This window comes from Bradyrhizobium sp. sGM-13 (assembly GCF_018398875.1).
Classification (GTDB): Bacteria; Pseudomonadota; Alphaproteobacteria; order Rhizobiales; family Xanthobacteraceae; genus Bradyrhizobium.
On record NZ_JAGWDK010000033.1, the window covers coordinates 1 to 56946 of the forward strand.

Here is a 56946-nt window from a genome sequence, read left to right on the forward strand (position 1 = left end):
AAGCCAACGGGTCGCGCGAATGCGCGCCCGATGACAGGCTCCGCGTGCCCACCATTCACAGCGAATAGTGCGAAGAGATGGTGGGCACGGCGCGAAGCGCCTTTGCCCACCCTACGCGGTCAGTCTATCCCCAGGGGCCGCGCGAGGCCGAGGGGCGGCCCCACGGGCTGCGGCGCGGATAATTGCCGCGCGCGTTGGCGGAGAAGGTGCCGCCCTGCGCGCCAAGCTCCGCCGCGAGCTGCTGCAAGGCGGCGATGCGGTTCTCGGTCGAGGGGTGCGTCGTGAACAGATTGTCCATGCCCTGACCCGACAACGGGTTGATGATGAACATGTGCGCGGTCGCCGGATTGCGCTCGGCTTCGACATTGGGCACGACATGCGCGGCGTTGGCGATCTTGGCCAGAGCGGACGCAAGCCACATCGGCTGACCGCAAATGCGCGCGCCGAGATCGTCGGCGGCGTATTCGCGCGTCCGGCTGATCGCCATCTGCACCAGCATGGCGCCGAGCGGGGCCAGGATCATCATGGCAATCGATCCGATGATGCCCGGACCCTGGTCGCGGTTGCCGCCAAAGAACATGCCGAACTGCGCCAGCATCGAGATCGCACCGGCAATGGTCGCGGTGATGGTCATCAGCAGCGTATCGTGATTTTTGATGTGCGCGAGCTCGTGTGCGATCACGCCCGCGAGTTCTTCGCGGCTGACCGACTGCACCAGACCCGTGGTCACGGCGACCGCCGCGTTCTGCGGATTGCGGCCGGTGGCGAAGGCATTGGGTTGCGGCTCGTCCATCAGGAACACGCGCGGCATCGGCAGGCCGGCGCGGCCGGCGAGTTCAGCCACGAGATTGAAGAGGTCGGGCGCCGTGCGCTGGTCGACCTCATGGGCGCCGTACATCGACAGCACCATGCGGTCCGAATTCCAGTAGGCGAAAAGATTGGTCGCAGCCGCGATCACGAGCGCGATCGTGGCACCGGTGGCGCCGCCGATCAGATAGCCGACGCCCATGAAGAGGCCGGTCAGACCGGCCAACAGAATGGCAGTCTTAAAATAGCTCATTGTCGTCTCCTTGCCGCCCGCGGCTGAACGCCGTGGCAGGCATCCCAGAGGTAGGAACTCACCCGAGACCGCTTCAAGATGCCGGGGTGCGTCGAGGCGCCGCGTTTGGCGACAGGAACCAACGCGCCAGCCGGATTAACGATCCGTAATCTGCGGACGGCAGGGATTTAAAGCGGCAAGGCTTCGGTCCGCGGGTTCACCGCTCGAAGCTTAGCCGCCTCTTCAGGATTGAATCAAAGTTGTATTTCCAGCGGTCTGACAAAGCCTCCGAACTCTCTTTCCAGCAGTGCTGCGAACCCAAGCGTCGTGCGGTCTTCGAACAGCGGGCCAATGATCTGCACACCGATCGGAAGGCCGGCTTTGGAACGGCCCACGGGCATCGCAGTGGCCGGCAAACCCGGCGGCGTTGCAACCGTCGACCAGACGATCAGGGAAAGATAGGGATGGGCTTCGCCATCGATATCTGATCAAGCGCGCGCCGGATCGCGTCGTCGCCGCCGTACTGGCGATGCCGTCAGGCTCGCGTCCCGAAATGCGCGATCTGTTTTACAATAACAACATGACCGGCTGGGCGCCCGAACTGACAAGAAGCCGACCCGACATCACGATGGAGCAGGCGGAAAAATTCCTGACCCGGATGTATCGCACTGATCCCGATTTCGTCTTCACCGTGACGCGCGATTTTGTGCGAAGCTGCCAGACGCCGGTGCTGATCCTGCCCGACGACATCCCGGCGCATCCTTATGCGGTCGCCATGGAGAGCGCGCTGCTGGCGCCGAACGCGGAAGTCAGCCTGTTTCCGTGGAAGGAGCCGAAAGAGCGGGTGCCGCTCGCGGTGCGGCAGATCCGCTCGTTTTTGCGCGCGCATAGGCCGGTGTCTAATTCGTAGTAGCCTGTAGGATGGGTGGAGCGAAGCGATACCCATCAATACCGTTCGTGATGCTGATGGGTATCGCTTCGCTCCACCCATCCTACTTCTAGACCGCCGCCTTCGCCCCCTCCGCCGGCGGAAACACCACGCGGTCGTCGGTCCGGCAGTAACGATCCGCGAACATGCGGCCGATCGGATGATAGCGCTCCATGTGCACGCGCATCGCGGCATGGTCCCACAATTCGTCGCGGATATGGAAGTGGATGCCTTCGCCCATCACCAACAGCCGATCGCCGTTGACGTCGATCTCCTTCCAGGTCTTGCACTCCATCGCGAACGGCGCATCCGCCAGCCGCGGTACGGCGATTTTGGTCGAGGGCGCCAGTTTGAGATCGAGATAGTCGGGCTCGCCGACCTCCGGCGGAAAGTCGCCGCTGCTTTCATGCATTTCCCGCGCCAACGGCTCGTCGGTCATGTTGACGACAAACTCGGCCGTTCGCCGGATGTTGATCACGGTATCCTTGACGCGGCCGTCGGGCCGCAGATTGGCTGCAAACATGCAGAGCGGCGGATCCTCACAGAACACGTTGAAGAAGCTGAACGGCGCCGCGTTGACCACGCCGGTCGGACCAATCGTCGTCACCCAGGCGATCGGCCGCGGCAGCACGAAGGAGGTGAGCACCTTGTAGCGCTCGCGGGGTTTCAGGTCGCTGGGGTCGTACTGCATGCAAGGGGCTCCGCGTAGGGTGGGCAAAGCGCAGCGTGCCCACCACTTAGTGCGGGCGCAAGTAGCGGTGGGCACGGCGCTTGCGCGCCTTTGCCCACCCTACGACGGCTCAGGCTACGGCATGCTCAATTCATGCCTTCCGACCACCATCCAATGCACTTCGTCCGGACCGTCGGCGAAGCGGAGGTGGCGGACGTCCTGGTACATCTCGCCGAGCGGGCTCCACTGCGAAATGCCGGTCGCGCCGTGCATCTGGATCGCCTGGTCGATGATCTTGCAGGTGCGCTCCGGGACCATGGCCTTGACCATGCTGACCCAGATCCGCGCCTCCTTGTTGCCGAGCACGTCCATCGCTTTCGCGGCTTTCAGCACCATCAGGCGCATCGCCTCGATCTCGCAGCGCGCCTGGGCAATGATCTGCAGGTTGCCGCCGAGATGGGCGATCTTCTTGCCGAACGCTTCGCGGGTGAGCCCGCGCGACACCATCAGGTCGAGCGCCTTTTCCGCCTTGCCGATGGTGCGCATGCAGTGATGGATGCGCCCCGGTCCGAGGCGAACCTGCGAGATTTCAAAGCCGCGGCCTTCGCCGAGCAAAATGTTCTCCTTCGGCACCCGGCAATTGTTGAAGCGCAGATGCATGTGGCCGCGCGGCGCGTGGTCGTGGCCGAACACGTGCATCGGGCCCAAAATCTCGACGCCGGGGGTGTCGATCGGCACCAGGATCTGCGACTGCTGCTTGCTCGGCGGCGCATCGGGATTGGTCTTCACCATCACGATCATGATCTTGCAGCGCGGATCGCCGGCGCCGGAGATGTAATACTTCTCGCCGTTGATCACCCATTCGTCGCCGACGAGTTTTGCCGTGGTGGAAATATTCTTGGCGTCGGAGGAGGCAACATTGGGTTCGGTCATCGCGTAGGCCGAGCGGATTTCACCTGCCAGCAGCGGCTTCAGCCACTTCTCCTTCTGCTCCTTGGTGCCGACGCGCTCCAGCACCTCCATGTTGCCGGTGTCGGGCGCCGAACAATTCATGGTCTCCGACGCCAGCGGATTCTTCGCCAGTTCAACCGCGATGTAGGCGTAGTCGAGATTCTTCAGGCCTTCGCCGGTCTCGGCATCAGGCAAAAAGAAATTCCACAGGCCTTCTTCCTTGGCCTTGTCCTTGGCCTTCTGCAGCACCGCCAGTTGCTCCGGCGTGAAGCTCCAGCGGTCCTTCTTGCCCTCGCCGAGCCGCATGAACTCGACCGACATCGGATCGACGGTCTCGCGGATGAACTTTTTGACGTGCTCGTACAGCGGACGAACCTCGTCCGACATGCGCAAATCGTTGAGTTCTTCGCCCGGGTTGAGATTGTAGGTGGTCGTCCGCGGGATGTAGGCGTGTTTCATGGATTGTTCCTCCCATTGCGCAGACCATTCATCTGCGGGCGCGCACTCGGCTCGTTGGCCGGCAATGTAGACGGGCGGGCAGGGCTTGTACAAGCGCGCCTGGGCGAGGCGATTTTCCGCCGCATGGCAAGCCGGGTCGGTGCCCCGATATTGGCGAATTACGTTTCCGCCTCGCTCATTTGCGCCGGGCCTTCCGATCGAAGGCGCCGAGCACCGCCAGCGTCATCGCGGTGACGCCGGTTTCGATGGTCGGTTTCGGCACCGGCGCAAACAGCGGCGAATGATTGGACGGTATAGGTGGCCCGCCGCTGCGTGCTGCGTCGATACGTTCCTGGTCATAGACGCCGATGTTGAACATCATCGATGGCACGCCTGCGCCGGCGAATTCGGAGAAATCCTCGCTTGCGGTCGTCGGCGGCGAAAGCTTGAACTTATCGCCGAATGCCGCCTTCAGCACGTCGGCGGTGGCCGGGACCACATCCGGATCGTTCATGACGGGCTTGGTGCCCTCGACGATCTTGATGTCGGGAGCGGGCGCATCCGACATCGCCGCGGCCGCCTTTGCCGTCCGTTCGATCCCGGCATGTAGTTTGGCGCGAACCTCGGGCTTGTAGGAGCGAATGGTGCCGGAGAGCCGCACCGAGTCGGGGATGATATTTGGGGCGGTGCCACCGTGAATGGCTCCGATGGTCACGACGCCGAATTCAGTTGGATCCTTCTCGCGGCTGATCACAGTTTGTACGTCGACGATGTACCGCGCCGCAATCGCAACGGGATCGACGGTCGTGTGCGGCGCCGAACCGTGACCGCCGCGGCCGTGGAATGTTATATCGAGGCCGTCGGCGGCGGACGAGCCTACTCCTGTGCGATAGAAGCCCGTGCCATGAGAGAACGGACCGGCATGCAGGGCGAGAGCGATATCGGGTTTGGCAAAGCGCGTAAACAGGCCATCCGCCAGCATGGCCTTGGCGCCCGCCACGATTTCTTCCGCCGGTTGGGCGATGAACATCAGCGTGCCGCGCCAATGCTCTTTCAGGCCAAGCAGCGTCTTCGCCGTCCCGACCCAGCTCGCCATGTGGATGTCGTGGCCGCAGCTATGGGCGACGAATACCTCCCGCCCGTTCCAGTTGGCCTTGTCGCGGCTTGCATAATCGAGGCCGGTCTTCTCCTCCATCGGCAGCGCATCGAGCTCGGTGCGTACCATGATAGTGGGGCCGTCGCCGTTTCGGTAAATGGCGACCAGCCCGGTCTTGCCGACCTTCTCGGTGACCTCGAAGCCGAGCGCGCGCATTTCCGCGGCGAGCCTCGCGGCGGTTTTTACCTCCTGAAACGCAAGCTCAGGATGGGCGTGGATTTCCTTGTAGAGCGCGTCGAGCTTCGGATAGTCGCTTGCGAGCGAGGCTTCGATCGCCTTTTGCAGGGTGGCGACATCGAGATCGGCGTGGGCGGGCAGCAAGGTCGTGGCGAATAGCGCGGCGGATGCCGCCAATGAGATAACAGATCGCTTCATGGCCTGACGTCCCTTCGATTGTGCCGCAACCCGTGCTGCGCAGGGTGGGTTACGCCTTCGGCCAAACCCACCCTGCAATCTTCGTTTACGCCGGCATCCGGTGCATCGCGCAGATCTTGTTGCCGTCGAGATCGCGCAAATAAGCGAGATAGAGCTTGCCCGTGCTGCCCTCGCGGATGCCCGGCGGATTTTCGCAAGTCGTTCCGCCATTGGCGATGCCGGCCGCGTGCCATGCGTCGGCCTGTTCGGGCGAGTCGGCCGCAAAGCCGATCGTGCCGCCATTGGCGGGCGTCGCCGGCTGGCCGTTGATCGGCTTGGTCACCGAGAATATTCCGGTCTTGGTGATGTAGAAAATGCGGTGGCCGTCGACCCGTGCCGGCCGCACACCGAGCGTGCCGAGCAAAGCGTCATAGAACGCCTTGGCCTTGTCGAGGTCGTTGGTGCCGATCATCACATGCGAAAACATTTCTTCAATTCCTCCCAAGTAGTTGCTCGAAACGAACCGCGTGCTTACCCGCTTCATGGCGCGGCCCTGCGTGCTGCTCGTTGACGGCAATGTAGACGGCGGTGGGCAGGTTGGACAAGCAGGTGAGGGGCGGGTTCTTCGACGAACGCAATAATTACTCGGGTAATCCCGCGAGCTTCAACCCTTCATAGAAGCGATCGCGTTCCCCCCAGAACGCAGGATAGCGCGACAGCTCCGAGGCCTTCAGGCCGCCGATGGTGTGGCCTGGACTGCGCCTTTGATACTCCGCCAGATTCATCCTGGCCTGCTCGGTGCGGCCGTGCAGCGCGTCGATGGCGGCGAGCCATTGCCATGCAAAGCCGTTTTGCGGGCTGCTGATGGTCGCCTGTCGCATATGCTCGTAGGCAGCATCGTCGCGGCGCAGATGGAATTCGGCCATGCCGAGCGTGAAGTGGCCGAGGCTCACCTGTTCGGCATTGGACGGATCGAGGCGCAGCGACAGCGTGACCGGTTCGGCGACTTCCTCGGGGGGCCCCTGCTGAAGTTTCAGAAAGCCCAGCCGCTGCAGCGCCCGCGGATGGTTCGGATAAAGCGACAAGGCGCGCTGCACCGCCTGTTCCGCTTCGTCGATTCTTCCCTGCGTCGACAGCACGAGGCTGCGTACGTAGTTGGCGCGGGGATCGTTGGGTTGCAGCGCCAAGGACTGTTCGATCGCTTGCACAGCCAGCGCTATCTGGTTGTGAGGATTCTTGCTCGAGCGGTTCAGCACTTCAGTGATGTGGCTGAGCGCGAGTCCAGATAGTGCCGTGGCGGAATCGGGATCAATCTGCAACGCCTGCTCGAACAGGGCGCGTGCCCGCTGCGGCTCGTCATGCGCATATATCCGCTTGAGGATACGCCAGCCCTGCAGCGTCGGGTCGATGGCGGCGAAGGTGCGGCCGGCGTAGGGCTTGTCAAAAGTCCGCCCGTCGTCGATCCGCACTTTCAGTTCGTTGGCGATCCGTGCCGTGATGTCGCGCCGCCAATTCCATCCGGCCTGCTCCCCATAGTCGAACCGCTCCGACCACAAGAGCGCGCCGCTGGCGGTCGCCTGCAGTTTCACCGCGATCGAAACTGCTTCGCCCTGCCGCTGCAGGCTGCCGCTCAGGGCATAGGCGGCCGATTGGTTCTCGACGCTTCTTGCTTCACCTGCCGCAGCATTTCCTGCATGTGGTGCGATCACGAGCGTGTCGGGCAGGCGCGATACTTCGATGGTTAGATCCTCGGTGACGGCCTCAGCGAGATCGATTGCGTTCTTGCCGCCGACGCCGGCCAGCGGCAGGATGGTGATCGTGTTCTTGCTGACGACGGCGCCGGTTTGGCCCCGATACGCGAGCACGAACCAGAGCGCGCCGGCGACCGCGGCTACCAAAGCGAGAAGCGGTAGCAATGATCCCCCGCGCCGAGGAGATCGCAGCGGCGCATCGTTGGCAGGCGCAGCCCTTGCGGTGGTCCAGGTCGTTGCATCGGCATGTGTCGCCTCGACCGGGGTTGCATCGAACAGGTAGCCGCGCCGCGGAACGGTCTTGATCAGGCTCTGGCCGTCGTCCCCGAGGGCGGCTCTAAGCTCGCTGACGCATTGCACCAGCGAGTCGTCGGTCACGGTCACATCGGGCCACACCGCCTCGATCAATTCGTCTTTGGTCAGCAACCGGCCGGGATGGCCGGCCAGGTAGGCGAGCAATGCAAAGGTCTTCGGGCGTAGGGAAGCCGCTGCGCCGCGGACGCGCAACTCGCCCCGATCGAGATCGACGTCGAAGCCCGTGAAGCGCAGCATGCCGCCTGGAATCGTGGCCGGTGTGTCGCGGTCCGCGGCCGTCGGCTTCGTTTTCGTGCCAATTTCGGCGTTCATTCGGCACTCTTTCGGGTGTCGCAGCGTCAAAAGCGCCCAAACTCTCTCAACCGAAACAGAACGGCGGCAATGCCGACGCCATGCTCGATCCCGATCCTAGGCCAGATCAGCGGCAACGGGAATGCCGTCCATACCGTCATGCGGAGAGGAAAGCCATCATGACAATGGACCGACGTTTCTTTCTGGGCGCAGCCGCCGGCACATTGGCGACCATGGCCGGCCCGTCGCCCAATCAGGCTTCCGCCCAAAAGGCGCGGGCGGCGGCTTCGGGGCAGAGCCTGGATTATCGCAACGTAAGCGAGCTGCGGGCGCTGCTCGACGCGCGCAAGATTTCTGCGGTCGAATTGTTCGAGCACGCCGTCGGCCGGATCGAAGCCCTCGATTTACGGATCAATGCCGTGGTCGTGCGCGACTTCGAGCGCGCCCGTGCAGCCGCGCGCGAGGCGGATGCCGCGTTGGCGCGCGGCGAGCGCCGGCCATTGCTCGGCATCCCCATGACCGTCAAGGAATCCTTCAATGTCGCGGGATTGCCGACCACCTGGGGGCTGCCGGCGGGCCGCGACTGGCAGGCGCCGGAAGATGCCGTCGCGGTTGCACGCCTCAAGGCGGCAGGAGCGGTGATATTGGGCAAGACCAATCTCGCCACCGCCATCGCCGACTGGCAAAGCTTTAATGCGATCTACGGCACGACGAACAATCCGTGGGACCTCACGCGCACGGCCGGCGGATCGTCCGGCGGCTCGGCGGCGGCGCTCGCCGCCGGATATGTGCCGTTGGAGCTCGGTTCTGACATCAGCGGCTCCATTCGTGCGCCGGCGCATCTGTGCGGCGTGTTCGGCCATAAGCCGACTTCACATCTGGTGCCGCAGCGTGGCCACGCACCGCCGCGCTCACCAGCGCTGCCGACCGACCTGACCAGCGGTCTCGGTGTCTGCGGGCCATTGGCGCGGACGGCCGACGATCTCTCGCTTGCCCTGGATCTGCTTGCCGGTCCTGACGATCCGGAGGCAGCCGCCTACCGCCTGACGCTTCCACCGTCACGCCACAGCGCATTGAAGGATTTTCGCGTTCTCCTCATCGACAGCCACCCGCTGTTGGCGGTGGAAAGCGACATCAGGGCCGCGCTCGACCAACTCGCAAACAAGCTCGGCAAGACGGGGGCGAAGGTTGCCCGCTCGAGTCCGCTATTGCCCGATCTCGCCGAGTCGGCGCGCCTCCACACCCGCATGGTGCGCAACTTCGTTGCCTTCAGCCGTCCTCCGGAATTCTTCAAGCAGCACCAGGAGGAGGTTGCCTCCCTCAGGCCGGATGACGATAGTCTGAAGGCGTGGCGAACGCGCGCGCCCTTGCTCAATCACCACCAGTGGTTGGCTGGTGAAATCGCGCGTGCCCGCCTACGCCAGCAATGGGCCAACCTGTTCCGCGAATTCGACGTGGTTTTGTGTCCGCCATTTTCAGTGGTCGCATTCCCGCACGACCAGAAGGCGGATCAGGAACAGCGCACGATCGATTCCAGATCAAGGGACCGCCGATGCAGAAACCCAGCACCATGAATTTTTCAAAACCGAGGTGATCCATCAGCGCGAGCTGGTCGTCGGTGTGGGAATCCCAGGGGCGCTCGATCTCGAGCGGGCCGGTGGATTGGCCGGGCGGCGCGTTGCGCAGGTCGTAGGCGATACAACGATATTCGTTGCCGAACTCCTTGATCGCGTTGAAGGGCGGATAGTCGCCGGTGATCCCTGAGATGTTCGAGTTCAATCCACCGCCGGCAATCAACAGCAGCGGAAAGCCGGAGCCGGCTTCCTCGTAGTGGATGCGAACGGCGCCTTTTTCGAAAAAGCTCATGGCGGTTCCCTCTGCCCTATGTCTTGGCCGCTGCGTGCGGCTCTTTGATCTCCCTCGCCCCGCTCTTGCGGGGAGAGGGTCGGGGTGAGGGCTGTCACCACGAGCACCGCTCGCGGAGAGTCCCCCTCACCCGGATTGCTGCGCAATCCGACCTCTCCCCGCAAGCGAGGCGAGGTAAGAAAAAGCCTCACCCCTTCGCCGGCTCGCCGATCTTGTCCTGCGTCTTTGTATCGAAATCGCTGGACTCGTGCCGCTCGTGCAACTGGCTTGCCGGATCGCCGGAGATGCGGTTGACCATGCGCCCGCGCTTCACTGCCGGGCGCTTGGCGATCGCGTCGGTCCAACGCTGCACGTTCTTGTATTCGTGCACCGAGAGGAATTCGCCGGCGCCGTAGACCAGGCCCTTGGCCAGCGCGCCGTACCATGGCCAGGTCGCCATGTCGGCGATCGTGTATTCGCTCCCTGCGAGATATTCGTTATCGGCCAAACGCCGATTGAGCACGTCGAGCTGGCGCTTCACCTCCATGGCGTAGCGGTCGATGGCGTACTCGATCTTGGTCGGCGCATATGCGTAAAAGTGGCCAAAGCCGCCGCCGAGAAACGGCGCGCTGCCCATCTGCCAGAACAGCCACGACAGACATTCGGCCCGCGCCGTGCCGCTCGCCGGCAAAAACGCACCGAACTTTTCGGCGAGATGCATCAGGATCGCACCGGACTCAAACACCCGGATCGGCGTCGGTCCGCTGCGATCCATCAGTGCGGGGATCTTCGAATTCGGATTAACAGCGACAAAGCCGCTGCCGAACTGGTTGCCGTCGATCTTGATCAGCCAGGCGTCGTACTCCGCACCGCTGTGGCCAGCCGCAAGCAGCTCCTCGAACATGACCGTGACCTTGACCCCGTTGGGAGTAGCCAGCGAGTAGAGCTGGAACGGATGGCGGCCGACCGGCAGCTCCGCCTCATGCGTAGGGCCTGCGATCGGGCGATTGATCGCGGCGAACCGGCCGCCGCTTTCCTTGTTCCAGGTCCAGACTTTCGGCGGGACGTATTCGGCGGGATCAGTGGTGGGGGCATCGGTCATTCGGGTTGGCTCCAGGCTTCTTCGGCCGTCTCGCGATTGCGTGATCTGTCGCGCGTCGGCTGGTGCAATCCATGTAAGGTTTCGTATCAGCACCGCAACAGAACAAAAAGCGCGCAAAAGTCAGGGGAGGAATGCGCCATGCCACGCCTGCCCTGATTGCACGAGGCAAGTGTACTCGGAGCAATGCTGCTGTGGCTGGTGTAATCGAGATCGGCCATAATGGATGTGCCGCCAGCAAAGAGACCATCCACATGCTCCCATCACAGCGCGCCCTGTTCGAGATACCGCGCCAGATCTGCTACCTGAATGCCGCCTCTTACAGCCCGCTGCCGCTTCGAACGCTGGAGGCCGGCCGCGCCGCGGTTCTCCGCAAGGGCACGCCGTGGATGCTAGAGGCCTCCTTCGCCAATCAGCAGCATGAACGCGCGCGCCTTGCTGCCGCCCGGCTGATCAATGCCGAAGCCGCCGATATCGCGCTGATTCCCTCGATCAGTTACGGCGTTGCGACCGCCGCGAAGATGCTGCCGATCGCCCGCGGCACGCGCGTGATCGTGCTGGAGAACGACCACTCCTCGCCGGTGCTCGAATGGCATACGCGGGCCCAGGCGGAAGGGTTCGCCGTTGAGACGGTTCGGCAACCCGACGATGGCGATTGGACGTCGGCGGTGCTTGCCGCGATCGAACGATCCGGCGCACCACCGGTCAGCCTGGCCTCGATCTCATCAGTGCACTGGTCGGATGGTGGGTTGATCGACGTCGACAAGGTCGGCGCGGCACTGCGGCAGCGGGGCGCCGCCTTCCTTGTCGACGCAACGCACAGCGTTGGCGTGCTGACGACCGACGTGAAGCGTCTCGACCCGGATTTTGTGATCTTCCCGACCTACAAATGGCTGCTCGGCCCTTACGGCCGCGCCTTTCTCTATGTTGCCAAACGTCATCACGGCGGTATCCCGCTTGAGCAGACCGCGTCCGGCCGCCGCAACGTGCGCGCCGACAACGCTGTTTATTTCACCGATCTCAGTTATGTTGCCGATGCGCGGCGCTTCGACATGGGCGAGCGCGACCATTTCATCTCGATGGAAATGGCCTCGATCGGCATGGAGATGATGGCCGACTGGGGCGCGCCGGCCATTGTGCAACGTCTCACGATGCTGACGGAGCGGATCGCGCAAGCCGTGCGCGGCATCGGCGTCCACGTTCCCGAACCTCACCTGCGGGCGCCGCATGTATTGAGCCTCGCCTTCAGGGGCGGAATGCCGGCGGGATTGATCGAGGCAATGGCAAGTGAGGGCGTCTACGTCGCGCCGCGCTTGGGACGGATGCGTGTGTCGCCGCACGTCTATAATGACGAAGCTGATGTCGATCGGTTTGTTGAGGTGTTAACGCGGCGGCTGCGGAGCTGACATGTAGGGTGGGCAAAGGCGCGTTAGCGCCGTGCCCACCACGTATCCCGACAGTCAAACCGAATGGTGGGCACGCTGCGCTTTGCCCACCCTACGGCAGCCGCTTAGGACGCCGCCGCCTTGCGCGGCGCTTCCGCCCGCTCCATCACAAACCCCTCATACCCCTTGGCGGCGACGTCATTGCAGATCTGCCGGTAGGGGCCGACGCCGCCGATATAGGGCATGAAGATGCGCGGCTTGCCGGGGACGTTGGCGCCCATGTACCAGGAATTGGCCTGCGGATAGAGCGTGGTGTGGGCGACCTCGTTGACGTGGGCGACCCATTTGTCCTCGGCTTCGGTGGCGGCCTCCATCGTGTCGAGCCCGCGATCGCGCATGTAAGCGAGACAGTCGGTGATCCAGTCGACATGCTGCTCGATCGACACGATCATGTTGGACAGCACCGACGGGCTGCCGGGCCCGGTGACGATAAAGAGGTTGGGAAAGCCCGCGCTCATCAGGCCGAGATAGGTGCGCGGCCCCGCGGCCCATTTCTGATTCAGCGTCTGGCCGTCGCGGCCCTTGATATCGATCTTCGCCACCGATCCCGTCATGGCATCAAAACCGGTCGCCAACACCAGAGCGTCGACTTCGTAGTTCTTGCCGGCCACGCGCACGGCGTTTTCGGTGATCTCTTCGATCGGGCTAGATTTGATGTCGACCAGCGTCACGTTTGGGCGGTTGAAGGTCGCGAAGTAATCGGTGTCGATGCAGATGCGTTTTGAGCCGATCGGATGGTTGTTCGGCTGCAATAGTTTTGCCGTTTCCGGGTTCTTGACGATGCCGGCGATCTTGTCGCGGACGAAATTCGCAGCGGTGTCATTGGCGGCCTTGTCGAGCGCAAGATTGTTGTAGACCGACATGAAGGTAAGCCCGCCGTGATTCCAGCGCGCCTCGTACTTCGCACGGCGCTCGTTGTCGCCGTCATCGAGCGCGCCGCGGTCGGGCATCTCGGTGTAGATGCCGTTCTTCGCGACCTCGCGCGCGAAGCGCCGGATCTCGGGATAGTTGGCGCGGAATTTCTGCCGCTCTTGTTCCGTCAGCGGCGCATTGCGGGCGGGAATCGAGAAATTCGCGGTGCGTTGAAATACCGTCAGATGGCTGGCCTGTTCGGCGATGACCGGCACCGACTGAATTCCCGATGATCCCGTGCCGATGACGCCGACGCGCTGGCCGGTGAAATTGACTTCTTCATGCGGCCAGTGGCCGGTGTGGTAGACCTTGCCCTTGAACCGATCGAGACCCTTGATGTCGGGCATCCGCGCGTTCGACAGGCAACCGGTGGCGAGCACGACGAATTTTGCTGACACCGTTTTGCCGTCCGAAGTCGTTACCGACCAGAGGGAGGTCGCCTCGTCGAACTCGGCACGATCGACGCGGGTGTCGAACTGGATGTCTCTTCGCAGATCGAAGCGGTCGGCGACTTGGTTGGCGTATTTCAAAATCTCCGGCTGCGGTGCATAGCGCTCGCTCCAGTCCCACTCTTGCTGCAGCTCTTCCGAGAACGAATAGGAATACTGCATGCTCTCGACGTCGCAGCGCGCGCCGGGATAGCGGTTCCAGTACCAGGTGCCGCCGACGCCCGCGCCCTGCTCGTGAACCCGCGCCGTCATTCCCTGTCCGCGCAAGCGGTGCAGCATGTACATGCCGGCAAAGCCCGCGCCGACCACAACGACGTCATAGGCCTCGGGCGATTTGGCGGCGGCGGACGGCATGGCGGACATGAAAGCGGGCTCCCTGAAAATTATGTTGGTTGCGTGCAGCATTCTCTCGATAGCGCCAAAGCGCAAGACGCAAATCGGCGGCCGTGCTCTGCATATTTTGCGAGATGGAATTGCAAGCCCTCCTCAGCAGGAGGAGTGAGACCGCTTGGCATGCAAGGCTCCAATGGGCTAGCGTCGCGCGGAAAGCCGAGCAGCCATCTGAAATGCTGCCGCCGGGAGGTCACCATGAAATCGCCAATCTGCGACATGCTGGGAATTGAATTCCCCCTGCTCGCCTTCAGCCATTGCCGCGACGTCGTTGCCGCCGTCAGCCGCGCCGGCGGGTTTGGCGTATTGGGAGCGACCGCGCATTCGCCCGAGACGATCGAGCAGGAATTGAGATGGATCGACGATCACACCGATGGCAAGCCCTACGGGCTCGACGTGCTGATCCCTGAAAACATTTCGACCGCGGGCGAGAAGGACGTAACCTGGAAGAGCCTTGAGGCGCGGATCTCGCCGCAGCATCGCGATTTCACCCGCAACCTGCTGAAGAAATACGGCGTCGAGTTGACGACGAGCAATGTCGCCGACAACCAGCCGCAGCCGTTTGACGCGCAGCGCGCACTTGACGTGCTCGAGGTCTCGTTCCGCCATCCGATCAAGCTGATTGCGAACGCGCTCGGCGTGCCGCCGAAACAGATGATCGACATGGGCCGCAAGCATGGCGTGCCGGTGGCAGCGCTCGTTGGTTCGAAAGAGCACGCGCTGCGCCAGGTCGCTGCCGGCGTCGATATTCTGGTTGCGCAAGGCACCGAGGCCGGTGGCCATTGCGGTGAGGTTTCGACCATGGTGCTGGTGCCCGAGGTGATCAAGGCGATCAAGCCGGTCCGCGACGTGCCGGTGCTGGCCGCAGGCGGCATCATGACAGGCAGGCAGATGGCAGCCTGCATGGCGATGGGTGCGGCCGGCGCCTGGACCGGCTCGGTGTGGCTGGCGACGGTGGAATCGGAGACCACGGAAATTTTCCGCGAGAAGATGATAGCAGCATCCTCGCGCGACGCCGTCCGCTCCAGGGGCCGCACCGGCAAGCCGGCACGGCAATTGCGGTCGGTGTGGACCGATGCATGGGACCGCGGGCCGGATAGCCCCGGCGCCTTGCCGATGCCGCTGCAAAGCATCATCAGCCGCGACGCCTTCAACTCGATCGACCGCGCAGCGGCCGCCGGCAATGTGCAGGCGCGCGATCTCGTGACTTACTTTGTCGGCCAGGGCGTCGGCCTGATCGACAGCGTGAAGTCGGCCGGCGCCGTGGTGCAGGAATTCAAGGAAGATTTTGCCGACGCGGTGGAGCATATGAACATGCTGATGGAGGAGTGAGAATGACCTCCTGTAGGGTGGGCAAAGCGACTTGTCCGCCGTAGCTCAACGAGCGAAGGCGGAAGCGTGCCCACCACTCCGAGCAAGACGCTAGATGGTGGGCACGGCGCTGCGAGCCTTTGCCCACCCTACGAGACTACGAGACTAGAAAGCGAAACAAGAAAAAATGTCGAACTCCCCCCTCCCCGAAGACCGCATTCCCGTCATCGTCGGTGTCGGCGAAATCGTCGACCGGCCAAAGGACATCGCCGCCGGCCTCGAACCGCTGGCGCTGCTCGAGCAGGCGGTGCGGCGCGCGGAAGCCGATAGCGGCGCAAAACTGCTCGGTGAGCTCGGCTCGCTCGACGTCGTCAATTTCCTGAGCTGGCGCTACCGCGATCCCGAGAAGCAGCTCGCAGCAAAGCTTGGTGCTGCGCCAGCGCATTGCTACTACGGCCCGGTCGGCGGCGAGAGCCCGATCCGCTACATCCACGAAGCCGCAAAGCGCATCGCGCGCGGCGAGTGCAGCGTGGCGGTGGTCTGCGGCGCGGAAGCGCAATCGACCGCAACCAAAGCCGAGCGCGGCGGCATCGCCCTACCATGGACAGCGTTCGCCCATGACGTCGAGGAGCCGAAGCGCGGTGCGGCGTTTCAGAAGCCGATGGCGGTGAAGCTCGGGGTGTTCCGCCCCATCACCGTCTATCCGCTCTATGAATCCGCCACGTCAGCGCATTGGGGCCAGACGCCGCGCGAGGCGCTCGCCGAATCCGGCGCGCTGTGGTCGACTTATTCGAAAGTGGCGTCAGAAAATCCAAATTCGTGGCTGAAGAAGCGTTTTGCACCTGAAGAGATCATCACGCCGACGCCGGAGAACCGGCTGATCGCCTGGCCCTACACAAAACTGATGGTGGCCAATCCGACCGTCAACATGGGCGGGGCCGTCTTGCTGACCTCCCTGGCGAAAGCGCGCGCGGCCGGCATAACCGAGGAGCGGCTGGTCTATCCGATCGGCGGCGCGTCGGCGGAGGAGCCGCGCGACTACCTGGTACGCGACCAGTTTTATGAAAGCCATCCGCAGAACGCGGTGCTGAAGGCGGTGATGGACCTGGTCGAAGGCGACGGCAGGAAATTCGACGCCATCGAGCTCTATAGCTGCTTTCCTTGCGTACCCAAGATGGCGCGGCGGACGTTGCGCTTGGGCCCCGACGTGCAGCCGACGGTGACCGGCGGGCTCACTTTCTTCGGCGCGCCGCTCAACACTTATATGACGCACGCGGCTATTGCGATGGTGCGGAAGCTGCGCGAAGGCGGCAAGCTCGGCCTGCTCTACGGCCAGGGCGGCTTCGTCACCAAGCATCACGGGCTCGTGCTGTCGCGTGAAGTGCCGAAGGGACCGCTCGCCCAGGACACCAGCGTGCAGGCCGAGGCCGAGCGCAACCGCGGCCGGGTGCCGGACTTCGTCACCGAGGCCTCTGGCAAAGGCAAAGTCGAGAGTTTTACCGTGATCTACAAGGGCAAGGGCGAGGTCGAGCACGGCGTGGTGATGCTGCGCACCGAGCAGGATGCACGGGCGCTGGCGCGTGTGCCCGCTGGTGACGCAGCGACGCTCAAGCATCTGCTGAACATGGATCGGACGCCGGTGGGGTCGGTCGGCGATATCGTTGCCGCGGATCATGGCGTGCTGGAATGGCGGGTGGGATAGCTCTCGTGTCCCGGACGCGGTGCGGCGCATAGAATGTAGGGTGGGCAAAGCGAAGCGTGCCCACCATCATCGACGCGATCTGCTGATAAGATGGTGGGCACGGCGCTAAGCGCGCCTTTGCCCACCCTACGGCTTACTGCGTGCTGCGCTGCGTCCGGGGCACGGTGGGACCCTCACGCCGCCCGCACTGTATCGAGGAACTTGCCGACCTCGAGCTTGAGGCGGTTCGAGTCGGCAGAGAGCGACTGCGCCGCCGAAAGCACCTGCGCGGAAGCCGAGCCGGTCTCGCTCGCTCCGCGCTGCACGTCGGTGATGTTGGCCGAAACCTGCTGGGTGCCGTCGGCCGCCTGCTGCACGTTGCGGGAGATTTCCTGGGTCGCCGCGCCCTGCTCTTCCACCGCGGCGGCGATGGTCGAGGCGATCTCGGCCAACCGTTCGATGGTGCCGCTGATCCCCTTGATCGCGCCGACGGATTCGTGAGTAGCCCCCTGGATGCCTGATATCTGCTGGCTGATCTCGCCGGTGGCCTTGGCGGTCTGTTCGGCGAGCGCCTTCACTTCCGACGCCACCACCGCAAAGCCGCGGCCGGCTTCGCCGGCGCGCGCCGCCTCGATGGTCGCGTTGAGCGCCAGCAGGTTGGTCTGGCCTGCAATGGTGTTGATGAGTTCGACGACGTCGCCGATACGCGCTGCCGCTTTCGACAATTCGCTGACGCGATCGTTGGTGACGCGCGCCTGGTCGACGGCTTCACCCGCCATTCGCGCCGATTCCTGCACCTGACGGCTGATCTCGTTGACCGAAGACGACAGCTCCTCGGTCGCCGATGCAACCGACTGCACGTTGGTGGTCGCTTCCTCGGAAGCAGCAGCCACCGTGGTCGTCACCTGCTGCGCGCGCTCCGCCGTCGCGGTCAGCGTTTTGGCCGAAGCTTCCAATTCGGTCGAAGCCGAGGATACGGTTTCGACGATCTCGCCGACCGCCGTCTCGAAGGAATCCGCGAGGCGGACCATTTCGGCCTTGCGCTGCTGGGCGGCGATCTGGTCCTGCCTGATCTTGGCTTCCGCCTCGTCCCGGGCTTTCTGCTCGGACACGACCTTGAATTTCTCGACAGCACCGGCGACTGCGCCGAGCTCGTCCTTGCGCCCGAGGCCCGGCAGCACCACCGCGAAATTGCCGCCGGCGAGCTCGTCCATCGACACGCTCAGCGCACGCATCGGGCGGCCGATCATGAAGTAGGAGAATATGCTGGTTCCGATCAGCAGGAAGATCGTGCAGAGACTGATTGTCATCGACATCTGTTCGGCCGCCGCCATTTCGCGGGCGGCCTGGGCCCTTTCCTTCTCTACGCTCTGCTTGGCGAACTCGGCGATCTGGTTGGCAAGCTGCTCGAGTTCGGCGGCGATCGGCAGCGTGACCTCGCGCGCGATGCGGACTGCCTCCTCGTTCAGCTTCGCGATCCGGGCCGCGGCGTCGGGAGCGCCCTCTGCGGCAATCGCTTCGCCCCGCACCTTCACGATCGGCTGGGCTTCCTTGACGTAATCAGAAGCCCTCGTCTTGAGCTTCTCGATGCGTGCGCGATTCTCGGCGGCGTGCGACAGTTTCAGCATCTCCTCGGTGAGGTGACTAACCGATTTCAGCCCGGCGGCCAGATAATCACTGGCTCTTTGCAAATGCGCCGAACTGCTAGCGAGACGAATATCGCGAACGCCGGTCTGCATGCCGTTAATCGACGCCTTCGCATCCACCGCATCCCGCGCGACCACCTGCTGCGCCGACACACCAGCGTCGAGATCGCGCATTGCCGCATTTGCCCGCATTTGATTGATCACCATCGCGCCAACAAGCAGAACGCCGAGGCCCGAGGCGATGCCGAGCTTGGCGCTGATCGACAGGTTCAGGATGAAGCGGGACATGGCTTTGCGTCCTTCAGATGAAACGACCCGGGGGGAATCACAGCGCTGCCGTTGTTTCCCGCAGAGCGGGATCACGGTGAAGAAGTGCCGGGCCAATTTGGGACGAGCCGGTTCGTTGCGAACGAAGGCTCCTGCGGCGGCATAGCCACAGAGCGGCACCCATGACCGTCAGACTTTCATACGATGGTTAACCAGCGTCTAAGGCGGCACGGTCCGGGAACTGGTAGTATTACGGAAGCGCGGCGCGCTTTATCGCCATCATGACGGCTCGCTCGACTGCTTGCGCGCTGCCGACAGCGTCTGCTGCGGTGTTTCGCCAAACAACTCGCGATACAGCGCGGTGAACTCGCCCATGTGCCAGAAGCCGTTCACGAGCGCCACCGCCTTCACCGACTGCACCGACGCGCCGCGCACCAGTTGTTGTCGCACATTCCACAGCCGCCGCAGCCGCAGGTAGCGATGCATGCTCATGCCGCGAATGGCAACCACGGCGTTATGCAGCGTCCGCACCGAGACCCCGAGTTGCCGCGCCACGTCGGCGCTGTACAACGTCTTGCCGGCACTGTCGGCCACGAACTCATCGAGCTTTCGGACCAGCGCCAGATAGTGGCTCAGACTGAGGCGCTTGGCTTCGGGTGTGGGCGATGCCGCAGCCATTGCCAGATCGACCGCCTGCAGAATCGATTCTTCAACGTGCTCGATCACGTTCGGCTGTGCGAAGCTATCGGGCGAATGCGAAGCGAGCGTCAGGACATCGCGAACCGTCACCCGGAGTGCCTCGCATCTATCCGGCAGCGTCGCGATCAGTTGAGCGCTATCGGCATCGCCTGGCCAGTCGCGATCATCGATGGAAGCAAAATTCAAAAGCGCGACCAGATTGGCCCGCTGTTCCACGATCTCACACGTCGCGGTACCCTTGACCAGGAGCAAGGCCGGCGCGCGGGCTTCGACGCCGTCGATAATCAACGAAGCCGCATCGTCCATCGTGAAGCCGACGATCGCGCCGGTCGTGGAATACTGCATCTGCAGAATTCGCGGGAACGTCCGCTGCAGATGGACCGAACAGGACTTCAGCTTCAACGTGGCGAAAGCTGCGTCGAAGTCCTTGGCGTCGATCGGAATGCTCTTGGCATCGCCCAGTCCTTCGATACTCCGGAAACGATCGACGTCCAGAGACCGGTTAATCTTTACGAATTCAGATTCAACTAGTTCATCAAGCAACGACACGCGGCGGTCATCCGAGCCATCAGTAGCGATCCATGGCAGATCTTCTGGCACCAGACCTTTTGACATCAAATCGTCACGATGCCTCTGCGTCTTACCATTTTTTCCCGATTACGGAAGTTCGTTCGCCACATTTGCTCCCAGTTTCGCTCAATGCGATTGATCGGCACGCGCCGCAATCGCAATTTTGCGATCTACGGATGTCTCCCGTTCCTCTTGCAGCCGGAAGCGGGCTGCTTCCGGCAGGTTCGCGTTTCAGATTCGAAGCGTCTGCGATCGCGAAGCCGGCATGACGAGCCAGCTTCGGATCGAATGGTCAGTACGAGGTCAGGCCGCCCGCACGGAGTCGAGGAAGCGGCCGACCTCGAGCTTGAGGCGGTTCGAATCGCCCGACAACGACTGCGCCGCCGCAAGCACCTGCGCGGACGCCGATCCGGTTTCGCTCGCGCCACGCTGCACGTCGGTAATGTTGGAGGACACCTGCTGGGTGCCCATGGCCGCCTGCTGCACGTTACGCGAGATTTCCTGCGTCGCGGCGCCCTGCTCTTCCACGGCCGCGGCAATCGTCGATGAAATCTCCGACAGCTTCTCGATGGTGCCGCTGATCGCCTGGATCGCGTTCACGGATTCCTGGGTGGCGGCCTGGATGCCGGTGATCTGCTGGCCGATTTCGCCGGTGGCTTTGGCGGTCTGCTCGGCCAGTGCCTTTACCTCGGAGGCCACGACCGCGAAGCCGCGGCCAGCCTCGCCGGCGCGCGCCGCCTCGATGGTGGCGTTGAGCGCAAGCAGGTTGGTCTGGCCGGCGATGGTGTTGATCAGTTCGACGACGTCGCCGATGCGGGTTGCCGCCTTCGACAATTCGCTGACGCGGTCATTGGTCGTGCGCGCCTGCTCCACGGCGTCGTTGGCCATCCGTGCCGATTCCTGCACCTGACGGCTGATCTCGGTGACGGATGACGCCATCTCTTCGGTGGCCGAGGCCACCGACTGCACGTTGGTCGAGGCTTCCTCGGAGGCCGAGGCGACCGTTGTCGCAAGTACCTGCGCGCGTTCCGCGGTCGACGTGAGCGTACCCGCCGACACCTCCAGTTGGCTGGATGCCGACGACACGGCTTCGACGATCCGGCCGACTGCGGCCTCGAAATCGTCGGCCATCTTGCTCATATCCGCTTTGCGGCTCGCCACGGCGCGGGTCTCGGCCGCGTGCTGCTCGGCCTCCAGCGACTGGCGGGAAATGGCATTGCTCTTGAACACTTCGACGGCCTTGGCCATCTCGCCGACCTCGTCGCCGCGCCCGATGCCGGGCACCTCGACGGCAAGGTTGCCGCTGGCAAGGTCGTTCATAGCGACGGTCATGCGCTGCAAAGGCGCAGTGATGCTCCGCGCCACAAAGATCGACACCGCAAGCATGAACAGCAGGATCGCGCCGGAGACGATCAGCGAGCGCTGGGTCGACGCCCAGGTCTGCGCCGTCAGGTCGTCGATGTAGACACCGGTGCCGACGACCCAGTTCCACGGGGCGAAGCCGACCACGTAGGACAATTTCGGCTGCGGCTTGTCGAAGCCGGGCTTCGGCCATTCGTAGGGAACAAAGCCGGAGCCGTCCTTTCTGACAGTATTGACGAAATCGACGAACAACAGCTTGCCGTTGGGATCCTTGTAGGCCGAAAGATCGTTGCCATTCATCTCCGGCCTGATCGGATGCATCACCATTTTCGGATGCATGTCGTTGATCCAGTAATAGTCGTTGTTGCCGTACCTGAGCGCCCCGATCCGCGCCATCGCCCGCTTCTGGGCATCGGCGTCGGAAACGCCGCCCTTCTGCGCCGCGGCATGCTCTTCCTTGATGATGCCGAGTGCGAGATCGCCGAGGTGGCGCAGCTCGATCTGCTTCTGCTGGTTCAGGCTCGATGCCAGTTCGCGCGAATCGAGAAAGGCGATGCCGAGGACCCCGGCAAAGCTCAGGCAGATAAGGGCATAGATCTTTCGGCCAACCGTCAGCTTGGCACGGCTTATCATTTCAAACATGCTTGATCTCCCACGCGACGACGGTGGTCGTCAGCCCCACTGCGCGGAATCGTATATGTCAGGCGCTTTCTACCCGTTAATTTTGCACTCAGTAGATATACGGGGTCTGTTAACCAGACCCGCGGCCAGCGCGTCCCGCCGCTTCAGAACGGCAGAAGGCCCGCCCCTGGTGGAGGGGCGGGCCTTCTGGGTCTCTGCGGTGTGTCGGCTGCTTACGCCGCCCGCACCGAATTCAGGAACTTGCCGACCTCGAGCTTGAGGCGGTTGGAGTCCGACGACAGCGACTGGGCCGAAGAGAGCACCTGCGTCGAGGCCGATCCGGTCTCGCCGGCCCCGCGCTGCACGTCGGTGATGTTGGCGGAGACCTGCTGGGTGCCGCGGGCAGCCTGTTGCACGTTGCGGGAGATTTCCTGGGTTGCGGCACCCTGCTCTTCCACCGCGGCCGCAATGGTCGAGGATATTTCCGACAGCTTCTCGATCGTGGAGCTGATCGCCTGGATCGCACCGACGGACTCCTCCGTCGCGGCCTGAATGCCGGTGATCTGCTGGCCGATCTCGCCGGTTGCCTTCGAGGTCTGTTCCGCCAGCGCCTTCACCTCAGATGCTACGACGGCGAAGCCGCGGCCGGCGTCGCCGGCACGGGCAGCCTCGATGGTGGCGTTGAGCGCCAGCAAATTGGTCTGTTCGGCGATGGTGTTGATGAGTTCGACCACCGCGCCGATGCGGGCCGCCGCCTTCGACAATTCGCTGACCCGGTCATTGGTGGTGCGGGCCTGATCGACGGCCTCATTGGCCATCCGCGCCGATTCCTGAACCTGACGGCCGATCTCGGTGATGGACGACGCCATCTCCTCGGTGGAGGAAGCCACCGACTGCACATTGGTGGAGGCTTCCTCGGAAGCCGCCGCAACCATCGTGGTCAATTCCTGAGCACGTTCGGCAGTCGTCGTCAGCGTGCCGGCGGCGGCTTCGAGTTGGGTCGACGCCGACGACACGGTCTCGACGATATTGCCGACCGCACCTTCGAAATCGTCGGCGAGCTTGATCATCTCGGCCTTGCGCCGCTGCGCCGCGATCAGATCCTGCTGAACCTTGGCTTCGGCTTCCTCGCGCGCCTTGTGCTCCGCATTCTCGCGAATGACGGTCACCGTCTTGGCGAGATCGCCGATTTCGTCGCCACGGTCGGCGCCGGGAATCTCGACGTCGAGATTGCCGCCGGCCATCTCGCCCAGCGCACCGTTCAGCCGCGTCATCGGACGCGCGACCCCGAGGAAGGAGAATGCCACCGAGGCGATCAGCGACGCGACGACGATGATCGCCATGATCAGGTTGATGCGGTTGGCGCGCTCGGTATCGGCCATGACCTCGTCTTTGGAGGTCTTGGCATCCTTTTGCGCGGCCTCGACGGTTGCTTCCATCAGGTCGGCGACATCTGCGGCGGCCTTGACGGTGCGGTTGGCGATGATGTCGTTTTTGAGCTGCTCGGTCTTTACCGCTTCCTCATTGGCGGCCAGGAAGCGCTTGACGGCCGAGGAAAGGTTGCTGACCACGACCAGCAATTCCCGGTCATCGGCCTCGCCGCGCAGCTTATTGAACACGTCCTTCAGCGAGGCCTCGGTCTTGGCCATCTCCGTGACCAGGTTGGCATCGCCGGTGGCGCCGAGCTTCCAGGCAGCAGCCCGCAACGCGTTCACCTTTCCATCGGCCTGAAACAGCAAACGCTCGATCTCGAGGCGGTTGTCCAGCTTCGCCATGGCCGGCAACTTCAACTGGGCATCGACCGCCTTGGTCCATTCTTCCGAGATGACCGAGCGTTTGTCGATCTGCGTCAGCAGCGTGATCTGCGCCTTGGCAAGATCTTCCACGGCGGCGGTAAAGCCATCCATCAAGGTCTTGATCTTCTGCAGCCGTTCCCTGGCGTCCGGCCGCTGTGCGGTTGCCAGCGCAGCGTCCAGCTCCTTCGCCCCCCTCGCCTTGTAGCGCTGCAAATCAGCAACGGTCTTCTCGACCTCTGCGGAAGTCCTCGCCAGCCTGACATTGCCGGCGGCAAGCTGAATCTTGCGCAGGTCGATATGGGCGGAGAGCGAGTTGTCGGCCACCTGCTGCGACCGGGCGGCGCGCTCGCTGGCTTCCTCGATCCTCGATTCGGTGACCATCTGGTTGGCGACCATGCCGATCGCCAGCAGGACGCCGACCGCCCCGGCCAAGCCCAGTTTGTATCCGATACGGTTGAGCTTGATCATGTCGACGACCCCAATTTCTTCTGAATCAGTTTTCCGGATGCGGAATTTACGACGCCAAGGAACCGGCAACCTTCGCGGGCGAATCCCGAAAGATGCGGCGCAGCGTAGCGGGGACCGGTTAATTTCCGCTTGCGCGAAATTACGGGCGTCCAGTCAGGTTGTAGACACTCCACCTTCGCGCCGAACGCGAAAAGGCCCGGCGCGCTTCCGCGAGCCGGGCCCTTCGTCGACGGTCGGCCGGTTGTCAGGCTGCCCGGACCGACTCCAGAAACTTGCCGACCTCGAGACTGAGGCGCTGGCTATCGCCGGAGAGCGACTGCGCCGCCGACAGCACCTGCGAGGAGGCCGCACCGGTCTCGCTGGCGCCGCGCTGCACATCGGTGATGTTGGTGGAGACCTGATGGGTGCCGCGGGCGGCCTGCTGCACGTTGCGGGAGATTTCCTGGGTCGCGGCGCCCTGCTCCTCCACGGCGGCCGCAATCGCCGAGGAGATCTCCGCTAGCCGTTCGATGGTGCCGCTGATCGCCTGGATCGCGTTCACGGAATCCTGGGTAGCGCCCTGGATGCCGGCAATTTGCTGGCTGATCTCGCCGGTGGCTTTTGCCGTCTGTTCGGCCAGCGCCTTGACCTCCGACGCCACGACCGCAAAGCCGCGGCCGGCCTCACCGGCGCGCGCCGCCTCGATGGTGGCGTTGAGCGCCAGCAGGTTGGTCTGGCCGGCGATGGTGTTGATGAGTTCGACGACATCGCCGATCCGGCCCGCCGCCCTGGACAATTCGCTGACCCGGTCGTTGGTGACGCGGGCCTGACCAACTGCATCGGTTGCCATCCGCGCCGATGCCTGCACCTGGCGGCCGATCTCGGTGACCGAGGAAGAAAGCTCTTCGGTCGCCGAGGCTACCGACTGCACGTTGGCGGAGGCTTCGCCGGAAGCCGAGGCGACGGCCGAAGTCAGCGTCTGCGAGCGCTCGGCGGTCGCCGACAGCGTGCCGGCCGACGCTTCGAGCTGCGTCGAAGCCGAGGAAACCGTCTGCACGATCTCGCCGATCAGGCTTTCGAAGTTGCGGGTGATGCCGTCAACCCGCCGGCCGCGCTCGATCTTGGCTTCGGCGGCGGCGGCAGCAGCCTCGTCCGCGGCTTTCTTCGCAATCAGCGCTTCCTTGAATACTTGCAAGGTATCGGCCATCGCGCCGATTTCGGTTTTCTCGCCCTGATGCGGCACCTCCGCACTCAGATCGCCCTTACCCAGCGCCTGCATCGGCGTGACGATCGAGGCAATGCCGCTCGAGACGTCGCGAACCAGATAGGCGCTGATGCCGATGCCGATCATGACGGCGGCGCCGAGAATTAGGGTCAGCATCATGAGAGCGGCGGTGTAACTGTCGGCCGCCTCTCTTGCCGCCTTGTCCGCGCCGGCATTGTTCAGATCGATGCTCTTCTTCAGGACGGCGTCGGCATCGAGGCTGATCTTGTTGATGGTCGTGGTATTCAGGTCGTGCGCTTCGGTCGGGATGGTCCCAGCCGCCTTGCGCGACAGCTCCATGACCTCCTGGGTGCCCTTCCGGTATTTATCCCACAGCCTCGACCATTCGGCATACAGCGCACGTTCCTCCGCCGAGGTGATCAGCGGTTCGTACGCCGTGCGGATCTTGGTGTTGCTATCGATGACGGTGGCGAGCGTTTTCTCCATCGAGAGCTTCTCTTCCAACGTCTCGGACAGCATGTGCTCGCGGATCACGTTGCGGTAGGTGATGGTGCCGGCGCGCAGGTCGCCCAGCACGCGGATACTCGGCATCCAGTTGGTCGCGATATCGACCGTGTTGGCGTTGATGGCGCGCATGTTCTTCACCGCGAGCAGACCCATGCCCGCCATCGCGACGAGCAGGAAGGCGACCACGGTTATGATCTTGGTACGGATCGAGTAGCGGGCGAGCATGGGTGGAATCTCTTGATTTTGGGCGCGCGGGACGCCGTCTGGGAAAAGGCCCGGAATTTGGAAGGAAGGATGCCTGGCGGATATCAAACCCGACGCTTCCTCAGGTTGAGTTAATTCGCGTCCGTACAAATACCTACGCGACAGTTCTCACCAGGAAATGAATGTCGGCTTGAGGCGGTCAGCGCATCAGCTTCAAGGCATCGGAGAAAAATTCCGGCCCGCCGAAATTGCCCGATTTCAGTGCGAGCAGCATCTCGCCGTCCTCGGCGCCGACCGCACGCAAAACCGGCACGCCTGCAGCGATTTCTTCGCCAACAAGAAATCCCGGAATCCTCAGCCGATCCACGACGGCGCCCGAAGTTTCACCACCGGCGACCACCAATCGCCGCACGCCTGATCGCACCAGGCCTTCGGCGATATCGGCCATCGCCTGCTCGATGGCATGTCCCGCTGCATCGCGGCCATGCCGAGATTGCAGAGCTGCCACCTGGTCCGGAGTCGAACTGCTGGCGATCAGGATTGGACCATCGCTGATTCGGTCGCTCGCCCAGGCTAGCGCCCGGCGCGCCTCCGCCGGTCCCGCGATGATCTGCTCGGGATCGAGATGCAGCACGGCCATGGTCTTTTCGGCATTGGCAATCTGCGCCAACGTCGCCTGCGAGCAGCTCCCCGCAAGGCAAGCCGCCGGTCCGCCGATCGGCGCGCCGGAGACTGCGCCCGCGGAAGCCGCTTTGACCTTGCCGGAGGCGACCAGCGCCCGGGCCAAGCCGAGTCCGATGCCGGATGCGCCGACGGACAGGCGGTGATCCAGTACGACGGCGCCGATGGTTTCCACATCGCGGTCAAAGACCGCATCGATGATGGCCGCGCCGATACCCTTTCCCGCCAGCTCCGCAAGGCGTCCGCGAACCGCCTCCGCGCCGCGCGTGAGGGTCGCGAGATCGACCAGTCCGACCTGGGTCCGGCTCTGGCGCGCCAGCACCCGCACCAGATTGGAATCATGCATCGGATTGAGCGGATGATCCTTCAAGGAGCTTTCGTTCAGCGGCACGGAGCCCACGAATAGGTTGCCCTGATAGACGGTGCGGCCGGTTTCCGGAAAAGCCGGCGTCACCAGCACGATCGCCTCGCCGCAGTCGGCGCGTAGCGCGTCCATCACCGGGCCGATATTGCCGGCATCGGTTGAATCGAAGGTCGAGCAGATCTTGAACAGCACATGACCGGCGCCGCGGCCGCGCAGCCATTTTTCGGCTGCGCGCGAACGCTCGACTGCGACGCCGGCCTCGATCGAGCGGCTCTTGAGCGAGATCACGACCGCATCGACCTCCGGCAGCGCCAGATCGTCCGGCGGCACGCCGATGGTCTGCACCGTGCGCAGGCCCTGACGGGTCAGCGTGTTGGCGAGATCGGAAGCGCCGGTGTAGTCGTCGGCGATGCAGCCTAGAGACAGTTTCACGGTTTTGCTCCGGCATAGGGCTTGAACCAGCCAAGGCCATCGGTGGTCTTGCCGCGCGGGTTGTATTCGCAGCCGACGAAGCCGCCATAGCCGAGCCGATCGAGCTCGGTGAACAGGAACGGATAGTTCAGCTCTTCGCCGTCGGGCTCATTGCGTGAGGGAATGCTGGCGATCTGGACATGGCCGATGATGGGCATCATCTCGCGCAGCCGCATGGTGACGTCGCCGTGAATGATCTGGCAGTGATAGATGTCGAACTGCAGCTTCAGGTTCGCAATCTTCAGCTCGGTAATCAGGTCGCGTGCGAAGCCGAAATCGTTGAGGAAGTATCCCGGCACGTTGCGCGGATTGATCGGCTCGATCACCACATCCAGCCCATGGGGCGCGTAGAACTCGGCTGCCCATGCCACCGACTTGTAGAATTGTTCGACGGCCTTCGTGCTGCTGCGATCGGCGATTCCCGCCATCAGATGCAGCCGCTTGACGCCGGTCGCCTTCGCGTAAGGCAACGCCGTCTCCAGGCTTCGCTTGAGATCGTCAAAGCGCTGCGGCAGCGCGGCAAAGCCTTTTTCGCCGGCGTCCCAATTGCCCGGTGGCAGATTGAACAGCGCCTGCGTCAGGCCGTTCTTTTTAAGCCGCTCGCCGACAGTCTCTGCCGGATGGTCGTAGGGAAACAGGAATTCGACCGCGGTGAAGCCCGCTCTTGCCGCCGCATCGAAGCGGTCGAGGAACGGGACCTCGGTGAACATCATGGAGAGATTGGCGGCAAAGCGCGGCATCTACGGTCCCCTTCTTGATCTTGCTCTTACTTCGGCTCGCCCGGCAGATGCGTGCCGGTGACCTTGGCGTACATGCGCGCGACCGAGGCATCATCATCGCGGCCCATGCCGGCGGCTGACGTCATCAGGAACATCTGCAATGCCGCAGCCGAAACCGGCACCGGGAATTTCGCCGAGCGTGCCATGTCCTGAATAATGCCGAGATCCTTGACGAAGATATCGACCGCGCTGCGCGGCGCGTAATCGCCGTCGAGCACGTGCGGCATGCGGTTCTCGAACATCCAGGAATTGCCGGCAGACGCCGTGATCACCTCGTAGACTTTTCGGATGTCGAGGCCCTGCTTGGCGGCGAAAGCAATCGCTTCCGAGGCGGCGGCGATATGCACACCGGCGAGCAACTGGTTGATCATCTTGAACGCGGCGCCTTGGCCGGCGGCGTCGCCGAGCTCGTAGAGCTTTGCCGCCATCGCGTCGAGCGCCGGACGCGCTTTGGCAAACGCGGCCGGACTGCCGGATGCGAGGATGGTGAGTTCGCCCTGCGCCGCGCGCTGTGCGCCGCCGGAAATCGGCGCGTCGAGGTAGTGCCGGCCGGTTTCTTCCAACTGTTTGGCGAGACGCCGCGCGACATCGGGATCCATGGTGGCGGAGGAAATGAATACCGCGCCTTTCGCCAGCGTTTCAGCAACGCCGTTAGGGCCAAACAAGATGGTCTCGGTTTGCGCGGCGTTGACGACGACGCTGACGACAATGTCGGCCGATTTCGCCGCGTCCGCCGGCGTCGCCGCGCCCTTGCCGCCATCGGCGACGAACCGTTTGACGGTGTCAGCCGAGACGTCGCATCCGGTGACCTCTAGCCCCGCGCGGCGCAGCGAGGTCGCCATGCCATAGCCCATCGAGCCCAGCCCGATGACGGCGACGCGCGGTTTGGCGGATTCTGGCATGCGGCGGTTCCTCGATGGTTTCTGTTCAGCGGCCATTCGGCCGGCGGCTTGGCCTTGCGTATCACGGCTTGGCCGCGCTGCCAAAGCGTGAGACAAGGCGGAAAAGAGGTCGGTCCATGAGCGAAACAAGGCTCCGCGAGGAAATCTGCCGCTTCGGCCGCTCGCTGTTCGAGCGCGGGCTGACGCCGGGCTCCTCCGGCAACATCAGCGTAAAGCTCGACGACGGCGGCTGGCTGGTGACGCCGACCAACGCCTCGCTCGGCTTCCTCGATCCGGCCCGAATGTCGCGGCTCGGACCCGACGGACGGCTGGTATCCGGCGACGCGCCTACTAAGGAAGTGCCGCTGCACACCGCCCTCTACCAGACCCGCGGCGCGGCACGCGCCGTCGTGCATCTGCACTCGACCCATTCGGTGGCGCTGTCGATGCTGCCCGAGATCGACCCCCGCGCCGCGCTGCCGCCGATGACGGCCTATTACGTGATGAAATGCGGCCACACCGCGCTGCTGCCGTACTACCGCCCCGGCGATCCGGCCGTCGCCGATGCCATCAAGGGGCTGGCCGGGAAGTACGCCTCCGTGCTGCTCGCCAATCACGGCCCGGTGGTGTCGGGCGATACGCTCGAAGCGGCGGTGTTCGCGATGGAGGAACTGGAAGAGACGGCGAGGCTCTACCTTCTGCTGCGCGGGCTGAACCCAAGATATCTGTCGCCGGCGCAGGTGGAGGATTTGACGAAGACGTTTGGGCTGACGCTGCCGGAGCATGGGCACTCGTAGGATGGGTAGAGTGAAGCGAAACCCATCATCTCTCCGCGCAATAAATTGATGGGTTTCGCTTCGCTCTACCCATCCTACGGCATCACAGCCCCAGATACGCCTTCCGAACATCCGGATTGACGCTGATCTCGGCGGCACTTCCCTGCATCAGCACGCGGCCGGTTTGCAGGATGTAGGCGCGGTCGGCGATTTCCAGGCATTCGGACATGCGCTGTTCGACGATCAGCACGGTCATGCCGGCGTCGCGGATGCGTTTTACGGCCTGGAAGATTTCATCGACCAGCTTTGGCATGATGCCCTGCGACGGCTCGTCGAGCATGAGTAGCCGCGGGCGCGTCATCAGCGCGCGGCCGATGGCCAGCATCTGCTGCTCGCCGCCGCTTAGCGTTTCGGCGCGCTGCTCGAGGCGTTCCTGCAGGCGAGGAAACAGCTTGAAGACGAGATCAAGCGGTGCCTCGCGATCGGACTGGCTACGAAAAAGATAGCTGCCGAGCCTTAAATTGTCGCGCACCGAGAGGCGCGGAAACAGCCGGCGGTTTTCCGGCACATAGGCGATGCCGCGCGAGGTGATGATGTGCTGCGCCATGCCGTCGATGCGGGTGCCGTCGAACGTTACGGTGCCGGAGCGAGGTCGCTCGGCGCCGGCAATCGATTTCAGCAGCGTCGACTTGCCGGCGCCGTTGGCGCCAGCAACGCAAACGATTTCGCCCTTTGCCACCTCGATCGAGACTGCCGAGATCGCGACCAGCCCCTGATAGGCGGTGGTGACTTCATGCACCGACAGCATGACGGTCTCCCAGATAGGCGGTGATGACTTTCGGGTCGCGAACCACGTCGGCAGGCTTGCCCTCGACCAGCACCTTGCCGAGATCGAGCACGATGGCGCGGTCGACCAGCGGCATCACGATTTCCATGACGTGCTCGACCATCAGCACGGTGACGCCGGTGTCGCGCACCTTGCGCACCAGCTCGACGCCGGTCTTGGCCTCGACGGGCGTAAGCCCCGTGAGCACTTCGTCGAGCAGCAGCAGTTTTGGTTCGGTCGCGAGCGCACGGGCAACTTCGAGCCGGCGCTTTTCGGACGGGACGAGATCGCTGGCGAGCACATTGGCGCGCGGGGCAAGGCCACAGAACTCCAGCACCTCATGCGCCTTGCGCCGCGCGTCGCGCATCACCGTGGTGCGGACCAGCGCGCCGACGATGACGTTGTCGATCACGGTCATGGTCTCAAAACTTTTCACGACCTGGAAGGTGCGGCCGATACCGCGCTGGCAGCGTTCCGCCGCCGGCAGCGCGGTGACATCCTCGCCGTCAAAGATGATCGAGCCTTGCGTCGGCGGCAGCACGCCCGCGATCAGGTTGAACAGCGTCGACTTGCCGGCGCCGTTCGGGCCGATCAGGCCGACAATCTCGCCGCGTCCGACCGAAATCGACACGTCGCTGTTGGCGATCAGGCCGCCAAAACGCTGCCAGACGCCGCGGGTTTCCAGAAGAGGCGTCATCGGACAGCCTCCTTGCGCTTGGGCGCAAACACTCCGGCAAGGCCCTTGAACGAGAACAGGCCGATCAGCCCCTGCGGCCGCGCCAGCGAGATTGCAATGATCAGGCCGCCATAGACGATGAGGTCGACACCGCGGCCGGACCCACCGACATAGGACCGCGTCAATTCGGTGAGCGGGATCAGGATGACAGCGCCCAGCATCGGGCCCCACAGCGTGCCGATGCCGCCGAGCACCGCGGGCAACGCCATCAGCAGCGAGAACTGAAAGCCCATGACGCTCTCGGGATCGATAAAGTAGACAAACTGCGCATAGAAGCTGCCGCCGATTGCGACCAGGAACGCCGATACCGCCGCCGCGCCCATCTTGGAATTGAACACGTCGACGCCGAGGCTTTCAGCGGCTTCCGGATTGTCCTTCACCGCGCGCCACCAATAGCCCCATTTGGAATCCTCCAGCCACCAGGTGACGAACCAGGCGACGCAAGCCAGCGCCAGCGCGAAGTAAAAATATGGCAGCTTGCTGCGTGGGAACTGGAATTTCAGCCAGCTATCGCCACGCGCCGGGATTTCGATGCCCATCGCAGCACCAGCCCAATCCCAGTTGTGGAACAGCAGCAGCCCGATCTCGGCAATGACGATGGTGGCGATGACGAAGTAGTGCCCGCGCAGCCGGAAGCAGGGATAGCCGAGCGCCATCGCGATGAGCGCGGAGATCACGCCGCCGCCGAGCATGCCGAACCATGGCAACACGCCGAATTTGGTAAACAGCAGCGCGGTGGTATAGGCGCCAAGCCCGAAGTAGAGCGCGTGGCCGAGCGAGATCTGCCCGCAATAGCCGGAAAGGATATTCCAGCTTTGCGACAACGCACCCCACATCAGCGTCAGCACCATGATGTTCTGGACGTAAACGTCTTTGACGAACAGCGGGACGGTAGCCGCAATCGCGGCGAGAACAACAGCGACGAGGAGGTCGCGGCGGCGGCGTTCTGCGAAAGCGGTATCCATCACATCGATCCGAACAGGCCGCGCGGCCGGATAAAAACCACAAGGAGATAGACGGCATAGATGCCGACCGCCTTGAGCGACGGCGGCAGCAACATTGCGGTCGTGGCCTCGACGAGGCCGACGATGATGCCGCCGGCGAAGGCGCCGAACACGCTGCCGAAGCCGCCGAGCGCCACCGTCACATAGGCAATCAGCGCAAACGAGGCGCCGACATCGGGATAGATGTAAAAGAAGATCGCCATGACCGCGCCGGCGAGGCCAACCAGCGCCGCGCCGAGGCCCCAGCCCAGCGCAAACACCTTGTTCTTGTCGATGCCGACCAGCGCCACCGCGCCGGCATCCTCGCGGGTCGCTTCCAGTGCGCGGCCGAAATCGGTGCGGTTGATGAAGAGATAGAGCGCGCCGAACGCTGCAATCGCCACCAGGGCGCCGATCAGTTGCGGCACCGGCAGGTAGATCCCGGCGACCGAGACAGTTTTGCCGCCGAGCCAGGAATGGGTGACGCTGCGATAATCCGGCGTGAAAAAATACTGCGCCAGGCCGCGCATGACGATGGCCAAACCGAATGTCGAGAAGATCTGCACCATGCCGGCATTGGCTTTCGCACGCACCGCAAAGCGCACAATCAACAGATAGACGACGGCTCCGAACACGAACAGGGCGGCAGCGACCAGCGGCGCCGACAGCAAGGGATCGATCGCAAAGAACACGAACAGGAAGAACGTCGCGTACATCGCGATCATCAGGAACTCGCCGTGCGCGAAGTTCACAACGTCCATCAGCCCGAAGATCAGCGCGAGGCCGACGGCGATAAGGCCGTAAAGCAGGCCCATGAGCAGGCCGCTCGCCAGGCTTTGAATGATGGTTTCGGCGGTCATCGGGATATCCCCATCGCAGGTCGTCCCTGCCTAGTGCGCAATCGCGCACAGGCGCAGGGACCATAACCACCGGAGTCGCATTTGAAAGCAGGACGTGAGGCCACGATGAAACTGATGCTCCTCGGCGTATGGGTCCCTGCTCCGCGCGCAACCGCGCACTAGGCAGGGACGACGCTGTGCTTGTGATGTCTGTCCAGAGGGCGTCAGCCTTTTTTCATCGGCCAGACGGCTTCGGCGATGGCGGCCTGCGGCGGGAAGATGGTGACGAACTTGCCGCCGATATATTGCAGCAGCACCGGGTCGGCGTCGTTGTTTTGGCCCAGCTCGTCGAACTTGACGCGCTTCCAGGGCATGACGGTCTGCTCGCCCGGGATGTTCGTGGCGACCAGCGCCTCGCGGATCTTCTCGCCGTCGGTCGACTTGGCGCGGTTGATGGCGTCCGCCATCACCAGCAAGCCCATGAACTGGCGCGAGGTGAGATCGTTAAAATCCTTACCCGACTTCTCCTTGAACATGGCGTTGATCTTGCCGACCATCGGCCGCTTGGCGGCGAGATCGAGCGAGAAGCTGCCGCGCGAGATCACGCCTTCGAGCTTGTCGCCGACCGCATCATACAGTGCCTTTTCGGAGAAACCGGCGTTCTGCGCCACGATCGCGTTCGGCTTGTAGCCGAGCTCGGCCATGGTCTTGACCAGCAAGATACCATCGGTGGTGTAGCTCGAGGGCATCAGCACGTCGGCATTCGCCGTCTTGAGCTGCTGCACTTCCGCCGACAAGGACGGAGAGTTGGAGCGGTACTTGATGTCGGAGATGACCTTGTAGCCACGCTCGGAGGCCAGCTTGAGCTGGGTGTTGGCGGAGTCGGTGCCGAAGATGGTATCCTCATGGAACAGCGCCAGCGTATCGATCTTGGTGCCCTTCTTCTTCATCGCATCGAAGAAGTTGAACATCGCTGCCGAGAACATCTCGTCATGCGGCGCGGCGCGGAAATAGAATTTGAGGCCGCGCTTGTGCAGGCTCGGCGAGGAATTGTCTGCCGAGATAAACGGGACCTGGTAACGCTCGCAGATCTGGCTGACGGTGACCGCAACCGCGCTCTGATAGGTGCCGATGACGGCGCAGACTTTTTCCTGGGTGATCAGACGTTCGGTCTCGGCGCGGCCCTTCTGCGGGTCGGCCTGATGGTCGGCGAAGACGAGGCGGATCTTGGCGCCGCCGAGGCCGGGCAATCCCTCACCCTTCGCCAGCGGCAAATCGAAATCGTGGTTCTTGTTGATGATGTCGAGCGCAGTCTCGAACGACTTCTGGGCGTCGACGCCCATCTGCGCGCTGGCGCCGGAGAACGGATAGATCACGCCGATCACCACTTCGGACGTTTGGGCGCGGGCGGCGATCGGGCCGAGCGCAGCGGCAGCACTAGCTCCAAGCAAGACGTTACGGCGCGTGATGTTCATGGCGATATCCTTTGTGGGTCGGCAACTATCGATGAAACGGGCGAAGGGTACGGTAAAGCCTCAATGAGCAGCACGGGCTGCATCAAAGCACGGCAAGCGCTTTGTTCCTGAGATCAGTCACCAGCATCAATCCGGGCGCATGCGTAATCGCAAACGGCACCTTGGCGGCTGCGATCACCGATTGCGGCGTCACGCCGCAAGCCCAGAACACCGGAATTTCGTCGGCCTCCACCGGCACCGGATCCCCGTAGTCGGGTTTGGCGAGGTCGGCGATGCCGATCGATTGCGGAAGACCGATGTGGACCGGCGCACCGTGCACCGACGGAAAACGCGAGGTGATCTGTATCGCGCGTATCGCATCCGCCGGCTTGAACGGCCGCATCGTCACCACCATCGGCCCGGCAAACGGACCAGCGGGGCTGCAGGCGATATTGGTGCGGAACATCGGCACGCGCACATCGCGCTCGATATGGCGGATCGGGAGACCTTCCTCCAGCAGCGCCTCTTCGAAGGAGAACGAGCAGCCCAGCACGAAGGCGACGAGATCATCGCGCCAGTGCGCCATGATGTCGGTCGGCTCCTCGACGATTTCGCCGTCGCGCCAGATGCGATAGCGCGGCAGGTCGGTGCGGATATCGAGATCGAGGCCGAGCGCGGGAATGCGGGGATCGCCGACGTCGGACATGCCAATGATCGGGCATGGTTTGGGATTGAGTTGACAGAACCGGTGAAACGCGGCCGCTAGCTTCTCGGGCAGGATCGCAAGATTGCCCTGGACGAAGCCGTTGGCCACACCCGCTGTGTGAGTAGCCATACCGTTGCGGCAGGCATGCCGGGCTGCCACGCTGGGCGATAAATCTGGCCTATCGCGGCCCGCAGTTTCCGTCCTCGCAAAGCCGGTCATCGTTGTCCCCGCTTCCATTCTTATCGACATCTACTCCCGCATATGGCTATGATAATGTCTAATCGTCTTTTCTAATCAAGTTCAATAAATAGCAATTATCAACCTGCGGGCTGAGGGTGCATGACTGATTTCAAGGCAATTGAGACTTTCATGTGGGTGGTGACGCTTGGCAGCTTTCGCGGCGCGGCCCAGAAGCTGAACACGACTCAGCCGGCGATTTCGCAACGGATCGCCCAGCTCGAGCGCGAAGTCGGCGTGAAGCTCTTGCAGCGCGACCGTCGCATGGTGCTGCCGACGCCGAGCGGACGGCAATTGATGGTTTATGCCGAGAAGCTGATCGGGCTACGCTCGGAAATGCTCGCTGTGGTCGGCGATCGCTCGGCGATGCGCGGCGTGCTGCGGCTCGGTGTCGCCGAAACCATCGTGCACACCTGGCTGCCGCAACTGATCAAGAGCGTCAACTACGCCTACCCCAACCTCTCGCTCGAGATCGAGGTCGACATCACCTCGAATTTGCGCAACCGGCTGTTGGCGCAGGAGATCGAACTCGCGTTCGTGCTCGGGCCGCTGACGGCGCCGATGGTCAACAACCGGGCACTCTGCGATTATCCCGTGGGCTTTACGGCCAGCCCCTCGCTCGGCCTCGGCAAACAGGAACTGACGCTGCACGACCTGGCGAAGTTCCCCATCATCACGTTTTCGCGCCGTACCCAGCCCTATGAAATCGTGCGCTCCCTGTTCAACCGCCCTGACCTGCCGCCGATACGGCTGCATGCCAGCGCCTCGCTCGCAACCGTCATCCACATGGCGATCGAAGGTCTCGGCATCGCCCTGATACCGACCGCGATTGTCGAGGACGACATGGCAAACGGGCGGCTACAATTGCTGTCGACCAATCTGCAATTGGCGCCGCTGACGTTCTCGGCAAGCTGGCTCGCCTCCCCCGATACGGTCGCGGTGGAGCGCGTAGTCGAACTTGCGGCCAGCCTGGCGCGAGGAGGCGTCATTGTTGACGCGCCGCCGCAGGCGCGTCATTGAAAATAACCGAACAAGAATGAACAAGCGCGCCGCCTGCCAGCGGACCTTCCGGAACAGTGCATGACCAAAATCGCTTCCAACCTGCAAATCGATTCCGCCCGGCTATGGGGCACGATTCACGAAACCGCCAAATTCGGCGCGACACCGAAAGGCGGCGTGCGGCGGCTGACGCTCGGGCCTGAAGACAAGCAGGTACGCGACTGGTTCCGCGAGCGGTGCGAGGCCGCCGGGCTGGAAGTGCATGTTGATGCGCTCGGCTCGATGTTCGGCCTGCGCAAAGGACGCGACATGTCGAAGGCGCCGGTTGGGCTCGGCTCGCATCTCGATACCCAGCCGACCGGCGGCAAATATGATGGCGTGCTCGGCACGCTGGCGGCGCTGGAGGTGGTGCGTACGCTCAACGATGCCGGCATCGAGACCGAAACGCCGATCTGCATCTGCAACTGGACCAACGAGGAAGGCTCGCGGTTCGCGCCGGCGATGATGGCATCAGCCGCCTATGTCGGCGATTTCACCACCGACGACATCCTGTCGCGCAAGGACGCCGAGGGCGTCACGGTGGCGGAGGCGCTCGACAGCATCGGCTATCGCGGTGACGCGCCGGTGGGTCGCCAAAAATTCTCTGGCTTCGTCGAGCTGCATATCGAACAGGGGCCGATCCTGGAGGCCGAGAACAAGACCATCGGCGTGGTCGATTCCGGCCAGGGAGTTCTGTGGTACGACGGCAAGATCACCGGCTTCGAGAGCCACGCCGGCTCGACCCCGATGCCGCTGCGCCGCGACGCGCTGGCGACGCTGTCAGAAATCGTGCTGGCGATGGAGGCAATCGCCAAGAAGCACGGGCCGAAGGCCGTTGGAACCGTCGGCGAAGCCGTGATCGCCAACCCCTCGCGCAACGTTATCCCGGGCGAGATCGCCTTCACGGTGGATTGCCGCAGCGCGGATGCTGCCATCATGGACGCGCTGGACAGGGATTTGCGCGCGGCGATCGCCGAGATCGCGGCGCGGCGCAAGGTCGATGTCCAGTTCGACCTGATCTGGCGCAAGCCGCCGACCCATTTCGATCCCAAGCTGGTGGACGCGGTGGAGAACGCCGCAAAAATGCTCGGCTATTCGCATCGCCGCATCACCTCAGGTGCCGGCCACGACGCCTGCAACCTCAACACCGTGATGCCGGCCGCCATGGTGTTCGTGCCCTGCAAGGACGGCATCAGCCACAACGAGCTCGAGGACGCCACCCAAGCCGATTGCGCGGCGGGCGCCAACGTGGTGATGCATACCGTGCTGGCGCTTGCCGGCGTCGCGTCCTGACAATCAAGAAACGAGGGGGAAAGCTGTGCGCGGAGTTTTCGTCGACGCAAATGAATCGCTGGCCGTGATCTTCGAAAGGCTGCACCAGCCCGGCGATCCCGAGGTGCTGATCCACCGGGATCCCGATATCACCTCGGATCAATATCCCAAGATACTCGACGGCGCCGAGATCGCGATCGTCGATCACACTGCGCTGCCGACCGACATCGCGAAGAAATGCACAGGGCTGAAGCACGTGGTGTTTCTCGGCACCGGCGCACGCAGCTACATGAATCCGGAAGAACTCGCCGAACTCGGGATCCAGGTGCACCTGATCAAGGGCTATGGCGACACGGCGGTCGCCGAATGTGCTGTAGCGCTGATGTGGGAAGGCGCGCGCGGACTTGCGAAAATGGATCGCGGTATCCGCGCCGGCAATTGGCTGCGCGACGACGGCATGCAACTGACCGGCAAGACGCTCGGCCTGATCGGCTTTGGCGGCATCGCCGCGGAAGTGGCGCGGATCGCGATCGGCTCGGGCATGCGCGTCGTCGCCTGGAACCGGTCGCCCAAGAAGCATCCGAAGGTCGAATTCGTCGATCTCGACGAACTCTTGACCGAGAGCGACGTCGTCTCGATCCATCTGTTGCTCAACGACGAAACGCGTGGATTGATCTCGCGTGCCTGCATCGAGGCGATGAAACCCGGCGTCATCCTGATCAACACCGCGCGCGGCGCCATCGTCGATGAGGAAGCGATGATCGAGGCGCTGAAATCGGGCCAGATCCGCCATGCCGGCCTCGACGTCTTCAACATCGAACCGCTGCCGGCCGATCATCCGCTGACCAAACTGCCGAACGTGACGCTGTCGGCGCATTCGGCGTTCCGCACGCCAGAAGCGAGCGAGAATCTGATGCGCGCGGCGTGGGAACACTGCCGAAGAATTCTTGTTAAGGGGAAATAACCTTCCGTCGTCCCGGGCAAGCGAAGCGCGACCCGGGACCCATAACCACTGATGGCTATGTCGCGCCGGGCTTGAGCCACAGCCGAGTTCAACAATGAACGGCTGTGGTTATGGGTCCCTGCGTTCGCAGGGACGACGGAATAGAGGCGAGAACCCCTCAACTTGTCGCCCCTGCGAAAGCAGGGGCCCATAACCACCGGCTTTCGTTGTGTGATAAGGTGTCTGCTACCGCGCCTCCTCGATAGATCACGCGGTATGGGTCCCTGCGCCGAGTGCGCGATTGCGCACGGAGGCAGGGACGACGACAGTCACACGCCTAGTCCACCATCTCCGCCACTGCTTTGCCGCACGCCACCGTATCCGCGTTGCCGCCGAGATCGCGCGTGCGTAGGGTGCGCTCGCCCAGCGTGCGCTCGATGGCGCCGACGATGGACTCCGCCGCCTGCTTCTCGCCGAGATGCTCCAGCATCATCGCGCCGGACCAGATCATGCCGATGGGGTTGGCAATGCCCTGCCCGGCAATATCGGGCGCCGACCCGTGCACGGGTTCGAACACGGACGGGAAATTGCCTTCCGGGTTGATGTTGCCGGATGGCGCGATGCCGATGGTGCCGGTGCAGGCGGGGCCGAGATCGGAGAGAATGTCGCCGAACAGGTTGGAGCCGACCACGACGTCGAACCAGTCCGGATGCAGCACGAAATTCGCGGTCAAGATATCGATGTGATACTTGTCCCACTTCACGCCTGGATATTTCTTCGCCATCGCCTCCACGCGCTCGTCCCAATAGGGCATCGTGATCGAGATGCCGTTGGACTTGGTCGCCGAGGTCAGGTGCTTCTTCGGCCGCGACTGCGCCAGATCGAACGCGAATTTCAGGATGCGGTCGACGCCGGTGCGCGTCATGACGGTCTGTTGCGTGACGAATTCACGGTCGGTATCGGGGAACATGCGGCCGCCGACGGAGGAATACTCGCCCTCGGTGTTCTCGCGCACCACCCAGAAATCGATATCGCCAGGCTTGCGGTTGGCGAGCGGTGACGGCACGCCTGGCATCAGCCGCACCGGGCGCAGGTTGACGTACTGATCGAACTCGCGCCTGAACTTGATCAGCGAGCCCCACAGCGAAACGTGATCGGGGATTTTCGCGGGCCAGCCGACCGCGCCGAAATAGATCGCATCATGCTTGCCGATCTGTGCCTTCCAGTCCTCCGGCATCATCTCGCCGTGCTTTTCGTAATAGTCCCAGGACGCGAAATCGAAATGATCGAAGTGCACGGAAACGCCGTGTTTTTTCGCCGCCGCCTCCAGCACGCGCAGGCCTTCGGGGATCACCTCCTTGCCGATGCCGTCACCGGGAATGACCGCGATCCGATACTGCTTTTTGGCGCTGCTCATCGAGAGTTTCCTTGTTGTCTTGCCCGGCCGTTAATGCCGGTTATGCGATTGTCTTGCAATGGACCAATCCTGCCTGCCGCGCAACGCTGCACTGCAGTGTTGACCGAGACGGCGCCCGCCGCTTACCAATTTCGCTGACCGTCTTCCACCCTCCTCTCACCACACGAGAATCCCATGGACCTGCATCTCCGCGGCAAGCGCGTCCTGATCACCGGCGCCTCCAAGGGCATCGGCGCGGCCGCGGCCGAAGCCTTTGCCGAAGAAGGCTGCGACGTTATGTTGGCCGCCCGCAGCGGCGAGCAGTTGAAAGCGCTGACGGAGCGGCTGCGCTCGGCGCACCAGATCGGCGCGACCGCCCATGTCGTCGACTTGCGCAAGGGCGAGGATATCGCAAGGCTTGCGAAAGAAGCCGCTGATATTGACATTCTCGTCAACAATGCCGGCGACATCCCCGGCGGCTCGATCGACAAGATCGACGAGGCGACATGGCGCCACGCCTGGGAGCTGAAGGTGTTCGGCTACATCAATCTCACCCGCGCGATCTACGCGCAGATGAAGGCGCGTGGCGGCGGCGTTATCGTCAACGACATTGGCGCTGCCGGCGAAAAGTTCGACGCCAATTACATCTGCGGCAGCGCCGGCAACGCTGCGCTGATGGCATTCACCCGCGCGCTCGGAGGAAAAAGCCTCGCCGACAATATCCGCGTGGTCGGCATCAATCCCGGCCCCGTCGGCACTGACCGCCATGTGACGCTCCTGAAGACGCGGGCGAAGAACCAGTTCGGCGACGAGAACCGCTACAAGGAATTCCAGAAGAACATGCCGCTCGGCCGCCCCGCGCTTGCGCGCGAGATCGGCGACCTCATGGCGTTCCTGGCGTCGGACCGCTCGGGATATACGTCGGGGGTGATCTTTACCGTGGATGGCGGATATACGGCGGGCTGGGGTTAGGTCGCGCTGCACCGTCATGCATTATCTTCGGTCGGCCACTACTTCCATGCGTTTCCACTTTGCCGGAAAATGTTCTACAGCACGATCCGCGATCGAAAAAGCCGAAGCAGGAGTATCGAAGTGGCTGATCAGGGGCTGGTGCGTGAGACGGCGGTTGCCATTGTCGGCAAGCTGAAATCGGGCGAAGTCACCCCGCTCGACCTGCTCGACGTGCTGGAAAAGCGCATCGCCGAGGTCGACGGCAAAGTCAACGCGCTGCCGACGCTGTGCTTCGATCGCGCCCGCAAGCACGCCACCGCTCTGATGCAGAAGCCCGTCGCTGAACGCGGCCTGCTCGCCGGTCTTCCGATCCCGATCAAGGACCTCACCAATGTCGCCGGCGTCCTGACCACGCAGGGCTCGCCGATCTACAGGGACAACATTCCGGCGAAGTCAGATATTCTGGTCGAGCATCTCGAAAACAATGGCGGCGTGATCTACGCCAAGTCGAACACGCCGGAATTTGGCGCCGGCGCCAACACCTTCAACGAAGTGTTCGGCCCGACGCGCAACCCTTTCGACACGTCACGCTCCGCCGCCGGCTCCTCAGGCGGCGCGGCGGTCGCGCTCGCGACCGGCACGGCCTGGCTGGCGCACGGCTCCGACATGGGCGGTAGCCTACGCAATCCCGCGAGCTTCTGCGGCATCGTCGGATTGCGGCCAAGCATCGGCCGCGTCGCGCATACCCCAATCGCCGCCATCGATCGCAATCTCGGCGTCCAGGGCCCGATGGCGCGCAATGTCGAAGACGTCGCGTTGCTGCTCGATGCCATGAGCGGCGAGCACCCCGCCGATCCGCTGTCGCTTCCGGTGCTGCCGAATTCGTTTCTCGCAGCCGTCCGCTCCGGCAACAAGCCGAAGCGCGTCGCCTATTCGCCCGATCTCGGCATCACGCCGGTCGACGCGGAAGTCGCCGCCGTCACCCGCACGGCGGCGCAGCGCTTTGCGGAGCTAGGGGTCATCGTCGAAGAGGCTCATCCCGATTTGCGCGAGGCCCACGAATGCTTTCATGTGCTGCGCGCGTTCGACTTCGCGCTGTCCAAGGCGGCGCTGCTGCGCACGAAGCGCGACCTGCTCAAGCCCGAGGTGATCTGGAATATCGAGGAAGGCCTGAAGCTGACGGTCGAGCAGATCGAACGCGCCGAGGCGCAGCGCGTCGCGATGACCGCGCGCACGCTGGAATTTTTCGAAAAATACGATCTATTGCTCGCCCCTGCCACGATCGTGCCGCCCTTCCCGGTGGAAAACCGCTACGTCGCTGAATGTGCCGGCAAGAAGTTCGACAATTACGTCGAATGGCTCGGCATCGTCTACGCGATTACGCTGGTGTGCTGTCCTGCGCTGTCGTTGCCGTGCGGCTTCACGGCCTCGGGCCTTCCGGTTGGGCTGCAGGTGGTCGCGCCGCCGCGCGGCGAAGCGCAGTTGCTTGCCGGAGCCAAGGTGCTGGAGGATATTCTCGGCGTGCGCGGCACGACGCCGATCGATCCGAGGGCACTGAGGTAAACCAGGCGCGCTTGCCGATGAGGGGCCCTTCACATGACCGATGAGAATGAGCCGCCGCCCGAGAGCAAGCTGACGCGCAGCAAGGAACGCTGGGCGCGGGAAGGCAAGTTCCTCACCGGGAAGACCTCGCGGCCTGAAGACCAACGGCTGCCGCCAGGGCAGCATCTGACCAGGGATTGGCCGACGCTCGATCTGGGACTGACGCCCAATATTTCCCGCGAACGCTGGCGGCTTGACGTCTACGGCGCCGTCGAAAAACCGGTCTTCTGGGATTTTGCGCAGTTCACGGCCCAGCCGCAGAGCAAGTTCGTGTCCGACATTCACTGCGTCACGACCTGGTCGCGCTACGACAATCATTGGGAGGGGTTGGCAACGCGTGACCTCCTGGACACCTGCCGGCCGCGCGAGGAAGCGCTGTTCGTGGTGCTGCACTCCCATGACGGCTACACTACCAATCTGCCGCTGGAGGATTTCGCCGCTGAGGATGCCCTGCTCGCCCATAGCTGGTCCGGTGCGCCGCTGGAGCAGGAGCATGGCGGCCCGGTGCGGCTGGTGGTGCCGCATCTCTATTTCTGGAAGAGCGCGAAATGGCTGCAGAGCATTGAGTTTCTGGCAGAGGATGCGCCGGGCTATTGGGAAGTACGCGGCTATCACAACCGCGGCGATCCGTGGGCCGAGCAGCGCTATTCAGGCGATTGAAGCCAAGTCCGAGGGAGAACAGCCATGCCGAGCGAACGCTTTCAATTCACCGGCGAAGGCGGCCATCAGCTTGCCGCTGCCCTCGATATGCCTGACGGACCGGTGCAGGCCTACGCGCTGTTTGCGCATTGCTTCACCTGCGGCAAGGACGTGCTGGCCGCGAAACGCATTGCGACGGCGCTCACCGCAAAAGGCATCGCGGTGTTGCGGTTTGATTTCACCGGGCTCGGCTCCAGCGAGGGCGAATTCGCCAACTCGACCTTCTCCTCGAACGTTGCCGATCTCGTCCGCGCCGCCGATCATTTGCGCGAAACCCGCACGGCGCCCGCGATCCTGATCGGCCATAGCCTGGGTGGTGCCGCGATCCTCGCTGCAGCGGGGCAGATACCGGAGGCAAAGGCAGTCGTCACCATCGCCGCCCCCTCCGATCCCGTGCATGTCACGCATCTCTTCAAGGATCGCCTCGAGGACATCCGAACGCACGGCACGGTGGAAGTCCAGCTCGCCGGGCGGCCGTTTCACATCAAGCGCGAATTCCTCGACGATATCGCCGAGCACAGCCTGGCGGCGCGGATCGCAGATCTTCACAAGGCACTGCTGATCATGCATTCGCCGACCGATGACACGGTCGGCATCGACAATGCAACGAAGATTTTCGCCGCCGCCAAACATCCCAAGAGCTTTGTGTCTCTGTCGGGCTCCGATCATCTGTTGAGCGGCAAACGGGACGGCGCCTATGTCGCCGACGTCATCGCCGCCTGGGCCGAGCGCTATATCGAGTCCGCCGCGGCGCAGCCTGTTTCTGCCGCGAGCAAGGCGCCGCGTAACGTCGTGGTGCGTGAAACCCGCAACAGCAAATTCCAGCAGGTCGTCGCCATAGGTCCCCATCAGATGGTGGCGGATGAGCCCGTTGCCGTCGGCGGCGAGGATAGCGGGCCGGGGCCGTATGATTTCCTGCTCGCAGGCCTTGGCGCCTGCACGTCGATGACGATGCGGATGTATGCCGATCGCAAATCGCTGCCACTGGACCGTGTCACCGTGACGCTGAAGCACAGCAAGATTCACGCAGCGGATTGCGCTGAATGCGAGACGCGAGAGGGCATGCTGGATCAGATCGACCGGGTGATCTCGATTGAAGGCACCCTCGATGCTGATCAGCGCACGCGGCTGATGGAGATTGCGGACAAGTGTCCGGTGCACCGGACGTTGACGTCGAAGATACGGATCGTGACGAGGGCGGCGGAGTGACGAGGTGACCTCCCCCCGCGAAGAGCGGGGCGAGAGAGACGATCAAGCGGCCGCCAGTGGCCGAACCCGCAGCGCGCCGCGGAGACCGGCGGCGGTGCCGACGAGGATGCCGGCGAAGGCAATCAGCGAAGCAAGCGCCAGCGTCGAAAATCCAGTCAACCCCTGCCCGATCGAGCAGCCGAACGCCATGACGCCACCGATGCCCATGAGCGCGGCACCAGTGCCGGAGCGCAGCATGTGACGCGGCGACTGATAGCCTTCGAGTTGAAAGCGTCCGGTCAACAGCGCCGTCACGAGGCTACCGGCGAACACGCCGAACACGGTGACGATGCCGAAATTGAGCGTCGAGCCCGTCGACAGCATGACATATTGAAGGGCGTCCGCGATCGGCGCGATGAAGGTGAGCGAGGTCACCGGCGTGGGATTGAAATCATCGGCGCCGATATACCCGGTGGCAAACCAGCCCGCCGCCACCAAGAGGCCGATGACGAGGCCCGCGGCGATCTGGCCCGGCGACCGCCGGAAAGCGGGATGCGCAAAGGCAAAAATGATCAGCGCTGCGGAGATAACCGAGGCGGCCAGCATGCGCGCGGCCGTTGCGCTCAAGCCTGCGGTGGCAAACAAGGCCGGCACCGAGTTTGCCGTGGCCGTGGTCTGCGACGCCCCGACCATCGCGATGCGCGACGGCGCGATCAGGCCCTTCAGCGTCATCTGGGCGAAGATCGCCAGCACGACCACCACCACGAAGGAGCGGAGATTGCCGCGCCCGAGCAGCACCAGCGCGCGCGAGCCGCAGCCGTTCGACAACACCATGCCGTAACCGAACAACAGCCCGCCGAAGAACATCACGGGCGCGGAGAATGACGGCTGCAGATAGATCGACTTGCCGATATCAACGAGGCCGCCCGCAGCCAGCAACTGCGTCATGACCACCGCGACGCCGATCGCCAGCGCATATGTGCGCACCAGCCGGCCGTCGCCTTCAGCCCAAAAACCTCTGAGGCTGCTGAGCAAGCAAAATCCGCTCAATAATCCGACCGATCCATAGACGAGACCGATCAGCAATCCGCTGATGACGACGATATTGGCACTGTCCAGCACTGGTGTTTCCCTGTTCCCGCGCGGCCGATGCAGCGGTTACCGCTCAAATAGGAGCCATTTCAGCAGTTGCTAATATGTTGGAAACGTCCGCGCGTCCACGCCGCAACGATGCGAAGAATGAATCGCCCGCCGAGATCGGCCACGGCGGAATGAAATCATTGCGCGCGGGCGGGGTACGGCAGATTTATTCCCCATGAAAGAATGGAGGAATCCCGCGCCTCCAGCGAATACCTGCTTCAAGACCGCAGGATCACCCGGTCGCGCGACGAGCCGGCGACCGCGATGAAGGCAGCGCGGGCGCGTTCCAGCGGATAGATCGCGGCCGGCTGGATCGGGAACGGCTTGAGATGCCCGCTGGCAAATCCAGGCCCGAGCTCCCGCAGCACCGCGCCAGTCGCGATCGACGACAGGCCGAGGGTGTCGATGCCGACATAGGTGTGCTGGCCGCGATAGAATTCCAAAATATTGAACTGCACGATGCGGTCGATTGCGGCGATCAATATCTGCCGCCCGCGCACCGCCAGCGATTGGTGTGCTGCCTGGAAATAGGGATCGCCGACCGTGTTAAACACGATGTCGGCGCCCTTGCCGCCGGTGATTTCGCGCACGCGCGCCGCGACATCGGTTGCGGAAGCGTCGATGACTTCTACCGTTGAATTGGCGTGGCCTTCGTAGGGCTCGCTCTTGCGCACCACGCCGATCACCCGCGCGCCGTGCCAGCTCGCGATCTGCACCGCCGCCTGCCCGACCTTGCCGTTGACGCCCATGACCAGCAAGGTCTCGCCCGCCTTCGGAACGCCGGCGCGGCGCAAGCCTTCCATCGCGGTGACGAAGGGCACGCCGATGCCGGCCGCCTCTTCCCATGAAATGCCCTTGGGCTTCTCCACCACGGCGTCGGCTTCGACCACCAGATGCGTAGCGTGCGTGCCGTCCCGGCGAATACCAAGATCGCCGGAAGAGCCGAACACCTCGCGCCCAATCCAACCGTCCGGCCCATCGATGACAACGCCCGCATAGTCGCGGCCCGGTGTGCGCGGAAACACCGCATAGGGCATCAGCCCAGTCGCCGCCTTCACATCGGACGGATTGACCGCCGCCGCCTTGACCTCGATCAGCAACTCGTTGCCCGCACGCGACAGCGCGCGCGTCTCGATGACGGGCGCAAGTGAGGCAGCGTCGGCGACTTTTGCCGGCAGGCGGACGCAGCGGGCCTGCACCGTGACAGGTCCAACATCGGAATTTTCGGCAACTGACATTAGAGATTCCCGCTCGGCTTCCGAGCAGGAGTTACCCTTTCGGCCGCTTGTCGTAAACACGTTTCGCCTTGCCGAGCGAACGTTCCAGCGTTTCCGGCGCCACTGCCTTGACGCGCGCGGTGATACCGATGGTATTCTTGATGAACAGCGCAACTTTCTCGGCGTGCGCGAGCAGCCCGCTGCCGTCCCAGCTTTCGGGACGGACTTCGGCGAGCACAGTCATCTCGTCCATGCGCCCTTCGCGCGTCAGTTCGATGATGAAATGGCCGCCGCACCAGTCGGTCGCCAGCAACGCCTCCTCGATCTGGGTCGGGAACACGTTGACGCCGCGCAGGATGATCATGTCGTCGGAGCGGCCGGTGACCTTCTCCATGCGCCGCATGCCCGGGCGCGCGGTGCCTGGCAACAGCCGCGTCAGGTCACGGGTGCGGTAGCGGATGATCGGGAAGCCCTGTTTGGTCAGAGAAGTGAATACCAGTTCGCCCTTCTCGCCGTCCGGCAACACCACGCCGGTCTCGGGGTCGATTACCTCCGGATAGAAATGATCCTCCCAGATATGCAGGCCGTCCTTGGTCTCAACGCATTCCTGCGCCACGCCGGGGCCGATCACTTCCGATAGCCCGTAAATATCGGTCGCGTCCATGTCAAAAGTCTGCTCGATCTCGGCGCGCATCGCATTCGTCCAGGGCTCGGCGCCGAAGATGCCGACCTTCAACGACGACTGACGCGGATCGAGCCCCTGCCGCTTGAACTCGTCGAGAATGGCCAGCATGTAGCTCGGCGTCACCGTGATGATATCAGGCTTGAAATCGTTGATCAGTTGCACCTGGCGCTCGGTCATGCCGCCGGAGACCGGCACCACCGTGCAGCCCAGTCTTTCCGCGCCGTAGTGCACGCCGAGTCCGCCGGTGAACAGGCCGTAGCCGTAGGCATTGTGAATGATCATGCCGGTGCGGCCGCCGGCAGCGCGGATCGAGCGCGCCATCACCTCCGACCAGATATCGATATCGCCTTGCGTATAGCCGACCACGATCGGCTTGCCCGTTGTGCCCGAGGACGCGTGGACGCGGACCAGCTTTTCGCGCGGCACGGCGAACATTTTGAAAGGATAATTGTCGCGGAGGTCGGTCTTCGCCGTGAATGGGAATTTCGTGAGATCAGAGAGCTGCTTGAAATCGGAGGGATGCACGCCGGCCGCGTCAAACGCCTTCCTGTAATGCGCTACATTGTCGTAGGCGTGCCGGAGCGACCAGGCGAGGCGCTTGGTCTGTAGCGCCATGATCTCGTCGCGCGAGGCGCGCTCGGCCTCATCCAATTCAGCGCCGTAACCGCTTCCGCTGGATTTCAAGCTTGCCATGGCCATGGCGTGTTCCTCTCGCTTGCTATTTTTGTTTGGTCTCTTCGTCCGCGGCCGGCAGCCACGTCCCGGTGACGGTGCGGGAATGACCGCGGAACTCCGCAATCACGACATCGCCCGATGTGACGCGGACGTCATAGATCCCCGAGCGACCGTTGCGCGAAACTTCCCGCGCGGTCGCGACCAGCACGTCGCCGAGCTTTCCCGGGCGGATGAAGGCGATATCGCATTGCGCAGCGACTGCGCGCTCATTGCGGGAATTACAGGCAAAGGCGAAGGTGGAATCGGCAAGGAGAAAAATGAAGCCGCCATGGGCAATGCGCTGGCCGTTGACCATGTGCGGCTGCACCGTCATCGTCAGCGTCGCCTGCCCCGGCCTGACCTCGACAATTTTCATGCCGAGGCCCTTGCTGGCGTCGTCTTCCTTCCACATCGCCTCCGCGCAGGCGCGGGCGATCTCGTCGGGTGATAGCGCGACGTTCATAGCGGGTTGCCCGCTCTGCGAGACAGATCCACGACGTTCTCTCCCTGTTACCGGGCTTGTTATCAAGCCTCGTTACGCAGTCGGTCAGTCTGGGAACGAAGCACCTGAGGTGTCAACGATCCCGAGTTTCTTGCCGAGTCATTCCGGGGCGCGTCGACGACGCGAACTATGGTGCGCAATTGCGCACCTGAGAATCTCGAGATTCTCGGATGTGCAGTTGCACATCCTAGTTCGCTTCGCGCCCCGGAATGACGTTGCCGTCACACATGGTCGTAGTCCACCACGACCTTGTCCGAGCACGGCCGCGCCTGGCAGGTCAGGATAAATCCCGCCTTCAGCTCCCACGGCTCCAGCGAATAGTTGACTTCCATCTGCGCCTCGCCCTCGACCAGTTTGGCGCGGCAGGTCGAGCACATGCCGCCCTTGCAGGCGAACGGCAAATCCATGCCGGCGCGCAACGCGGCGTCGAGAATGGCCTCTCCTTCGGCGACCGGCACCTCGCGGCGCTTGCCGTCGATGATCAGCGAGGCGATCGCCTTCGGCGGCGCGGACGGCTCGACAATCTTCTTCGCGCGCGGCTTGCCGCCGAATTCCGAGACAAAGCGCTCCACATGGATGCGGTCCTCCGCAATGCCGAGCTCGCGGCAAGTGGTCTCGATCTCCTCGCTCATACCCATGGGGCCGCAGATGAAGACGTGATCGACACTCGAGGCGGGCACCAGCGAGCGCAGCAGCACGCGCACTTTCGCGCCATCGAGCCGGCCATGCAGGATCGGGATATCCTGATCCTCGCCCGAGATGACATGAAACAGCGACAACCGCTGCATGAAGCGGTCCTTCAGTTCCTCGAGTTCTTCGAGGAACAGCATGTTTGACGTCGTGCGATTGCCGTAAAACAGGAAGAACCGGCTGTTCGGCTCGCGCGCCAGCACGCCCTTGACGATCGACAGGATCGGCGTGATGCCGCTTCCTGCGGCAAATCCGACATAGACCCTCGCCTCATCCGGCGCAGGGGCGACGCCGAAACGGCCAGTCGGCGTCATCACCTCGAGTTCGTCGCCGGCCTTCAATTCGTCCGCTGCCCAGTTCGAAAACGCGCCGCCATCGACCTTCTTCACCGCGATGCGCAGCTCGCCATCGTCAGGCCCAGAGCAGATCGAATAGGAGCGGCGCACTTCCTCGCCGTCCATCGTGGTACGCAAAGTGAGGTATTGTCCCGGCGCAAAGCTGTAGTCGCCTTCCAGCTCCTTCGGGATCGCAAACGTCATCGATACCGCATCGGCCGCCTCGCGACGGAGGTCGTTAACGGCAAGACGATGGAAACGCGGCGCGACGGACATGGTCAATGACACTTGAAATAATCAAAGGGTTCGCAGCAGGCCTTGCAACGCCACAGCGCCTTGCAAGAGGTCGAGCCGAATTCGGACAGCAACTCGGTATTATCAGAGCCGCATTGCGGGCACGCCACCTGCTGTTCGCCGAACAGCGCGCGGCGCGAGTTCGATGCCTGCGGTGGGGCGATGCCGTATTCCCGGAGCTTGTTGCGGCCGTCCTCACTCATCCAGTCCGTGGTCCAGGCGGGCGACAGCACGGTGCGGACCGTCGGGCGCGGCATTCCGGCGCGTTCCAGTGCCAGCTCGATCTCGAGCGCGATCATGTACATTGCCGGACAGCCGGAGTAAGTGGGCGTAATCGCGACCTCGACGCGGCCTTCATGAACCTCGACGTCGCGCAGTACGCCGAGATCGGCGATCGTAAGCACCGGTATTTCGGGATCGACCACCTGTGAAGCGGCCTCCCAGGCGCGGCGGCGCAGATCAGTGTCGCTCTGGATGGCCGTTACCATGTCGCCCCCGGAAACGTCCGCTGCATCGATTGTAATTCGCTCAGGAGATGACCGAGATGCTCGCTGTGCCGCCCGCTGCGGCCGCCCTGCTGCATCCAGTTATTATCAGGCAAAACAAGCGTCGCTTCGCGGACGACATCCGATACCGTCTTCAGCCATTGCGGACGCAAGTTGGCAGGGTCGATCGCAATGCCGCCATCGATCAGGCCGCGCTCGCTGTCGTCGACCTCAAACATCTCGCCAGTGAAAGCCCAGAGCTCGTCGATCGCTCCTTGCGCGCGGCGGCGGCTTTCCTCGGTGCCGTCGCCGAGACGGACGATCCATTCCGAGGAATGCCTGACGTGATAGGCGCTTTCCTTTTCCGATTTCGCCGCAATCGCCGCCAGCGTCGCGTCGGTAGAACGCATCATCGCGCGCCAATAGAGATCGGCGAACGCAGCATAGAAGAACTGCCGCACCATGGTGCGCGCGAAATCGCCGTTCGGCTGTTCCAGCAGCAGGAGATTGCGATACTGCCTGACGTCGCGGAGATAAGCGAACTTGTCCTCGTCGTTGCCCCTGCCCTCGACCTTGGCCGCGTAGGTATAGAGCTCGCGCGCCTGGCCGAGCAGATCGAGACCCATATTGGCGAGCGCCATGTCCTCTTCCAGCATCGGCGCATGGCCGCACCATTCCGACAGCCGATGGCCAAGGATCAACGCATCGTCAGCGCGGCGCAGGGTGTAGAGCACCAGCGGCGTTTCGGATACCTGGATGTTGGCTACAGCCATTTCAATCACCTGCTAGCGGTCGTCATTGATGACGGAAAGACCTACATATGCCCGACTTCGTCGGGCACGTCGTAAAATGTCGGGTGCCGGTAGATCTTCGATTCCGCCGGCTCGAACATCATGCCTTTCTCGGACGGATCGGACGCGGTGATGGCGCTCGACGGCACCACCCAGATCGAGAGGCCCTCGCCGCGGCGGGTGTAGATGTCGCGCGCAGCCTGCAGCGCCAGCGTGGCGTCGGTGGCATGCAGCGAGCCGACATGCTTGTGCGCCAGCCCGTTGCGGCTGCGGATGAAAACTTCCCAGAGCGGAATGTTCGGCGTCGCCATCGCGTCTCTCCTATTCGGCTGCCTGCAGCGCCGACCGTTGCCGGCGTTTCTCGGCATAGGCCATCGCCGCCTCACGCACCCAGGCGCCGTCCTCATGCGCCTTGCGCCGAGCCGCTAGACGGTCGCGGTTGCAGGGGCCGTTACCGGCCAGCACCTGCTTGAACTCGTCCCAATCGATTGCGCTATATTCCCAATTACCGTTCGCGTTCTGCTTCATGTCGGGATCGGGAATGGTCAGTCCCAGGAACTGCGCCTGCGGCACCGTGGCGTCGACGAATTTCTGCCGCAGCTCGTCATTGGAGAAGCGCTTGATCTTCCACTTGGTCGAAGTGTCGCTGTGCTGGCTGACCTGGTCGGGCGGACCGAACATCATCAAGACCGGCCACCACCAGCGATTCAGCGCATCCTGCGCCATCGCCTTCTGCTCGTCAGTGCCGCGGCACAGCGTCAGCATGATTTCAAAGCCCTGGCGCTGGTGAAACGATTCCTCCTTACAGACGCGGATCATCGCTCGCGCGTAAGGACCATAGGAGCAGCGGCACAGCGGGATCTGGTTCATGATCGCCGCGCCGTCGACCAGCCAACCGATGGTGCCGATGTCGGCCCAGGTCAGCGTCGGATAATTGAAGATCGAGGAATATTTTGCCTTGCCCGCGAGCATCGCGTCGACCAGCTCTTCGCGCGAAGAACCGAGCGTCTCGGCGGCGGCATAGAGATAAAGCCCGTGGCCGCATTCATCCTGCACCTTGGCGAGCAGCGCCGCCTTGCGGCGCAGCGACGGCGCGCGGGTGATCCAGTTGCCTTCGGGCAGCATGCCGACAATTTCGGAATGCGCGTGCTGCGAAATCTGCCGCGTCAGCGTCTTGCGGTAGGCGGCCGGCATCCAGTCGTTGGGCTCGATGCGCTCGTCGGCATCGATGCGCGCCTGAAACTGCGCAGCCCGCGTGGCGTCCTCAATGTGGCGGTCGTCGCCGTCGGACGTGTTGAGCGCCTGCGTGTACATGGCGGACCTCCCAGTATTTGTTGGGAGGCAATATATAACACAAATTATGATATGCAATACATTTCTGTAACATATCTATCGCCCATCAAACCGCTTCGAAAGTTCCCCGCCGGGCTTTGGCAGGGGTCCGTTTTCGTTGGTGGCATGGCGATCAAGCCATTCTTCAGACGCGGGAAGCAGCGCGCGATAGATCTCGCCACAGAGCGTTCGGGCGGCCCTGCCCGGCCAGTCCGCGGGCAATAGCGCGGTCGGCAGCAACGGGTCGCGCAGCACGACGCGACGGTAATGGTGGATCAGGAGAATCCGCGCGGTGAACGCGTCGGCCTCGGTCAGCCGCTCGCCGCGACCGAGCCAGCCGTGCAGCGGCTCGAAGGTCTTCATGAATTTCTGATAGGCGTCGGCGGTACGATCGAGCGGCCAGCTTTCGCTGAGCAGACGCCGCCCGCTGTCGTCTTCCGCCGACACTTCGAGACGAATGGCGCCGGAGGCTTCCGTAGGTACCGGCACGCCCGACGGCGCCACCCATACGCCCGGCAGCGGACTGCCGAAGCCAGCGTTCTTCAACGCCTCGCGCGCGGCGTCGCGATCTCCGCCATTGCCGATCAGCAGCAGCTCAAACCGCCCGGTCCAGTCGGAGGCTGGCGGGCCGTAAATGTGTTTGGTCGCGATATCGAAAGTCTGCCGCTCGCCTTGCACCAGGCGATAGAAACTGTTGCGGCCAACTTTAACGCGCTCGAACCAGCCGTCGGCCGTCAGCCGCGACATTGCGGTGCGCACCACGCTGGCGTCGATGTCGAGTTGCTCGAAAAATTCGAGCAGCGTGCCAAGCCATACCGAGCCGCCACGGGGCACGATGGCATCGCCGAATACGGTGATGATAATGGAGCCGGTGCGCGACGGTTCGCGCTTCAACTGCTGAATGATGCGGGCAAGCGGCGGCGGCATGCGTCAAGGCATAGCGCGTTTTGCGGGAGAGCGACAATCGGTGGCTGCCTCCCTCTCCCCGTCCTTCACGGGGTCGAGACGAGCGAAGCTCGCTCTTAGAGGGTTGGGGTGAGGGGCTGCTTCCGCAAATTCGCTGGAGCTGAGTGCGCGGAGAGTCCCCTCACCCGGATCGCATCTGTCGATGCGATCCGGCCTCTCCCCGCAGGCGGGGCGAGGCTGTCGGAGTTCGCGGCACCGCTTCAGCGATGCGGATTCGGGTAAACCACGCTGCGCCAGCCGCTTCGATCGAACGGCGACCATTCACTTTCCGGCTGCGCCAGGCGATCGGCCACCGCGTACACGACCGCCGGATGATGGCCCATGCCGCAATGGCTGCTCTCGACCTCGATGCTCTCGGATGTCGCCGACGTCTTTTCCATGCAGCCCTGCCAGGCGCAGATGCCGTCGGTGCGGCTGAAGATCGCGGTGGTCGGCACCGGCGGCGTGGCCGACAGCGCGCCGCCGAACCGGGCGTCCTCCTCGTCGGCGCGGCGGCCGCTCGCCATTTCGTAGACGCGCCAGGCGTTGGTCGCCTTCGGTCCCGACGCAAACGGGCTGCCGAGCGTGATCACCGAGCGCACGCGCTCCGGCATCATCTTGGCAAGCTGGCGCGCGTAGAGACCGCCGAGGCTCCAGCCGACCAGCGAGACCTTGCGGCCGTGCGTGTCGTTCAACTCCTGCACCAGATCGACCATGGCGTTCTGCACGCCGTGGCGCAGGCCGAGGTTGCGCCCCTGACGCCAGCCGCTGACGGCATAGCCGCGCGTGCGCAGGAAGCTGCGCAGCGGCCGCGTCGAGGTGTCGGATGCAACAAGGCCGGGCAACACCAGCACGGGGTGCCCGTCGCCGCGTGGCGCCAGACTCAGCAATGGCAGTGCCCCCAGAAACGCGCCGAGTTCGTGAATGGCACGCCCCTCCAGAAGCATCAGGGTTCTGGATGGCGGGGCAAGCGTCTGCGCAGCAACGGACATCATATCTCCTCTCGGGCTCGGCCCCTTACGTCGCGGCAGCCGGCCACCGGTTCAGTTAGACGCTAACGCGGTGGAATCGTTCGGCACTGCAATAGAGTTCCACAAAAAGCTAGGAAACCGGCTTTCCCCTTGCAAGCAGTGCAGATCACATCTCGGATAACGAAAGCGTTGACGTGATGAATTAGTCACAGCAGCCGCAGCAGGTATTCGAGGGTGTACAGCGCCAATCCCGCTAGCCCGCCGATCAGCGATCCATTGAAGCGGATGTATTGCAGGTCGCGGCCGATGTTGATTTCGATCAGCGAGATCAACTGCCCCATGTCCCAGGACTTCACTTGGTCGGAGATGAAGGTCGAGACGCCGCTCTTCTGTTCGGCGACCACGGTGCGCAACACCGCCACGAGCCCCTGGTTGATCTCTGTGCGCAGCTCGGCATCGCCGGCCAGCGCCTCGCCCGCTTTCACGAACATGCGCACCAGATATTGCTCCAACACCTGGGTCTCGCCCGAGGCGCTGCGTTCGAAGAACGAGCGTGCGTTGGCCCAGATGTGGCGTGCGAGACCCGTCACTTCGGGACGCGCCAGGAGATCGCGCTTCAACCCTTGGATCCGCTCGGCGTAGCTTGGATCGGTGCCGAGGCGATCGACGAAGGTCATCACCATGCGATCGAACTCGCCGCGGAACGGATGCGCGGGATCGTTGCGGACTTCTTCGAAGAAGGCGGTGGCGGAAGCCACGATCTTGTTCACCAGGAACTTGTCGGCGCGATAGAGCTTTAGCAGCGTCGGCAATTCGGCGCGGATCTTTTCGCGGATCATCGCCATAGTTTCGGCCTGCGTCATGGTCTGATGCACCGCGCGCAGGATGTCATCGAGCAGGCCTGAATGCCGCCCCTCCTTCACGAATGCGCGCAGTGTTCCGGCGGCGAGCGGCGCGAGATCGATCGACATCAGTTGCGCGGTGATGCGGCGGCTGACGAACGTCATCAGCCCGGAGGTCTCCGTCGCCGCCACCGCTTCGGGCAATAGACGCAGCGCAAAGCGTGCGAGATCCTCGCTGCGCTTGCGGTCGCGCAGCCAGTCGGCGATGAACGCGCCGAAATCGATCTGCCGCAGCTTGGCCTCGACGGGAGCTGCTTCCAGGAAATGCTTCTCGATGAACTCGCCGAGCTTGTCGGCGATGCGGTGCTGGTTGCTTTGGATGATTGCGGTGTGCGGAATCGGCAATCCCAGCGGCCGTTTGAACAGCGCTACCACGGCGTACCAGTCGGCCAGGCCGCCGATGGTGGCAGCTTCCGCAAACGCCGCGATGAAGCCGAAGGCGGGATGCATCGGCAGCAGCGCTCGTGCGGCGAGGAAGATCGCAAACGTCGCCGCCAGCACCGACGTTGCCAAAATCTTCACGCGCCGCAACTCGGCAGCGCGGATCGCGTCGCCGGGAGAGTCGATGACGAAGGTGGCGGGAAGGGTCATGACGGCTTTCGAGGAACGGTTCGCGTCCGCATCAGACTAACCGTCATTGCGAGCGAAGCGAAGCAATCCATGTCGCCGCACCGGAAGGATGGATTGCTTCGTCGCTATCGCTCCTCGCAATGACGGCAACAGGTCATGACGAGGAGAGGACAAAAAGAAGG

At 63.4% G+C, this 56946-nt stretch carries 49 protein-coding genes and 1 pseudogene; 13 read left to right on the plus strand and 37 right to left on the minus strand.

Annotation, left to right across the window (positions count from 1 at the left end):
* Nucleotides 1-124: 124 nt before the first annotated feature.
* Nucleotides 125-1060, minus strand: a complete 936-nt coding sequence (gene htpX, locus KJQ96_RS31840) for a zinc metalloprotease HtpX (protein ID WP_213290315.1) — start codon at nucleotides 1058-1060, stop codon at nucleotides 125-127.
* 233 nt (nucleotides 1061-1293) lie between these two features.
* Nucleotides 1294-1521, minus strand: coding sequence for an amidase family protein (locus tag KJQ96_RS31845; RefSeq protein WP_213290364.1), 228 nt, complete (start codon nucleotides 1519-1521; stop codon nucleotides 1294-1296).
* Between the two features lie 71 nt (nucleotides 1522-1592).
* On the opposite strand from KJQ96_RS31845, the gene KJQ96_RS31850 reads away from it, so the two are divergent.
* A complete protein-coding gene (locus KJQ96_RS31850) occupies nucleotides 1593-1949 on the plus strand; it encodes a hypothetical protein (RefSeq protein ID WP_213290316.1) in 357 nt (118 codons plus the stop codon).
* Nucleotides 1950-2037: 88 nt separating this feature from the next.
* Here the strand turns inward: KJQ96_RS31850 and KJQ96_RS31855 are convergent, their stop codons facing one another.
* The 5 genes from KJQ96_RS31855 to KJQ96_RS31875 form a co-directional block, all read right to left on the minus strand.
* On the minus strand, nucleotides 2038-2658 hold the full coding sequence (locus KJQ96_RS31855; RefSeq protein ID WP_213290317.1) for a flavin reductase family protein: 621 nt from the start codon (nucleotides 2656-2658) through the stop codon (nucleotides 2038-2040).
* A 114-nt stretch (nucleotides 2659-2772) separates the two neighbouring features.
* Nucleotides 2773-4047, minus strand: coding sequence for an acyl-CoA dehydrogenase family protein (locus KJQ96_RS31860; protein ID WP_028350958.1), 1275 nt, complete (start codon nucleotides 4045-4047; stop codon nucleotides 2773-2775).
* Nucleotides 4048-4222: 175 nt separating this feature from the next.
* Entirely contained in the window at nucleotides 4223-5557 is a 1335-nt protein-coding gene (locus tag KJQ96_RS31865) for an amidohydrolase (RefSeq protein ID WP_213290318.1), read from the minus strand.
* 85 nt (nucleotides 5558-5642) lie between these two features.
* Nucleotides 5643-6023 (minus strand): VOC family protein, encoded by a 381-nt coding sequence (locus KJQ96_RS31870; RefSeq protein ID WP_213252077.1) that lies wholly within the window; start codon nucleotides 6021-6023, stop codon nucleotides 5643-5645.
* Nucleotides 6024-6177: 154 nt separating this feature from the next.
* A complete protein-coding gene (locus KJQ96_RS31875) occupies nucleotides 6178-7914 on the minus strand; it encodes a winged helix-turn-helix domain-containing protein (protein WP_213290319.1) in 1737 nt (578 codons plus the stop codon).
* 158 nt (nucleotides 7915-8072) lie between these two features.
* Here KJQ96_RS31875 and KJQ96_RS31880 point away from each other — a divergent pair, with 158 nt between their 5' ends.
* Nucleotides 8073-9467: an amidase gene (locus tag KJQ96_RS31880; protein ID WP_213290320.1), complete on the plus strand. Its 1395-nt coding sequence runs from the start codon at nucleotides 8073-8075 to the stop codon at nucleotides 9465-9467.
* A gap of 16 nt (nucleotides 9468-9483) precedes the next feature.
* Here the strand turns inward: KJQ96_RS31880 and KJQ96_RS42220 are convergent.
* Both KJQ96_RS42220 and yghU read right to left on the minus strand, forming a co-directional pair.
* A pseudogene (locus tag KJQ96_RS42220) lies at nucleotides 9484-9759 on the minus strand (alpha/beta fold hydrolase); the annotation flags it as partial.
* Nucleotides 9760-9946: 187 nt separating this feature from the next.
* Nucleotides 9947-10840 carry a glutathione-dependent disulfide-bond oxidoreductase gene (gene yghU / locus KJQ96_RS31885; RefSeq protein WP_213290321.1) on the minus strand — a complete coding sequence of 298 codons (894 nt, stop codon included), beginning with the start codon at nucleotides 10838-10840 and terminating at the stop codon, nucleotides 9947-9949.
* A gap of 251 nt (nucleotides 10841-11091) precedes the next feature.
* Between yghU and KJQ96_RS31890 the strand changes: the two genes are divergently transcribed.
* Nucleotides 11092-12243 (plus strand): aminotransferase class V-fold PLP-dependent enzyme, encoded by a 1152-nt coding sequence (locus KJQ96_RS31890; RefSeq protein WP_213290322.1) that lies wholly within the window; start codon nucleotides 11092-11094, stop codon nucleotides 12241-12243.
* 104 nt (nucleotides 12244-12347) lie between these two features.
* On the opposite strand, the gene KJQ96_RS31895 is transcribed toward KJQ96_RS31890, so the two are convergent.
* A complete protein-coding gene (locus KJQ96_RS31895) occupies nucleotides 12348-14006 on the minus strand; it encodes an NAD(P)/FAD-dependent oxidoreductase (protein ID WP_213290323.1) in 1659 nt (552 codons plus the stop codon).
* A 225-nt stretch (nucleotides 14007-14231) separates the two neighbouring features.
* On the opposite strand from KJQ96_RS31895, the gene KJQ96_RS31900 reads away from it, so the two are divergent.
* Nucleotides 14232-15365 carry a nitronate monooxygenase gene (locus tag KJQ96_RS31900; protein ID WP_213290324.1) on the plus strand — a complete coding sequence of 378 codons (1134 nt, stop codon included), beginning with the start codon at nucleotides 14232-14234 and terminating at the stop codon, nucleotides 15363-15365.
* Between the two features lie 166 nt (nucleotides 15366-15531).
* A complete protein-coding gene (locus tag KJQ96_RS31905; protein WP_213290325.1) occupies nucleotides 15532-17046 on the plus strand; it encodes an acetyl-CoA acetyltransferase in 1515 nt (504 codons plus the stop codon).
* Between the two features lie 173 nt (nucleotides 17047-17219).
* On the opposite strand, the gene KJQ96_RS31910 is transcribed toward KJQ96_RS31905, so the two are convergent.
* The 8 genes from KJQ96_RS31910 to ltnD all read right to left on the minus strand — a co-directional run bounded on the left by KJQ96_RS31910 (nucleotide 17220) and on the right by ltnD (nucleotide 29602).
* The gene (locus KJQ96_RS31910) at nucleotides 17220-18959 is read right to left on the minus strand and encodes a methyl-accepting chemotaxis protein (protein WP_213290326.1); all 1740 of its coding nucleotides are present in this window, start codon (nucleotides 18957-18959) and stop codon (nucleotides 17220-17222) included.
* 258 nt (nucleotides 18960-19217) lie between these two features.
* Entirely contained in the window at nucleotides 19218-20252 is a 1035-nt protein-coding gene (locus tag KJQ96_RS31915; protein WP_213290327.1) for a helix-turn-helix domain-containing protein, read from the minus strand.
* 258 nt (nucleotides 20253-20510) lie between these two features.
* Complete coding sequence (locus tag KJQ96_RS31920) at nucleotides 20511-22211, minus strand: methyl-accepting chemotaxis protein (protein ID WP_213290328.1); 1701 nt, start codon at nucleotides 22209-22211, stop codon at nucleotides 20511-20513.
* A gap of 212 nt (nucleotides 22212-22423) precedes the next feature.
* Nucleotides 22424-24451 carry a methyl-accepting chemotaxis protein gene (locus KJQ96_RS31925; protein WP_213290365.1) on the minus strand — a complete coding sequence of 676 codons (2028 nt, stop codon included), beginning with the start codon at nucleotides 24449-24451 and terminating at the stop codon, nucleotides 22424-22426.
* A gap of 247 nt (nucleotides 24452-24698) precedes the next feature.
* Nucleotides 24699-26390, minus strand: a complete 1692-nt coding sequence (locus KJQ96_RS31930; protein ID WP_213290329.1) for a methyl-accepting chemotaxis protein — start codon at nucleotides 26388-26390, stop codon at nucleotides 24699-24701.
* A gap of 178 nt (nucleotides 26391-26568) precedes the next feature.
* Nucleotides 26569-27846 carry a 3-oxo-tetronate kinase gene (gene otnK, locus KJQ96_RS31935; RefSeq protein WP_213290330.1) on the minus strand — a complete coding sequence of 426 codons (1278 nt, stop codon included), beginning with the start codon at nucleotides 27844-27846 and terminating at the stop codon, nucleotides 26569-26571.
* On the minus strand, nucleotides 27843-28625 hold the full coding sequence (gene otnI / locus KJQ96_RS31940) for a 2-oxo-tetronate isomerase (RefSeq protein WP_213290331.1): 783 nt from the start codon (nucleotides 28623-28625) through the stop codon (nucleotides 27843-27845). The genes otnK and otnI overlap by 4 nt, the downstream gene beginning before the upstream one ends.
* Before the next feature lie 26 nt (nucleotides 28626-28651).
* Complete coding sequence (gene ltnD, locus KJQ96_RS31945; RefSeq protein WP_213290332.1) at nucleotides 28652-29602, minus strand: L-threonate dehydrogenase; 951 nt, start codon at nucleotides 29600-29602, stop codon at nucleotides 28652-28654.
* Nucleotides 29603-29682: 80 nt separating this feature from the next.
* On the opposite strand from ltnD, the gene KJQ96_RS31950 reads away from it, so the two are divergent.
* On the plus strand, nucleotides 29683-30342 hold the full coding sequence (locus tag KJQ96_RS31950) for an aldolase (protein ID WP_213290333.1): 660 nt from the start codon (nucleotides 29683-29685) through the stop codon (nucleotides 30340-30342).
* A gap of 82 nt (nucleotides 30343-30424) precedes the next feature.
* On the opposite strand, the gene KJQ96_RS31955 is transcribed toward KJQ96_RS31950, so the two are convergent.
* The 6 genes from KJQ96_RS31955 to KJQ96_RS31980 form a co-directional block, all read right to left on the minus strand.
* Nucleotides 30425-31129 carry an ABC transporter ATP-binding protein gene (locus tag KJQ96_RS31955; protein WP_213290334.1) on the minus strand — a complete coding sequence of 235 codons (705 nt, stop codon included), beginning with the start codon at nucleotides 31127-31129 and terminating at the stop codon, nucleotides 30425-30427.
* Nucleotides 31113-31844 (minus strand): ABC transporter ATP-binding protein, encoded by a 732-nt coding sequence (locus KJQ96_RS31960; protein ID WP_028350038.1) that lies wholly within the window; start codon nucleotides 31842-31844, stop codon nucleotides 31113-31115. The genes KJQ96_RS31955 and KJQ96_RS31960 overlap by 17 nt, the downstream gene beginning before the upstream one ends.
* Nucleotides 31841-32848, minus strand: coding sequence for a branched-chain amino acid ABC transporter permease (locus KJQ96_RS31965; protein WP_213290335.1), 1008 nt, complete (start codon nucleotides 32846-32848; stop codon nucleotides 31841-31843). Before KJQ96_RS31965 ends, KJQ96_RS31960 begins: the two co-directional genes overlap by 4 nt.
* Nucleotides 32848-33726, minus strand: a complete 879-nt coding sequence (locus KJQ96_RS31970) for a branched-chain amino acid ABC transporter permease (RefSeq protein ID WP_213290336.1) — start codon at nucleotides 33724-33726, stop codon at nucleotides 32848-32850. Before KJQ96_RS31970 ends, KJQ96_RS31965 begins: the two co-directional genes overlap by 1 nt.
* Nucleotides 33727-33929: 203 nt before the next feature.
* Complete coding sequence (locus KJQ96_RS31975; protein ID WP_213290337.1) at nucleotides 33930-35180, minus strand: ABC transporter substrate-binding protein; 1251 nt, start codon at nucleotides 35178-35180, stop codon at nucleotides 33930-33932.
* Between the two features lie 82 nt (nucleotides 35181-35262).
* Nucleotides 35263-36084 carry a putative hydro-lyase gene (locus tag KJQ96_RS31980; RefSeq protein WP_213290338.1) on the minus strand — a complete coding sequence of 274 codons (822 nt, stop codon included), beginning with the start codon at nucleotides 36082-36084 and terminating at the stop codon, nucleotides 35263-35265.
* 120 nt (nucleotides 36085-36204) lie between these two features.
* Here KJQ96_RS31980 and KJQ96_RS31985 point away from each other — a divergent pair, with 120 nt between their 5' ends.
* Genes KJQ96_RS31985 through KJQ96_RS31995 form a run of 3 tightly spaced genes read left to right on the plus strand, consistent with a single transcriptional unit; the run spans nucleotide 36205 to nucleotide 39376 of the window.
* The gene (locus KJQ96_RS31985; protein WP_213290339.1) at nucleotides 36205-37122 is read left to right on the plus strand and encodes a LysR family transcriptional regulator; all 918 of its coding nucleotides are present in this window, start codon (nucleotides 36205-36207) and stop codon (nucleotides 37120-37122) included.
* 60 nt (nucleotides 37123-37182) lie between these two features.
* Complete coding sequence (locus KJQ96_RS31990) at nucleotides 37183-38433, plus strand: Zn-dependent hydrolase (protein ID WP_213290340.1); 1251 nt, start codon at nucleotides 37183-37185, stop codon at nucleotides 38431-38433.
* A gap of 25 nt (nucleotides 38434-38458) precedes the next feature.
* Nucleotides 38459-39376, plus strand: a complete 918-nt coding sequence (locus KJQ96_RS31995) for an NAD(P)-dependent oxidoreductase (RefSeq protein ID WP_213290341.1) — start codon at nucleotides 38459-38461, stop codon at nucleotides 39374-39376.
* 316 nt (nucleotides 39377-39692) lie between these two features.
* Here the strand turns inward: KJQ96_RS31995 and KJQ96_RS32000 are convergent, their stop codons facing one another.
* Nucleotides 39693-40772: a tartrate dehydrogenase gene (locus KJQ96_RS32000; RefSeq protein WP_213290342.1), complete on the minus strand. Its 1080-nt coding sequence runs from the start codon at nucleotides 40770-40772 to the stop codon at nucleotides 39693-39695.
* A gap of 174 nt (nucleotides 40773-40946) precedes the next feature.
* Between KJQ96_RS32000 and KJQ96_RS32005 the strand changes: the two genes are divergently transcribed.
* The 4 genes from KJQ96_RS32005 to KJQ96_RS32020 all read left to right on the plus strand — a co-directional run bounded on the left by KJQ96_RS32005 (nucleotide 40947) and on the right by KJQ96_RS32020 (nucleotide 45212).
* Entirely contained in the window at nucleotides 40947-41723 is a 777-nt protein-coding gene (locus KJQ96_RS32005; protein ID WP_213290343.1) for an SDR family oxidoreductase, read from the plus strand.
* 69 nt (nucleotides 41724-41792) lie between these two features.
* Nucleotides 41793-43265 carry an amidase family protein gene (locus tag KJQ96_RS32010; protein ID WP_213290344.1) on the plus strand — a complete coding sequence of 491 codons (1473 nt, stop codon included), beginning with the start codon at nucleotides 41793-41795 and terminating at the stop codon, nucleotides 43263-43265.
* 33 nt (nucleotides 43266-43298) lie between these two features.
* Nucleotides 43299-43964, plus strand: coding sequence for a sulfite oxidase-like oxidoreductase (locus tag KJQ96_RS32015; protein WP_213290345.1), 666 nt, complete (start codon nucleotides 43299-43301; stop codon nucleotides 43962-43964).
* 24 nt (nucleotides 43965-43988) lie between these two features.
* Complete coding sequence (locus KJQ96_RS32020) at nucleotides 43989-45212, plus strand: bifunctional alpha/beta hydrolase/OsmC family protein (protein ID WP_213290346.1); 1224 nt, start codon at nucleotides 43989-43991, stop codon at nucleotides 45210-45212.
* A gap of 42 nt (nucleotides 45213-45254) precedes the next feature.
* Here KJQ96_RS32020 and KJQ96_RS32025 read toward each other — a convergent pair whose 3' ends face one another.
* The 12 genes from KJQ96_RS32025 to KJQ96_RS32080 all read right to left on the minus strand — a co-directional run bounded on the left by KJQ96_RS32025 (nucleotide 45255) and on the right by KJQ96_RS32080 (nucleotide 56785).
* Nucleotides 45255-46313, minus strand: coding sequence for a YeeE/YedE family protein (locus KJQ96_RS32025; protein ID WP_213290347.1), 1059 nt, complete (start codon nucleotides 46311-46313; stop codon nucleotides 45255-45257).
* 236 nt (nucleotides 46314-46549) lie between these two features.
* Nucleotides 46550-47569, minus strand: a complete 1020-nt coding sequence (locus KJQ96_RS32030; RefSeq protein WP_213290348.1) for a zinc-binding alcohol dehydrogenase family protein — start codon at nucleotides 47567-47569, stop codon at nucleotides 46550-46552.
* Between the two features lie 31 nt (nucleotides 47570-47600).
* Nucleotides 47601-48932 (minus strand): phenylacetate--CoA ligase PaaK, encoded by a 1332-nt coding sequence (paaK, locus tag KJQ96_RS32035; protein WP_213290349.1) that lies wholly within the window; start codon nucleotides 48930-48932, stop codon nucleotides 47601-47603.
* Between the two features lie 19 nt (nucleotides 48933-48951).
* Entirely contained in the window at nucleotides 48952-49410 is a 459-nt protein-coding gene (paaI, locus tag KJQ96_RS32040) for a hydroxyphenylacetyl-CoA thioesterase PaaI (protein WP_213290350.1), read from the minus strand.
* A gap of 260 nt (nucleotides 49411-49670) precedes the next feature.
* Nucleotides 49671-50750 carry a 1,2-phenylacetyl-CoA epoxidase subunit PaaE gene (paaE, locus tag KJQ96_RS32045; protein ID WP_213290351.1) on the minus strand — a complete coding sequence of 360 codons (1080 nt, stop codon included), beginning with the start codon at nucleotides 50748-50750 and terminating at the stop codon, nucleotides 49671-49673.
* A 2-nt stretch (nucleotides 50751-50752) separates the two neighbouring features.
* Complete coding sequence (gene paaD, locus KJQ96_RS32050; RefSeq protein ID WP_213290352.1) at nucleotides 50753-51256, minus strand: 1,2-phenylacetyl-CoA epoxidase subunit PaaD; 504 nt, start codon at nucleotides 51254-51256, stop codon at nucleotides 50753-50755.
* Nucleotides 51250-52026 (minus strand): 1,2-phenylacetyl-CoA epoxidase subunit PaaC, encoded by a 777-nt coding sequence (gene paaC, locus KJQ96_RS32055; protein ID WP_213290353.1) that lies wholly within the window; start codon nucleotides 52024-52026, stop codon nucleotides 51250-51252. The genes paaD and paaC overlap by 7 nt, the downstream gene beginning before the upstream one ends.
* Nucleotides 52027-52067: 41 nt before the next feature.
* Nucleotides 52068-52355 (minus strand): 1,2-phenylacetyl-CoA epoxidase subunit PaaB, encoded by a 288-nt coding sequence (gene paaB / locus KJQ96_RS32060; protein WP_057844448.1) that lies wholly within the window; start codon nucleotides 52353-52355, stop codon nucleotides 52068-52070.
* Nucleotides 52356-52365: 10 nt separating this feature from the next.
* Nucleotides 52366-53358 carry a 1,2-phenylacetyl-CoA epoxidase subunit PaaA gene (gene paaA, locus KJQ96_RS32065; RefSeq protein WP_213290354.1) on the minus strand — a complete coding sequence of 331 codons (993 nt, stop codon included), beginning with the start codon at nucleotides 53356-53358 and terminating at the stop codon, nucleotides 52366-52368.
* 75 nt (nucleotides 53359-53433) lie between these two features.
* The gene (paaX, locus tag KJQ96_RS32070; protein WP_213290355.1) at nucleotides 53434-54303 is read right to left on the minus strand and encodes a phenylacetic acid degradation operon negative regulatory protein PaaX; all 870 of its coding nucleotides are present in this window, start codon (nucleotides 54301-54303) and stop codon (nucleotides 53434-53436) included.
* A gap of 239 nt (nucleotides 54304-54542) precedes the next feature.
* Nucleotides 54543-55313 (minus strand): triacylglycerol lipase, encoded by a 771-nt coding sequence (locus KJQ96_RS32075; protein ID WP_213290356.1) that lies wholly within the window; start codon nucleotides 55311-55313, stop codon nucleotides 54543-54545.
* 185 nt (nucleotides 55314-55498) lie between these two features.
* Nucleotides 55499-56785: a DUF445 domain-containing protein gene (locus tag KJQ96_RS32080; protein WP_213290357.1), complete on the minus strand. Its 1287-nt coding sequence runs from the start codon at nucleotides 56783-56785 to the stop codon at nucleotides 55499-55501.
* Nucleotides 56786-56946: the final 161 nt, after the last annotated feature.

Excerpts from the sequence above, each read along its gene's own strand:
- KJQ96_RS31985 (WP_213290339.1), top strand. The coding sequence starts at position 36,205 with ATGACTGATTTCAAGGCAATTGAGACTTTCATGTGGGTGGTGACGCTT.
- KJQ96_RS31910 (WP_213290326.1), bottom strand. The coding sequence starts at position 18,959 with ATGTCCCGCTTCATCCTGAACCTGTCGATCAGCGCCAAGCTCGGCATC.
- KJQ96_RS31865 (WP_213290318.1), bottom strand. The coding sequence starts at position 5,557 with ATGAAGCGATCTGTTATCTCATTGGCGGCATCCGCCGCGCTATTCGCC.
- KJQ96_RS32005 (WP_213290343.1), top strand. The coding sequence starts at position 40,947 with ATGGACCTGCATCTCCGCGGCAAGCGCGTCCTGATCACCGGCGCCTCC.
- paaX (WP_213290355.1), bottom strand. The coding sequence starts at position 54,303 with ATGCCGCCGCCGCTTGCCCGCATCATTCAGCAGTTGAAGCGCGAACCG.
- KJQ96_RS31860 (WP_028350958.1), bottom strand. The coding sequence starts at position 4,047 with ATGAAACACGCCTACATCCCGCGGACGACCACCTACAATCTCAACCCG.
- KJQ96_RS31915 (WP_213290327.1), bottom strand. The coding sequence starts at position 20,252 with ATGTCAAAAGGTCTGGTGCCAGAAGATCTGCCATGGATCGCTACTGAT.
- KJQ96_RS31875 (WP_213290319.1), bottom strand. The coding sequence starts at position 7,914 with ATGAACGCCGAAATTGGCACGAAAACGAAGCCGACGGCCGCGGACCGC.
- KJQ96_RS31980 (WP_213290338.1), bottom strand. The coding sequence starts at position 36,084 with ATGACCGGCTTTGCGAGGACGGAAACTGCGGGCCGCGATAGGCCAGAT.
- paaK (WP_213290349.1), bottom strand. The coding sequence starts at position 48,932 with ATGGCCATGGCAAGCTTGAAATCCAGCGGAAGCGGTTACGGCGCTGAA.
- KJQ96_RS31960 (WP_028350038.1), bottom strand. The coding sequence starts at position 31,844 with ATGACGCCTCTTCTGGAAACCCGCGGCGTCTGGCAGCGTTTTGGCGGC.
- KJQ96_RS31970 (WP_213290336.1), bottom strand. The coding sequence starts at position 33,726 with ATGACCGCCGAAACCATCATTCAAAGCCTGGCGAGCGGCCTGCTCATG.
- KJQ96_RS32030 (WP_213290348.1), bottom strand. The coding sequence starts at position 47,569 with ATGTCAGTTGCCGAAAATTCCGATGTTGGACCTGTCACGGTGCAGGCC.
- otnI (WP_213290331.1), bottom strand. The coding sequence starts at position 28,625 with ATGCCGCGCTTTGCCGCCAATCTCTCCATGATGTTCACCGAGGTCCCG.
- KJQ96_RS31975 (WP_213290337.1), bottom strand. The coding sequence starts at position 35,180 with ATGAACATCACGCGCCGTAACGTCTTGCTTGGAGCTAGTGCTGCCGCT.
- ltnD (WP_213290332.1), bottom strand. The coding sequence starts at position 29,602 with ATGGCCGCTGAACAGAAACCATCGAGGAACCGCCGCATGCCAGAATCC.
- yghU (WP_213290321.1), bottom strand. The coding sequence starts at position 10,840 with ATGACCGATGCCCCCACCACTGATCCCGCCGAATACGTCCCGCCGAAA.
- paaC (WP_213290353.1), bottom strand. The coding sequence starts at position 52,026 with ATGGCTGTAGCCAACATCCAGGTATCCGAAACGCCGCTGGTGCTCTAC.
- KJQ96_RS31990 (WP_213290340.1), top strand. The coding sequence starts at position 37,183 with ATGACCAAAATCGCTTCCAACCTGCAAATCGATTCCGCCCGGCTATGG.
- KJQ96_RS31855 (WP_213290317.1), bottom strand. The coding sequence starts at position 2,658 with ATGCAGTACGACCCCAGCGACCTGAAACCCCGCGAGCGCTACAAGGTG.
- paaB (WP_057844448.1), bottom strand. The coding sequence starts at position 52,355 with ATGGCGACGCCGAACATTCCGCTCTGGGAAGTTTTCATCCGCAGCCGC.
- KJQ96_RS31900 (WP_213290324.1), top strand. The coding sequence starts at position 14,232 with ATGAAATCGCCAATCTGCGACATGCTGGGAATTGAATTCCCCCTGCTC.
- KJQ96_RS31920 (WP_213290328.1), bottom strand. The coding sequence starts at position 22,211 with ATGTTTGAAATGATAAGCCGTGCCAAGCTGACGGTTGGCCGAAAGATC.
- paaI (WP_213290350.1), bottom strand. The coding sequence starts at position 49,410 with ATGAACGTCGCGCTATCACCCGACGAGATCGCCCGCGCCTGCGCGGAG.
- KJQ96_RS32015 (WP_213290345.1), top strand. The coding sequence starts at position 43,299 with ATGACCGATGAGAATGAGCCGCCGCCCGAGAGCAAGCTGACGCGCAGC.
- paaA (WP_213290354.1), bottom strand. The coding sequence starts at position 53,358 with ATGTACACGCAGGCGCTCAACACGTCCGACGGCGACGACCGCCACATT.
- KJQ96_RS31965 (WP_213290335.1), bottom strand. The coding sequence starts at position 32,848 with ATGGATACCGCTTTCGCAGAACGCCGCCGCCGCGACCTCCTCGTCGCT.
- KJQ96_RS32010 (WP_213290344.1), top strand. The coding sequence starts at position 41,793 with ATGTTCTACAGCACGATCCGCGATCGAAAAAGCCGAAGCAGGAGTATC.
- KJQ96_RS31890 (WP_213290322.1), top strand. The coding sequence starts at position 11,092 with ATGCTCCCATCACAGCGCGCCCTGTTCGAGATACCGCGCCAGATCTGC.
- KJQ96_RS31905 (WP_213290325.1), top strand. The coding sequence starts at position 15,532 with ATGTCGAACTCCCCCCTCCCCGAAGACCGCATTCCCGTCATCGTCGGT.
- KJQ96_RS31955 (WP_213290334.1), bottom strand. The coding sequence starts at position 31,129 with ATGCTGTCGGTGCATGAAGTCACCACCGCCTATCAGGGGCTGGTCGCG.
- KJQ96_RS31880 (WP_213290320.1), top strand. The coding sequence starts at position 8,073 with ATGACAATGGACCGACGTTTCTTTCTGGGCGCAGCCGCCGGCACATTG.
- KJQ96_RS31870 (WP_213252077.1), bottom strand. The coding sequence starts at position 6,023 with ATGTTTTCGCATGTGATGATCGGCACCAACGACCTCGACAAGGCCAAG.
- KJQ96_RS32080 (WP_213290357.1), bottom strand. The coding sequence starts at position 56,785 with ATGACCCTTCCCGCCACCTTCGTCATCGACTCTCCCGGCGACGCGATC.
- paaE (WP_213290351.1), bottom strand. The coding sequence starts at position 50,750 with ATGTCCGTCGCGCCGCGTTTCCATCGTCTTGCCGTTAACGACCTCCGT.
- KJQ96_RS32075 (WP_213290356.1), bottom strand. The coding sequence starts at position 55,313 with ATGTCCGTTGCTGCGCAGACGCTTGCCCCGCCATCCAGAACCCTGATG.
- KJQ96_RS31930 (WP_213290329.1), bottom strand. The coding sequence starts at position 26,390 with ATGCTCGCCCGCTACTCGATCCGTACCAAGATCATAACCGTGGTCGCC.
- KJQ96_RS32020 (WP_213290346.1), top strand. The coding sequence starts at position 43,989 with ATGCCGAGCGAACGCTTTCAATTCACCGGCGAAGGCGGCCATCAGCTT.
- htpX (WP_213290315.1), bottom strand. The coding sequence starts at position 1,060 with ATGAGCTATTTTAAGACTGCCATTCTGTTGGCCGGTCTGACCGGCCTC.
- KJQ96_RS31950 (WP_213290333.1), top strand. The coding sequence starts at position 29,683 with ATGAGCGAAACAAGGCTCCGCGAGGAAATCTGCCGCTTCGGCCGCTCG.
- KJQ96_RS31895 (WP_213290323.1), bottom strand. The coding sequence starts at position 14,006 with ATGTCCGCCATGCCGTCCGCCGCCGCCAAATCGCCCGAGGCCTATGAC.
- KJQ96_RS32000 (WP_213290342.1), bottom strand. The coding sequence starts at position 40,772 with ATGAGCAGCGCCAAAAAGCAGTATCGGATCGCGGTCATTCCCGGTGAC.
- paaD (WP_213290352.1), bottom strand. The coding sequence starts at position 51,256 with ATGGTAACGGCCATCCAGAGCGACACTGATCTGCGCCGCCGCGCCTGG.
- KJQ96_RS31850 (WP_213290316.1), top strand. The coding sequence starts at position 1,593 with ATGCGCGATCTGTTTTACAATAACAACATGACCGGCTGGGCGCCCGAA.